General features: G+C 52.4%; 49 protein-coding genes, 1 tRNA gene and 2 rRNA genes (2 of these 52 running past the window's edge). 45 read left to right on the top strand and 7 right to left on the bottom strand.

The genetic code is table 11. The annotated features are described in order from the left end of the window. The 26 genes from B5D39_RS13045 to B5D39_RS13170 form a co-directional block, all read left to right on the top strand. Positions 1–2574 (top strand): 23S ribosomal RNA (locus B5D39_RS13045) (it extends 383 nt beyond the left edge of the window). Positions 2575–2713: 139 nt separating this feature from the next. Further along, positions 2714–2830: ribosomal RNA gene (gene rrf, locus B5D39_RS13050) — 5S ribosomal RNA — on the top strand. A 143-nt stretch (positions 2831–2973) separates the two neighbouring features. Next, a complete protein-coding gene (locus B5D39_RS13055) occupies positions 2974–5184 on the top strand; it encodes an Rne/Rng family ribonuclease (RefSeq protein ID WP_078790902.1) in 2211 nt (736 codons plus the stop codon). Between the two features lie 80 nt (positions 5185–5264). Beyond that, on the top strand, positions 5265–6743 hold the full coding sequence (gene lysS, locus B5D39_RS13060; RefSeq protein ID WP_078790903.1) for a lysine--tRNA ligase: 1479 nt from the start codon (positions 5265–5267) through the stop codon (positions 6741–6743). Between the two features lie 9 nt (positions 6744–6752). Beyond that, positions 6753–8009 (top strand): lipoprotein-releasing ABC transporter permease subunit, encoded by a 1257-nt coding sequence (locus B5D39_RS13065; protein ID WP_078790953.1) that lies wholly within the window; start codon positions 6753–6755, stop codon positions 8007–8009. Then, a complete protein-coding gene (locus B5D39_RS13070) occupies positions 8002–8694 on the top strand; it encodes an ABC transporter ATP-binding protein (RefSeq protein ID WP_078790904.1) in 693 nt (230 codons plus the stop codon). Before B5D39_RS13065 ends, B5D39_RS13070 begins: the two co-directional genes overlap by 8 nt. Beyond that, a complete protein-coding gene (gene bamA / locus B5D39_RS13075) occupies positions 8691–10949 on the top strand; it encodes an outer membrane protein assembly factor BamA (RefSeq protein WP_078790905.1) in 2259 nt (752 codons plus the stop codon). Before B5D39_RS13070 ends, bamA begins: the two co-directional genes overlap by 4 nt. A gap of 27 nt (positions 10950–10976) precedes the next feature. Then, positions 10977–11495: an OmpH/Skp family outer membrane protein gene (locus B5D39_RS13080; RefSeq protein WP_078790906.1), complete on the top strand. Its 519-nt coding sequence runs from the start codon at positions 10977–10979 to the stop codon at positions 11493–11495. A gap of 14 nt (positions 11496–11509) precedes the next feature. Then, positions 11510–12547, top strand: coding sequence for a UDP-3-O-(3-hydroxymyristoyl)glucosamine N-acyltransferase (gene lpxD / locus B5D39_RS13085; RefSeq protein ID WP_078790907.1), 1038 nt, complete (start codon positions 11510–11512; stop codon positions 12545–12547). Positions 12548–12550: 3 nt separating this feature from the next. Beyond that, positions 12551–13003, top strand: coding sequence for a 3-hydroxyacyl-ACP dehydratase FabZ (fabZ, locus tag B5D39_RS13090; protein WP_078790908.1), 453 nt, complete (start codon positions 12551–12553; stop codon positions 13001–13003). Positions 13004–13015: 12 nt separating this feature from the next. Then, entirely contained in the window at positions 13016–13798 is a 783-nt protein-coding gene (gene lpxA, locus B5D39_RS13095; protein ID WP_078790909.1) for an acyl-ACP--UDP-N-acetylglucosamine O-acyltransferase, read from the top strand. After that, positions 13795–14739 (top strand): Gfo/Idh/MocA family protein, encoded by a 945-nt coding sequence (locus B5D39_RS13100; protein ID WP_078790910.1) that lies wholly within the window; start codon positions 13795–13797, stop codon positions 14737–14739. The genes lpxA and B5D39_RS13100 overlap by 4 nt, the downstream gene beginning before the upstream one ends. Further along, complete coding sequence (locus B5D39_RS13105; RefSeq protein ID WP_078790911.1) at positions 14736–15830, top strand: DegT/DnrJ/EryC1/StrS family aminotransferase; 1095 nt, start codon at positions 14736–14738, stop codon at positions 15828–15830. The genes B5D39_RS13100 and B5D39_RS13105 overlap by 4 nt, the downstream gene beginning before the upstream one ends. Continuing rightward, entirely contained in the window at positions 15830–16981 is a 1152-nt protein-coding gene (lpxB, locus tag B5D39_RS13110) for a lipid-A-disaccharide synthase (RefSeq protein ID WP_078790912.1), read from the top strand. The genes B5D39_RS13105 and lpxB overlap by 1 nt, the downstream gene beginning before the upstream one ends. Continuing rightward, positions 16978–17889 carry a lysophospholipid acyltransferase family protein gene (locus B5D39_RS13115; RefSeq protein WP_078790913.1) on the top strand — a complete coding sequence of 304 codons (912 nt, stop codon included), beginning with the start codon at positions 16978–16980 and terminating at the stop codon, positions 17887–17889. The genes lpxB and B5D39_RS13115 overlap by 4 nt, the downstream gene beginning before the upstream one ends. 94 nt (positions 17890–17983) lie before the next feature. Next, positions 17984–19279 carry a 3-deoxy-D-manno-octulosonic acid transferase gene (locus B5D39_RS13120; RefSeq protein WP_078790914.1) on the top strand — a complete coding sequence of 432 codons (1296 nt, stop codon included), beginning with the start codon at positions 17984–17986 and terminating at the stop codon, positions 19277–19279. Beyond that, a complete protein-coding gene (gene lpxK / locus B5D39_RS13125) occupies positions 19276–20358 on the top strand; it encodes a tetraacyldisaccharide 4'-kinase (RefSeq protein ID WP_078790915.1) in 1083 nt (360 codons plus the stop codon). Before B5D39_RS13120 ends, lpxK begins: the two co-directional genes overlap by 4 nt. A gap of 39 nt (positions 20359–20397) precedes the next feature. Further along, positions 20398–21447 carry a lipopolysaccharide heptosyltransferase II gene (gene waaF, locus B5D39_RS13130; RefSeq protein WP_078790916.1) on the top strand — a complete coding sequence of 350 codons (1050 nt, stop codon included), beginning with the start codon at positions 20398–20400 and terminating at the stop codon, positions 21445–21447. Then, a complete protein-coding gene (locus B5D39_RS13135; RefSeq protein ID WP_078790917.1) occupies positions 21444–23183 on the top strand; it encodes an ABC transporter ATP-binding protein in 1740 nt (579 codons plus the stop codon). The genes waaF and B5D39_RS13135 overlap by 4 nt, the downstream gene beginning before the upstream one ends. 100 nt (positions 23184–23283) lie before the next feature. Beyond that, positions 23284–24255, top strand: coding sequence for a glycosyltransferase family 2 protein (locus B5D39_RS13140; RefSeq protein WP_078790918.1), 972 nt, complete (start codon positions 23284–23286; stop codon positions 24253–24255). Further along, positions 24252–25019, top strand: a complete 768-nt coding sequence (locus B5D39_RS13145; protein ID WP_078790919.1) for a glycosyltransferase family 2 protein — start codon at positions 24252–24254, stop codon at positions 25017–25019. The genes B5D39_RS13140 and B5D39_RS13145 overlap by 4 nt, the downstream gene beginning before the upstream one ends. Further along, positions 25016–26146 carry a putative lipopolysaccharide heptosyltransferase III gene (gene rfaQ / locus B5D39_RS13150; protein ID WP_078790920.1) on the top strand — a complete coding sequence of 377 codons (1131 nt, stop codon included), beginning with the start codon at positions 25016–25018 and terminating at the stop codon, positions 26144–26146. Before B5D39_RS13145 ends, rfaQ begins: the two co-directional genes overlap by 4 nt. Beyond that, the gene (locus B5D39_RS13155) at positions 26136–27023 is read left to right on the top strand and encodes a glycosyltransferase family 2 protein (protein ID WP_078790921.1); all 888 of its coding nucleotides are present in this window, start codon (positions 26136–26138) and stop codon (positions 27021–27023) included. The genes rfaQ and B5D39_RS13155 overlap by 11 nt, the downstream gene beginning before the upstream one ends. 16 nt (positions 27024–27039) lie before the next feature. Beyond that, entirely contained in the window at positions 27040–28098 is a 1059-nt protein-coding gene (gene waaC / locus B5D39_RS13160) for a lipopolysaccharide heptosyltransferase I (protein WP_078790922.1), read from the top strand. Further along, a complete protein-coding gene (locus tag B5D39_RS13165; RefSeq protein ID WP_078790923.1) occupies positions 28095–29171 on the top strand; it encodes a glycosyltransferase in 1077 nt (358 codons plus the stop codon). The genes waaC and B5D39_RS13165 overlap by 4 nt, the downstream gene beginning before the upstream one ends. After that, positions 29168–29878, top strand: coding sequence for a tRNA threonylcarbamoyladenosine dehydratase (locus tag B5D39_RS13170; RefSeq protein ID WP_078790924.1), 711 nt, complete (start codon positions 29168–29170; stop codon positions 29876–29878). The genes B5D39_RS13165 and B5D39_RS13170 overlap by 4 nt, the downstream gene beginning before the upstream one ends. Here the strand turns inward: B5D39_RS13170 and B5D39_RS13175 are convergent. Next, positions 29859–30899 carry a GGDEF domain-containing protein gene (locus B5D39_RS13175; protein WP_078790925.1) on the bottom strand — a complete coding sequence of 347 codons (1041 nt, stop codon included), beginning with the start codon at positions 30897–30899 and terminating at the stop codon, positions 29859–29861. The genes B5D39_RS13170 and B5D39_RS13175 overlap by 20 nt on opposite strands. Positions 30900–30922: 23 nt before the next feature. Then, entirely contained in the window at positions 30923–31996 is a 1074-nt protein-coding gene (locus B5D39_RS13180; RefSeq protein WP_078790926.1) for a hypothetical protein, read from the bottom strand. A gap of 173 nt (positions 31997–32169) precedes the next feature. Here B5D39_RS13180 and B5D39_RS13185 point away from each other — a divergent pair, with 173 nt between their 5' ends. The 3 genes from B5D39_RS13185 to glmS are packed head-to-tail and all read left to right on the top strand — an operon-like array spanning position 32170 to position 37074. Further along, complete coding sequence (locus B5D39_RS13185) at positions 32170–34758, top strand: sensor histidine kinase (RefSeq protein ID WP_161947505.1); 2589 nt, start codon at positions 32170–32172, stop codon at positions 34756–34758. 4 nt (positions 34759–34762) lie between these two features. Next, positions 34763–35239, top strand: a complete 477-nt coding sequence (locus B5D39_RS13190) for a response regulator (protein ID WP_078790928.1) — start codon at positions 34763–34765, stop codon at positions 35237–35239. 5 nt (positions 35240–35244) lie between these two features. Next, positions 35245–37074 (top strand): glutamine--fructose-6-phosphate transaminase (isomerizing), encoded by a 1830-nt coding sequence (gene glmS / locus B5D39_RS13195; protein ID WP_078790929.1) that lies wholly within the window; start codon positions 35245–35247, stop codon positions 37072–37074. A 95-nt stretch (positions 37075–37169) separates the two neighbouring features. Here the strand turns inward: glmS and B5D39_RS13200 are convergent, their stop codons facing one another. Further along, positions 37170–39095, bottom strand: coding sequence for an ATP-binding protein (locus B5D39_RS13200; protein WP_139366769.1), 1926 nt, complete (start codon positions 39093–39095; stop codon positions 37170–37172). A gap of 14 nt (positions 39096–39109) precedes the next feature. Further along, positions 39110–39928, bottom strand: coding sequence for a TIGR02285 family protein (locus tag B5D39_RS13205; protein WP_161947506.1), 819 nt, complete (start codon positions 39926–39928; stop codon positions 39110–39112). A gap of 492 nt (positions 39929–40420) precedes the next feature. On the opposite strand from B5D39_RS13205, the gene B5D39_RS13210 reads away from it, so the two are divergent. From B5D39_RS13210 to hisB, 9 genes are all read left to right on the top strand, one after another. Then, positions 40421–41269 (top strand): L,D-transpeptidase, encoded by an 849-nt coding sequence (locus B5D39_RS13210; RefSeq protein WP_244161415.1) that lies wholly within the window; start codon positions 40421–40423, stop codon positions 41267–41269. Positions 41270–41351: 82 nt separating this feature from the next. Then, the gene (gene murA, locus B5D39_RS13215; RefSeq protein WP_078790933.1) at positions 41352–42608 is read left to right on the top strand and encodes a UDP-N-acetylglucosamine 1-carboxyvinyltransferase; all 1257 of its coding nucleotides are present in this window, start codon (positions 41352–41354) and stop codon (positions 42606–42608) included. Continuing rightward, a complete protein-coding gene (gene hisG, locus B5D39_RS13220) occupies positions 42608–43249 on the top strand; it encodes an ATP phosphoribosyltransferase (protein ID WP_078790934.1) in 642 nt (213 codons plus the stop codon). Before murA ends, hisG begins: the two co-directional genes overlap by 1 nt. A gap of 20 nt (positions 43250–43269) precedes the next feature. Then, complete coding sequence (locus B5D39_RS17135; protein WP_167370394.1) at positions 43270–43443, top strand: hypothetical protein; 174 nt, start codon at positions 43270–43272, stop codon at positions 43441–43443. Further along, a complete protein-coding gene (locus B5D39_RS13225) occupies positions 43424–43930 on the top strand; it encodes a nucleotidyl transferase AbiEii/AbiGii toxin family protein (protein ID WP_078790935.1) in 507 nt (168 codons plus the stop codon). Before B5D39_RS17135 ends, B5D39_RS13225 begins: the two co-directional genes overlap by 20 nt. Before the next feature lie 18 nt (positions 43931–43948). Further along, entirely contained in the window at positions 43949–45247 is a 1299-nt protein-coding gene (hisD, locus tag B5D39_RS13230) for a histidinol dehydrogenase (RefSeq protein ID WP_078790936.1), read from the top strand. Next, positions 45244–46296, top strand: coding sequence for a histidinol-phosphate transaminase (gene hisC / locus B5D39_RS13235; RefSeq protein ID WP_078790937.1), 1053 nt, complete (start codon positions 45244–45246; stop codon positions 46294–46296). The genes hisD and hisC overlap by 4 nt, the downstream gene beginning before the upstream one ends. A 14-nt stretch (positions 46297–46310) precedes the next feature. Continuing rightward, the gene (locus B5D39_RS13240; protein ID WP_078790938.1) at positions 46311–46724 is read left to right on the top strand and encodes a hypothetical protein; all 414 of its coding nucleotides are present in this window, start codon (positions 46311–46313) and stop codon (positions 46722–46724) included. A gap of 8 nt (positions 46725–46732) precedes the next feature. Then, positions 46733–47320: an imidazoleglycerol-phosphate dehydratase HisB gene (gene hisB, locus B5D39_RS13245; protein ID WP_078790939.1), complete on the top strand. Its 588-nt coding sequence runs from the start codon at positions 46733–46735 to the stop codon at positions 47318–47320. 83 nt (positions 47321–47403) lie between these two features. Here hisB and ybgF read toward each other — a convergent pair whose 3' ends face one another. Continuing rightward, a complete protein-coding gene (gene ybgF / locus B5D39_RS13250; RefSeq protein ID WP_078790940.1) occupies positions 47404–48219 on the bottom strand; it encodes a tol-pal system protein YbgF in 816 nt (271 codons plus the stop codon). Positions 48220–48425: 206 nt separating this feature from the next. On the opposite strand from ybgF, the gene B5D39_RS13255 reads away from it, so the two are divergent. Beyond that, positions 48426–50495 (top strand): sodium-translocating pyrophosphatase, encoded by a 2070-nt coding sequence (locus tag B5D39_RS13255; RefSeq protein WP_078790941.1) that lies wholly within the window; start codon positions 48426–48428, stop codon positions 50493–50495. Between the two features lie 82 nt (positions 50496–50577). Here the strand turns inward: B5D39_RS13255 and B5D39_RS13260 are convergent, their stop codons facing one another. Together B5D39_RS13260 and B5D39_RS13265 are read right to left on the bottom strand one after the other, a co-directional pair. Continuing rightward, positions 50578–51075 (bottom strand): ferritin-like domain-containing protein, encoded by a 498-nt coding sequence (locus B5D39_RS13260; RefSeq protein WP_078790942.1) that lies wholly within the window; start codon positions 51073–51075, stop codon positions 50578–50580. A 155-nt stretch (positions 51076–51230) separates the two neighbouring features. Continuing rightward, positions 51231–51306, bottom strand: a tRNA-Asn gene (locus tag B5D39_RS13265). A gap of 270 nt (positions 51307–51576) precedes the next feature. On the opposite strand from B5D39_RS13265, the gene B5D39_RS13270 reads away from it, so the two are divergent. The 6 genes from B5D39_RS13270 to tnpA all read left to right on the top strand — a co-directional run. Beyond that, entirely contained in the window at positions 51577–52965 is a 1389-nt protein-coding gene (locus B5D39_RS13270) for a tetrathionate reductase family octaheme c-type cytochrome (RefSeq protein ID WP_078790943.1), read from the top strand. A gap of 228 nt (positions 52966–53193) precedes the next feature. Next, positions 53194–53778, top strand: coding sequence for a 4Fe-4S dicluster domain-containing protein (locus B5D39_RS13275; RefSeq protein WP_078790944.1), 585 nt, complete (start codon positions 53194–53196; stop codon positions 53776–53778). Then, complete coding sequence (locus B5D39_RS13280) at positions 53775–54653, top strand: CoB--CoM heterodisulfide reductase iron-sulfur subunit B family protein (RefSeq protein WP_078790945.1); 879 nt, start codon at positions 53775–53777, stop codon at positions 54651–54653. Before B5D39_RS13275 ends, B5D39_RS13280 begins: the two co-directional genes overlap by 4 nt. Positions 54654–54662: 9 nt before the next feature. Further along, positions 54663–55076: a response regulator gene (locus B5D39_RS13285; RefSeq protein WP_078790946.1), complete on the top strand. Its 414-nt coding sequence runs from the start codon at positions 54663–54665 to the stop codon at positions 55074–55076. Next, complete coding sequence (locus B5D39_RS13290) at positions 55077–57074, top strand: CoB--CoM heterodisulfide reductase iron-sulfur subunit A family protein (protein WP_078790947.1); 1998 nt, start codon at positions 55077–55079, stop codon at positions 57072–57074. 196 nt (positions 57075–57270) lie between these two features. Beyond that, positions 57271–57671, top strand: partial view of an IS200/IS605 family transposase gene (gene tnpA / locus B5D39_RS13295; protein WP_078790948.1) — the 5' portion only. It continues 34 nt past the right edge of the window; the window shows 401 of its 435 coding nt (coding positions 1–401); it begins with the start codon at positions 57271–57273; its stop codon lies beyond the right edge, outside the window.

Genomic DNA, 57671 nt, shown 5'->3' on the forward strand with positions numbered 1-57671 from the left:
GAAACCAAGATTCACCCTAGAGGAACCCCGAGTACCGCGGGACACGAGAAATCCCGTGGGAAGCTGGGAGGACCATCTCCCAAGGCTAAATACTAACCTCTGACCGATAGTGCACTAGTACCGTGAGGGAAAGGTGAAAAGTACTCCGATGAGGAGGGTGAAATAGAACCTGAAACCGTATGCCTACAAGCAGTCGGAGCACCATGTATATCAGGTGTGACGGCGTGCCTTTTGCATAATGAGTCAGCGAGTTACTCTTACTAGCGAGGTTAAGTTCATAGAACGGAGCCGAAGCGAAAGCGAGTCTTAACTGGGCGTTTAGTTAGTAGGAGTAGACCCGAAACCGGGTGATCTATCCATGTCCAGGGTGAAGCGAAGGTAACACTTCGTGGAGGCCCGAACCCACTGGCGTTGAAAAGCCAGGGGATGAGGTGTGGATAGGAGTGAAAGGCTAATCAAACTCGGAGATAGCTGGTTCTCCCCGAAATATATTTAGGTATAGCCTCGGGGGTTCCGTGATGGGGGTAGAGCACTGAATGGGCTAGGGGCCTCACCAGGTTACCAAACCCAACCAAACTCCGAATACCATCAACGTATACCCCGGGAGTCAGACTGCGGGTGATAAGATCCGTAGTCGAAAGGGAAACAGCCCAGACCGTCGGCTAAGGTCCCCAATTGTATGCTCAGTGGAAAACGATGTGGAAATGCCCAGACAACCAGGAGGTTGGCTTAGAAGCAGCCACCCTTTAAAGAAAGCGTAATAGCTCACTGGTCGAGTGGATCTGCGCGGAAAATGTAACGGGGCTCAAGCATACAACCGAAGCCACGGACTTATATTTCAAAATATGAGTGGTAGGGGAGCATTGTGTAAGCCTGCGAAGGTCAACCGTGAGGATGGCTGGAGGTATCACAAGAGATTATGCTGACATGAGTAGCGAAAATGCGGGCGAGAAACCCGCACACCGAAAACCCAAGGTTTCCTACGTAAAGGTAATCTGCGTGGGGTTAGTCGGTCCCTAAGGCGAGGCCGAAAGGCGTAGTTGATGGGAAACAGGTTAATATTCCTGTACCTCTTTTTACTGCGATGGGGGGACGGAGAAGGGTAGGCAATCCAGGCGCTGGTTGTCCTGGTTCAAGCGTGTAGGGGGGGAGAGCAGGTAAATCCACTTTCCCGTCAACTCTGAGACGTGATGACGAGAGCGTATGCTCATAAAGTTGTTGATCCCATGCTTCCAAGAAAAGCCTCTAAGCTTCAGGTAATTTGAGACCGTACCGTAAACCGACTCAGGTGGGTGAGGAGAAAATCCTAAGGTGATTGAGATAACACTGGTTAAGGAACTCGGCAAAATGACACCGTAACTTCGGGAGAAGGTGTGCCTCCACTAGGTGTAGCGATTTGCACGCGAAGCCGAAGGAGGTCGCAGAGAAATGGCGGTAGCGACTGTTTACTAAAAACACAGGACTCTGCTAAGTCGTAAGACGATGTATAGGGTCTGACGCCTGCCCGGTGCCGGAAGGTTAAGGGGATTTGTTAGCCGCAAGGCGAAGCTTTGAACCGAAGCCCCGGTAAACGGCGGCCGTAACTATAACGGTCCTAAGGTAGCGAAATTCCTTGTCGGGTAAGTTCCGACCTGCACGAATGGCGTAACGATTTCCGCGCTGTCTCAACCAGTGACTCAGCGAAATTGAATTGGCGGTGAAGATGCCGTCTACCCGCGGTAAGACGGAAAGACCCCGTGAACCTTTACTACAGCTTGACAGTGACATTCGGAATAGCTTGTGTAGGATAGGTGGGAGACTTTGAAGCTGGCACGCCAGTGTCGGTGGAGTCGTCCTTGAAATACCACCCTGGTTGTTTTGGATGTCTAACCTAGGCCCGTCATCCGGGTCGGGGACACTGTCTGGTGGGTAGTTTGACTGGGGCGGTCGCCTCCCAAAGAGTAACGGAGGCGCGCGAAGGTTCCCTCAGGCTGATTGGAAACCAGCCGTAGAGTGCAATGGCATAAGGGAGCTTGACTGCGAGACCAACAAGTCGAGCAGGTACGAAAGTAGGTCATAGTGATCCGGCGGTTCTGTATGGAAGGGCCGTCGCTCAACGGATAAAAGGTACTCCGGGGATAACAGGCTGATCTCCCCCAAGAGTTCACATCGACGGGGAGGTTTGGCACCTCGATGTCGGCTCATCGCATCCTGGGGCTGAAGTAGGTCCCAAGGGTTTGGCTGTTCGCCAATTAAAGCGGTACGCGAGCTGGGTTTAAAACGTCGTGAGACAGTTTGGTCCCTATCTACCGTGGGCGCAGGATACTTGAGAAGAGCTGTCCTTAGTACGAGAGGACCGGGATGGACGTACCGCTGGTGTTCCAGTTGTTCCGCCAGGAGCAGTCGCTGGGTAGCTAAGTACGGAAAGGATAACCGCTGAAAGCATCTAAGCGGGAAGCCTCCTTCAAGATTAGGTATCCCTGGGTGTAACAACCCCTGAAGGCCCGTTGTAGACCACAACGTTGATAGGCTAGGTGTGTAATCACAGTAATGTGTTGAGCTTACTAGTACTAATCGGCCGTGAGGCTTGACCATAAAAAAATAAATGGAAGGGGGGTGCTAACCCACCCCCCAACCTATAAAACAGTCAACTCCAAAACTAAACTAACTACAATCCCTCAATTGCAATTGGAAATCAATTAGCAAACAGCTTACAAGCTGGATGCAACCGATTTCTGGTGGCTATGCCGAGGGGGCCACACCCGTTCCCATCCCGAACACGGAAGTTAAGCCCCTCAGGGCCGATGATACTGCACGGGTAGCTGTGTGGGAAAGTAGGTCGCCGCCAGAATTAATAAAACAAACGCCCCGCCAGGTATACCTGAGCGGGGCGTTTGCGTATCTACATACATGATTCGGCTTGGATAAATTAAAGAAAACGAGTATAGTCACACGAATTTATCCGTTTATATGTTTGAAAGGATCATCGCCTGTATGAGTAGAAAAATGTTAATAAATGTACTCCATCCTGAGGAGGCCCGCGTAGCGATTGTGCAGGACGGGCGCTTGATGGAGCTGAATATCGAAATAAGTGGTAAAGAACAGACCAAAGGTAATATCTACAAAGGGGTCGTCGTGCGGGTTGAACCAGGCCTGCAGGCGGCCTTTGTTGATATTGGCCATAAAAAGCCCGGCTTTATTCAGATGGGAGATCTCCACCCTGCCAGTTGGCAATGGCGGGATGATCTTCCTGAGGGGGATCGTAAACGGCGTCCCCGAATACAGGATGTTTTGCGTCGTGGGCAGGAGCTGATAGTTCAGGTGGAGAAGGACGCTCGCGACATGAAGGGGGCTGCCCTGACCAGCTACCTCTCATTGCCTGGTCGGTACATGGTCCTGATGCCAGGTGATGATGCCGCCGGTATTTCCCGTAAGATTGAAGATAATGCCACCCGTAAAGAGTTGAAGGCGCTTGTTGCAGAACTGCAGGTGCCGGCAGGCTATGGTTATATTGTACGTACTGAGGCGGTTGGTAGGTCAGGTGAGGAGTTGAAAAAGGATCTTGACTACCTGATAGGTGTGCATGAACGGATTCTGCAACAGGCTGCCACGATTAAAGGTGCTGGTGAGATTTACCAGGATGCAGGCGTGATCATCCGCACCATCCGCGATTACTTTTCTGATGATATTGACGAAGTCTTGGTTGATGACAAGGCAGCGTGTCAGCAAGCAATTGATTTCTTTAAAGAGATCATGCCCGGTTGTGAGCGATTGGTTAAGCTGCACAAGGAAAAACGGCCGATCTTTTCAAAGTATCAGCTGGAAGAGCAGATTGATCAGCTCTATGAAAAACGTGTACCTTTGCCTTCTGGCGGCTCACTGATTATCGAGCCGACCGAGGCTCTGGTCTCTATTGATGTCAACTCCGGTAAATCCAGTGGTGAAAAAGGAGTTGAGGATACAGCTTTTAAGACTAATCTTGAAGCTGCGGCTGAGGTGGCGCGCCACCTCCGACTTCGTGACCTTGGTGGTTTGGTGGTGATTGACTTTATTGATATGCGTGACAACAAGCATAATAAGGAAGTCGAGCGGGCACTGAAAGATGCCTTGAAGATGGATAAGGCCAGAGTAAATCTGGGGCGGATATCCCAGTTTGGCATGATGGAGATGTCTCGTCAGAGGATTGCAAAAAATATTAATGACGCCATTCATCTTGAGTGCCCGCACTGTGAAGGACGTGGTCGTGTTAAATCGGTAGAGGCGATGGCAGTATCATTCTTGCGTAAGGTACATGCAGCTGCAGCCAAAGGCCAGATTGCTGAGGTCCGTGGGGGATTGCCGCTTGAAGTCGCTTATTTTTTGCTGAATCGCAAGAAGCGTGAATTAGCACAGATTGAGAATGACTATGAAATTGTTGTTACCATTAAGGGAAAGCCATCGTTCCTGCTTAATCAGCTGGAACTTGAAACAGTTCGTAAGGAAAAACAGCGGGATGAAATGCCGGAACTTGAGCTGCCACAGCAGTCTGCACCTGTTGACGTTGTTGACTCTTCTGTAACAACAACGGAAGTGCCGGAGGGTGAGGCTGTAACTGAGGCAGCGGCAAAAAAACGCCGTAAGCGTAAGCGTAAGAAAAAAAATACTGATCGGCCTGCTGACGCTGCTACTGAGCAAGCAGATGATGTCTTGAATACCTCAGTACCTGATGAGCCTGTGGCACCAAACGGTGAGGATGTCATTGCTGAGCAATCTGCTGAGCCCCTGGAGCCGGCAGCAAAAAAACGTCGTCGCTCCCGCTCCAGAAGGAAGCCGGCTGTGGTTAAAGAGAGTGAAGCAGAGTTTGGTAATCAGGCTGATGCAGATGCCGGTAGTCCGCAGGTTCCAGCGCCTGTCGACGTCTCTGATGGCGACGCGCCAGAGCTTCCAGTAAAGGCTACACGCCCCAAGCGACCTGCTAAAAAAGAGGCGACAGCTGTTGCTGAAACAATTATTGGGGAAGACCAGCATGTTCCGCCTGCTGATCCTGTTGTGGTCAAACCGGCTAGCAGAGCACGCAAGTCGTCTGCCCGGAAGAAAACAGCACAGGAACCGTCTGAAAATGTTGGTGAGCCAGTAGAGCCGGTAGTCGCACCTAAAGCCCGCAAGCGTCCAGCTTCTCGTTCAAAAAAGAGTGCCTCAGTTGCCGTTGATGAGGGTAAAGAATAGCTTGACGCTGATAGTACTCTGAGCTACTTTCTTCCGTTACACCGGTAGTACGGAATGAGTCTGAAAGGTGAGTTTAGGCAATGGAAGAATTAAGTGAATTACTGTTGCAACGTCGCAGAAAAGTAAATGATCTTTGGGCTGCCGGTATTAACCCGTATCCCAATGATTTTAAACCACAGCATACGTCTGCCGATGTTGTTGCTGTCTATGGTTCAGTTGAGCTGATTGATGCGCCTGATGCAGAGTTTGTGCTGGCAGGTCGTATTATTGCCCGCCGTTCCTTTGGTAAGGCTGCCTTTATTCAGCTTCAGGATCGTAAAGGGCGGATTCAGGTCTATGTCCGTAAGGATGATCTAGGTGAAGAGGTCTTTGCCCAGTTTGAGTCCTTTGATATTGGTGACATTATCGGCGTTACCGGGTTTCCGTTCCGTACCAAGACCGGTGAACTTTCCGTGCATGCCCGTGCTATCCGTCTGCTGGTTAAATCTCTCCTTCCATTGCCAGAGAAGTTTCACGGTTTGACTGATGTGGAGACACGGTATCGTCAGCGTTACGTTGATCTGATCGTCAATCCTGAGGTGAGAGAATTATTTATTAAACGCTCCAGGATTGTGAACCTGATCCGTAGCTTTATGACCTCCCGTGATTTTCTGGAAGTGGAAACTCCGATGATGCACCAGATTCCCGGTGGTGCCACGGCCCGTCCCTTTGTCACCCATCATAATGCACTTGATATGGAGCTATACCTCCGTATTGCACCAGAGTTATATCTGAAGCGTCTGGTAGTCGGTGGTTTTGAACGTGTTTTTGAGATCAATCGCAACTTCAGAAATGAAGGGATCTCGGTCCGTCACAATCCTGAGTTCACCATGATGGAGTTCTACCAGGCCTATGCTACCTTTGAAGACCTTATGGATTTCACTGAAGAGCTGTTCTGTCATGTGGCAGAGCAGGTGTTGGGCACCCTGGATTTTGCCTGTCAAGGACACGATATCAGCTTCCAGCGTCCTTGGCGTCGTCTGACCGTGAAAGAGGCTATCCTTGAATATGGCGATATTGATGCAAAAAAACTTGAAGACCGCGATCTGGCACTGGCCTATGCCCGTAGTATCGGGCTTGGTCTGACTGATGATATTAGTTATGGCAAGCTGATCATGGAGATATTCGAGGAGGTGGCTGAACATAAACTGATCCAGCCAACCTTTGTAACCGCCTATCCCACCGAGGTGTCACCTCTGTCCCGTAAAAATGACCAAGATCCCTATATTGTTGATCGCTTTGAGTTGATGATCGGTGGTCGGGAAATAGCCAACGCCTTCTCCGAGCTGAACGACCCGGTTGATCAGAAGGAACGTTTTCTTGCTCAGGTGGCTGAAAAGGATAAGGGGGATGAAGAGGCACACTACATGGATGAAGACTATGTGCGTGCCTTGGAATACGGCCTGCCACCGACAGCAGGCGAGGGGATCGGTATTGACCGTCTGGTGATGCTGCTTACTGATGCCGCCTCGATTCGGGATGTCATCCTGTTCCCGCAACTTCGTAAAGAGGCAAAATAACCGTTGGCACTGCCATTTGAACTTACCATAGGATTGCGCTATCTGAAGGCCAAGCGTAAATCCACGTTTATATCCATCATCACCTTCATCTCCACTGCCGGTGTGACCTTGGGTGTTATGGCGCTGATTATTGTGCTGGCGGTTATGACCGGTTTTGAACGGGATCTGAAGGAAAAGATACTGGGAACCAATGCCCATCTGGTGGTGATCCGCAGTGGTGCTCCGATGGAAAACTACCGGTCAACCATGGAGCAGCTGACCCGGCTACCAGGCGTGCAGGCAGCGACCCCGTTTATTTATAATCAGGTTATGCTATCAACCGGACGGAACGTTTCTGGAGTTGTGCTGCGTGGTATTGATCCCGCCTCTGACAAAAAAGTAACGCGCCTCTCACGCGCTCTTGTGCAAGGTAGCATGGATACGCTTGAGACGATTGAAAACGGCCTGCCGGAGCCGGGCCTGCTGATCGGTGGTGAGCTGGCAAAACATCTGAACCTAACCGTAGGTGACCGGGTAAATGTTGTCTCTCCCACTGGCACTATTACCCCGTTAGGGATGATGCCAAAGCTGAAGCCGTTTCGGGTTACCGGCATTTTTAACACCGGTATGTTTGAATATGACTCAACCCTGGCCTATGTAAGTATCAGCCAGGCCCAGAAATTTTTTGACCTTGGGGATACCGTAACTGGCATTCAGCTTAAGGTTGCAGATGTCTATGCCACCACAGAATTAGCGAAAAAGATTAATCATGAGTTTGGTCCGGAGCTGTATGCCCGGGACTGGATGCAGATGAACAGGAACATCCTTTTTGCGCTTAAGACTGAAAAGGTGGTCATGTTTATCATCTTGACCCTGATTGTTCTGGTGGCAGCCTTTGGGATCGCCTCTACTCTGTTTATGGTGGTGATGGAGAAAACCCGTGATATTGCAATATTAAAGACCATGGGCGCCCGTTCCAGCAGTATTATGAAGATATTTGTGCTTGAGGGGCTGATTATCGGGGTGATTGGAACCGTGCTGGGAGTATTGTCAGGCCTGCTGATCTCTTTCAATCTGGAGCCGATCATAAATGTTGTGCAAAAGGTAACTGGCAAGAACTTCTTTAGTAAGGAAATTTATTATCTGGATCACTTTCCTTCCCATGTGGTGATGTCGGACGTCCTGATTATTTCAGTAACCGCAATCCTGATCTCCTTTTTAGCCACGCTCTATCCCGCCTGGCAGGCATCCCGGATGCTGCCGGCAGAGGCACTGCGGTATGAGTAGTCTGCTGGAAGTGACCGGACTCTGCAAGGATTACCGGATGGGGGCTGAAACGGTGCAGGTGCTGAAGGGGATTGATCTTGCAATCTCTTCTGGAACCACAACTGCCCTGGTGGGTGCTTCTGGTGCCGGCAAGAGCACATTACTGCATATTCTGGGAGCGCTGGATCGACCCAGCAGTGGCAGGGTGACCTATAAAGGCCAGGATCTCTTTGCTCGATCTGACCGTGAACTGGCGGATTTCAGAAGCAGTACCATCGGTTTTGTGTTCCAGTTTCATCATCTGCTGCCGGAATTTACTGCGCTGGAAAACGTGATGATGCCAGCCTTGATTGCCCGTAAAGAACGGCGTCAGGCAGAACAACAGGCGCGGGCTATTTTGGGAGATGTCGGGTTGGAGCACCGCCTGTTACACCGGCCTGGAGAGTTGTCCGGCGGTGAGCAGCAGCGGGTTGCCATTGCCCGGGCGTTAATACTGGAGCCAGAATTACTGTTGGCTGATGAACCGACCGGCAACCTGGATGCGAAAACAAGTGAAGCAATTTACGAGCTGCTGGTGAAAATCCAGAAGCAAACCGGGATAAGTATGGTGATTGTTACCCATAACGAGCGAATTGCTGCAAGGATGGAACGAGTGGTTCGGCTTCTGGACGGACTTATTTTGCCTTGTACTACGGAGGAAGTGTGAATTATAACCCCAGCCTTACAACCGCACTGCTAATTGCTTTAGTGCTTGCCGATCAACCAGCCTATGCTGATGGTGAAAAAATAACCGAGGTGGTTGTGCGTGGCAACCGGCGGGTAGAGGCGTCAGCCATTTTGGGTGCTACCGCTATCAAGCCGGGTGATACGCTCGATGGTGACCGTACTGATGCTGATATTCGGTCCATTTTCAAGCTGGGACAGTTTCAGGAAGTTCAGGTTTCCAGTGAACCGGGTAAAGACGGCGTAATACTGGTCTACTCGGTGATTGAAAAGCCGATTGTCAGGGATATCCGGTTTGAAGGAAATAAAGAACTCAAGCAGGAAAAATTGCTGGAAGGGTTGCCGGTTCGTCGTAATGCCATCTTCTCGCAAAAAGATCTTGATAAGGCCGTTGCTAAACTGAAGAAGCAGTATCAGGATGAAGGGTTTTATCTGGTTACGGTAGAACCACAGATTGAGCAGCGTTCTCCTACTGAATATCAGGTGGTATTCAAGGTGGTTGAGGGCAATAAAATCAGAATCAGCAGCATCACTTTTGAAGGCAACACCGCCTTTAGTCCGCGCAAATTACGAGGAGTGATGGAAACCAAGGAAGAGTGGTTCATGTCTTGGTTAACCGGCGCCGGTACCTACAAGGAAGAGGTGCTCAGGAATGATGCCCTGCTGATCGCTGACCACTATATGAATAACGGGTATATCAACGTTAAAGTTGGTGAGCCGACGATGAAACTTGCAGAGGATCAGGAATCCCTGCTGGTGGATATCAGCATTACCGAAGGGGAGCAGTTCCGGATAGGTGAAATTACTTTTAAGGGAGATATTCTCTACCCGGAAAAAGAGATTCGTGAAAAGTTTAAAACTGAGCCTGGTGAGGTGTTCAGTCGGGCAAATCTGAGGGCTGATATCGGTACCTTAACTGATATGACCGCTGACAAGGGCTATGCCTTCAATAACGTTAACCCGCAAAGTAAGCCGGATCCCGAAAAAAAGCTTGTTGATCTGTCGTTTGAGGTGGAGAAGGGTGAGTTGGTTAGAATCGAACGGATCTCCATTGTTGGTAACTCCAAGACCCGTGACAAGGTTGCCCGCCGTGAACTGCGTCTGATGGAAGGTGAACTGTACAGCGCCACCGGTTTTAAACGCAGCAAGCAGAACCTGATGAACACCGGTTACTTTGAAGAGGCCAATGTGGCCACAGCCAAAGGCAGTGCGAGCGACAAGCTCAATGTCAATGTTGATCTGAAGGAAAAGGCCACCGGTGCCTTTACCATTGGTGGTGGTTACAGCTCCCTTGACGGCCTGATTTTTCAGGGCTCGGTTTCCCAGTCAAACTTCCTGGGGCTGGGACTTAAGGCCAATGCTTCGGCAGCCATCGGCGGCAAGTCAAATACCTATTCAGTCGGTCTGACAGACCCCTACTTCCTTGACTCCAAGTGGACCCTGGGGATGGATATCTACCGTTCAGAACGGGATTACACCGACTACAGCCGCCGTTTGACCGGTGGTGATATCAAGGCTGGCTATCCGATTACCGATTTTATCGGCACTTTCTGGATGTATAAGTATGAGATCAAGGATATTTATAACCCGGATACCTATTATGTGGCCGCAAATCTTCAGTATCCTGACAGCTACCCGCTGGGCAAGACAACCACCAGTTCCATCTATGCCAGTATTACCAACAATACTACAGATTTCCGTTTTGACCCCTCCAGCGGCATGGTCAATACCCTGTCAGTGGAATATGCTGGTTTAGGTGGTAACAACAAATACCTGCGGGAGATAGCAGATAATACCTTCTACTATCCGCTCTGGTGGAAGTTTGTCATTTCAACCAAGGTTGTGGTTGGTGCAGTGCAAAAGGTTGGCGCACCGATCCCGATTGATGAGAAGTTTTATCTGGGCGGGATCGGCACGTTGCGTGGTTATTCTGCTCGAACTGTCAGTCCTAAAAATAATGATGTCTATGTGGGCGGTGAAAAAGAACTGTTTGGCAACGTAGAAGTGAAGTTTCCACTGCTGCCTGAGTTTGGGATTAAAGGGGTTGGCTTCTTTGATTATGGTAATGCCTGGAGCGGCGGTTTTAAGCCCCCTGCTATGTATATGAGCTACGGTGGCGGTATCCGTTGGGCATCCCCTATGGGGCCTTTGAGGCTTGAGTATGGTATTCCGATCAACCCCCGTCCTGAAGACAGCAAGTCTGGCCGTTTTGAATTTGCAATCGGCAGTTTGTTTTAACCTTTATACAACGTAAGGAGAGACTCAATGAAGCGTTTGGTACTGATGGCACTGATGCTGGCTGTAATGACAGGTTCTGCCTGGGCCGCTGATATAAAGCTCGGCTATCTCGATATGCAGCGGACCTTGAACACCTCTGAAGCAGGTAAGGCTGCCAAGGCGCAACTGCAGGAGAAGCTGAAGAAATATCAGGAGCAGGTTAACGTCAAGCAGGAAGAGCTACAAAAGCTGAAAACCGACCTTGAGAAGCAAGGAATGGCCCTGACTGAGGCATCCCGTGCTGCCAAGGAAAAGGACTATCAGCAGAAGCTGAAGGACTTCCAGCGCTTTACCAAAGATGCTGAAGAAGACCTGCAGGCTCGTGATGGTGAGTTTACCAAAAAAATCCTTGAGACCCTTGAAAAGATTGTTCAGGAATATGGCAAAAAACATGGCTATTCCATGATCTTTGATGCCCGTAGCGCTGGTATGCTCTATGCCGATCCCGGTGTGGATCTGACTGAAGAGATACTGAAGGCCCTTAACGCAGCGCAAAGCAAGAAATAGACAGGGTGGCAACCATGCTGACCAAGACACTGCAGGAGTTGGCAGATCACCTGGGCGGTACGGTCCGTGGTGATGGTACGGTCAAGATCAACGGGCTTGCTCCCCTTGAGGGGGCTGCTCCTGATAAGGTTACCTTTCTGGCTAATCCCAAATATGCTGCCAAAGTAGCAGATACCAAGGCCGGCGGCGTGTTAATGGCGCCCGGCGGTGAGTCCTATGGGCGCAATGTTATTGAGCTGGCTAACCCGTATTTGGGCTTTGCCAAGCTCTTGACCCTGTTTTATACCCAACCCCACCCTGCTCTTGGCGTAATGCCTGAAGCGGTGGTCGGCACCAATGTTGTGCTTGGTGAAGATATCAGTGTCTATCCCGGTGCTGTGGTTGGAAACAACGTCGTTATCGGAGATCGGGTGGTGATTCATCCCGGTGCAGTGATCTATGACGGCGTCGTTATTGGTGACGACTGTGTGATCCACGCCAATGCGGTGATTAGAGAACACTGCCGACTGGGCAAACGTTGCAAACTGCAGCCTGGTGCCGTGGTCGGCAGTGATGGATTCGGCTATGCACCGGATGGTTCCTCCTATTATCCGATCCCCCAGATCGGGATTGTGGTACTGGAAGATGATGTTGAGATTGGTGCTAATGCAACCGTTGACCGGGCTGCCCTTGAGGTAACCCTGATCAGGCGTGGTACCAAATTGGATAATCTGGTGCAGGTGGCTCACAACTGCCAGATCGGCGAAGACTGCATGATCGTATCGCAGGTTGGGATTGCCGGTAGCAGCAAGATCGGCAACCATGTCACTCTGGCTGGTCAGGTGGGGGTGGTGGGACATGTCACCATCGGTGATAACGTGATCGTCGGTGCCCAGGCCGGTGTGCCCGGCTCGCTGGAGGGCAATGCCTATTACAGTGGTTCTCCTGCCATGCCGCACAAGGAATGGCTGAAGACCATGGGGGCCCTGCCCAAGCTGCCTGAGATGAGAAAGAAGATGAATGAGTATGAAAAACGCTTGGCCGCCCTTGAGGCCCGGCTGGCAAAGGAGTAAGCAATGGAACCAACTATGCCGATGGATATAAATGCCATCATGAAGATTTTGCCCCACCGTTTTCCGTTCCTGCTGGTGGATAGAATTGTTGAACTAGAGCACGGCAAGCGTTGTGTTGGTATTAAAAACGTCAGCATCAATGAGCCGTTCTTTCCCGGCCACTTTCCCGGTCATCCGGTTATGCCCGGTGTGCTGATTATCGAGGCTATGGCTCAAGTTGCCGGTATTATGGCCTATCTTGCGTCCGATGATGAGACCAAGAAGAAGGTCAGCTATTTCATGGCCATTGACAGTGCTAAATTCCGCAAGCCGGTGGTGCCCGGTGATCAACTCCGGATCGAGATCACCACAACTATGAACCGCCGCGGCATCTGGGGGGTTGATGGCAAGGCATTTGTTGACGGCAAGCTGGTGACCGAGGCCTCGCTGAAGGCCACCTTTGCTCCGGCAGAATAACAGGGAGAGACCATGAGCATCCATGCAAGCGCAATAGTCCACCCCTCTGCACAGCTGGCTGAAGGGGTCGAGATCGGTCCCTATGCCATTATTGAAGAGCATGCCATTATCGGCAAAGGCACCAGCATCGGTGCCCATGCCGTTATCGGCAAGTGGACCGAGCTGGGGGAGAATAATCAGATCTATCACCTGGCTTCGGTCGGTGCTGCCCCGCAAGACCTGAAGTACAAGGGTGAAGAGTGCTGGACCCGGCTGGGCAACAATAACGTGATCCGCGAGTTTGCCACCATTCATCGCGGTACCGTAACCGGCCATGCCGAGACCGTGATGGGTAACAACAACCTGATGATGGCCTACTCCCATGTGGCCCATGATTGTGTGGTTGGTAATGGTAACGTCTTTGCCAACTCAGCTACGCTGGCTGGCCACGTAACGGTTCAGGATAACGTGATTCTGGGTGGACTGGTGGCGATCCATCAGTTTACTACCATTGGCTCCTACTCCATGCTGGGTGGTGGCACACTGGTGGGGCTGGATATTCCTCCCTATATGATTGCTACTTCCGGTAAACGGGACGCGACACTGCGGGGGCTGAACCTGATCGGTCTGAAGCGTCGTGGCTTTAGCGATGAGTCAATCAGTAACCTGAAGAAGGCCTACAAGACCCTGTTTATGGCCGGCCTTAAACAGCCTGAAGCCATCGCAAAGATCAGAGCTGAGATCGTCGGTTGTGCCGAGGTAGATACCCTGCTGGCCTTTATTGAAGCCTCGCAGCGCGGGATCTGTCGCGGATGAGCAGGCTTCGCGCTGCAGTCATCGGGGTCGGCTACCTTGGTACCTTCCATGCACAGAAGTACGCTGCCCTGGAAGGGGTTGAGCTGATCGGGGTGGTGGATGCCGATGCTGGCCGGGCAGCTGAGGTGGCTGCTGCCTGCGGATGTCAGGCCTTTACTGACTATCGTGAACTGATTGGCCGCGTTGATGCGGTTAGCGTGGTGGTGCCGACCCAGTACCACCATCAGGTGGCAAAAGAGTTTCTGGCTGCTGGCGTACATGTGCTGATTGAAAAGCCGATTACCGTTACCATTGAACAGGCCGATGAACTGATCAGTCTTGCTGATACCGGTAAGCTGGTCTTCCAGGTGGGGCATCTGGAGCGTTTTAATCCGGTGCTGATGGCCGTGGAAGAGGTGCTGATCGAACCGCTGTTCGTCGAATCTGTGCGGATTGCCCCCTTCAAACCCCGCGGTACCGATGTCAATGTTGTGCTGGATCTGATGATCCACGATATTGAGATCATCCAGCATCTGGTTAAATCTCCGGTGGCAAAAATTGATGCCATTGGCGCGCCGGTCTTTACCGGTGAAGAAGATATCGCTAACGCACGGATTGCCTTTGAAAACGGCTGTGTTGCCAATGTTACGGCAAGCCGGATTAGTCTCAAAAGCGAGCGTAAGATGCGGATCTTCCAGCGTGATGCCTACCTTACCCTGGACTTCCAGAACAAGAAGGTGCTGGTTGCTAAAAAAGGGGAAGGTGAGCTGTTGCCCGGCATCCCCAATGTGCAGGTCAAGGAACAGGAGCTGGGACAGTCAGATCCGTTACTGTCTGAGATCAGCTCGTTTGTAGAGGCGATAACCGAAGGTAAACAGCCCCAGGTAAGTGGCCGGGATGGCAGGATGGCGCTGGAAACAGCGTTAAAAATCAATGAAGCTCTGAACAGGATACGCCCATGATACCAATGGTAGACCTGAAGACCCAGTACCACCAGTTGAAGAGTGAGATTGATACAGCAGTTCTTGATGCATTGGAAAGTACCCAGTTTATTCTGGGACCCAATGTCACCAATCTTGAAAAGGAAACGGTCAACTATCTGGGCAGCCCCCATGCCGTTGGCTGTGCCTCAGGTACTGATGCCCTGCATCTGGCTGTCCTGGCTGCCGGAATCAAGCCGGGTGATGAGGTGATCACCACGCCGTTCACCTTCATTGCCACGGCTGAGGCGATCTGCTATGCCGGTGCAGTACCGGTCTTTGTTGATGTGGACCCGCAAACCTTTAACATCGTGCCGGAACTGATTGAAAAGGCCATTACCCCTCGAACCAAGGCGGTGATCCCGGTACATCTCTTTGGCCAGCCTGCTGATATGGCTGCCATCAGTGCAATTTGTGAACGTCATAACCTGGTGCTGATTGAGGATTGCGCCCAGTCTTTCGGAGCTGCCTTTGCTGGCCGTATGACCGGTTCCATTGGAGCCTTCGGCTGCTTCAGCTTCTTCCCCAGCAAAAACCTGGGGGGGTACGGTGATGGCGGTCTGGTAACTGCTGCCACAGCAGAAGGGGCTGAAACCCTCAAGATGCTGCGTAATCATGGCAGTAAGGTGCGCTACCACCATGATGTGATCGGTTTTAACAGTCGCCTTGATGATCTGCAGGCCGCTATTCTGCGGGTTAAGCTGCGTCATATTGATCGCTTTAATCAGGAACGCCGTCGGGTAGCCCATCGTTACTCAGAAGGGCTGAAGGATGTTGTTACGGTGCCGTTTGAGGATGGCAAAGGTATCCATGTCTACCACCAATATACGGTATTAACAGACAAGCGTGATCTGATTATGGCAGCCTTGAGTGAGCAGCAGATTGCCAGCGCAGTCTATTACCCGATCCCGCTGCATCGTCAGAACGTCTTTGCTGAACAGTGCCGTACCCTTTCGCTGCCTGTCGCAGAGTCTATTGCAGACCGCTGTATGTCGTTGCCGGTCTATCCTGAAATGACCAATCAGCAGGTGGATCAGGTAATCGCAGCAGTACGCGGGGCATTGGCTGGATAATGGGAGCAGGACGGCCCAAACGGGTCATGATAGTTGCAGGCGAAGCGTCTGGTGATATCTACGGGGCAGGATTAGTGCGCGCAGTACAGGCAACTGATCCTGCCTTTTCCTTCTTTGGCATCGGCGGTCCCCGCATGCGCGAGGCTGGCTGTGAGACCTTGGTTGACTCTGCAGATATGGCGGTGGTTGGGTTGGTGGAGGTGCTGAAACATTTTGATGTTATTGCCGCCGCCTTTCTCAAGCTGAAAAAGATCCTGCTGGAAAATCCTCCTGATCTGCTGATCCTGATCGACTACCCCGGATTTAACCTGCGTCTGGCCAAGGTGGCAAAACGGGTCGGTGTCAAGGTGCTCTACTACATCTCGCCCCAGATCTGGGCCTGGCGGCAGGGACGGGTAAAAAAGATCAAGCGTCTGGTTGATCATATGGCAGTGATCCTGCCTTTTGAGGCTCAGTTCTATGAAAAGGCCGGAGTACCGGTCTCCTTTGTGGGGCATCCCATGGCTGATCTGGTTACGGTGACCTTAACACGTGAACAGGCTGCAACCTCCTTTGGTCTTGATCCTTCACGACAGGTTGTGGGGTTGTTTCCTGGCAGCCGCAGGAGCGAAGTCACCCGTCTGTTGCCTACTATCATTGATGCAGCCCGCTTGCTACAACAACGCTTTCCCGAGCTTCAGTTTGTCCTGCCTTTGGCTTCAACCCTCACCGATAATGATCTCGCTCCCTGGCTTAAGGACTGTGATCTGCCGATAACGATTACCCGTGAACGGATTCATGACCTGATGCGGGCCTGTGACGCCGTGATATCAGTCTCAGGTACCGTGACCCTGGAGGTTGCCCTGGTGGGGACCCCGCTGGTTATTATTTACAAGCTGTCTCCGATTACCTTCCAGCTGGCCAAGCGGCTGGTCAAGGTGGAGCATATCGGTCTCTGTAATATTGTGGCTGGTGAGACGGTGGCCAAAGAACTGATTCAGGATGATGCCTCACCAGAGCAGATTGCGGCAGAGATTGGACGTCTGTTGGGTGATGAGCCTTATAACAGAGAGATCAAAAAACAACTTTCACACGTGCGCGAGCGGCTTGGCGGTGGCGGTGCTGACCAGCGCATGGCCGATCTGGTCGTCAGTATGGCGGGGCAGCCATGAAGAAGATAGTCTGGATGCTGCAGGTAGCGGTACTCTACTGTTTTACCTGGATGGTGGCTCTGGTGCCGGAAGGTCTGTCCCAACGTTTTGGAGTGGGTGTCGGCCTGCTGATGCGCCGGGTCTTGGCCAGCCGCCGTCGTATTGCAGAGGAGAATATCAGCCGTGTGCTTGAGCATATGCGTGTTCAGCCAGAATGGACCTGCACTATTCCAACCGCTGAGGGGATTGCACGGGAGGTATTTTGCAATCTTGGGCGTTCACTGGTGGAGACCTGCCGTTTATACCACGGTAAAGGTGATGGCCTGATTGACCGGATTGAGGTGCGGGGAATGGAGCATTATAATGCAGCCCGTGCTCTGGGAAAGGGTATTATCTTCCTGACTGGTCATTGTGGTAACTGGGAACTGATGGCACTGGCCTATGCCCGTCTGTTCAAGGCGCCGCTTTCGGTGGTGGCGCGGCGGCAAAACAACCCCTATCTGAACACCATGGTGGAGCGGATGCGGATGCATTATGACAACACGGTCATCTATAAGGACAATGCACTCAGGAACATGATCGCTGTTATCCGTAAGAATGGAACCATCGGACTCCTCGTTGATCAGACCGTTTTCCCTGAAGAGGGCTACCTGATTGATTTCCTGGGCAGGCCTGCCTGGGCCTCCAAGGCCCCGGTGTTGCTTGCCCGTAAAACCGGTGTGCCAATTGTTCCGGCTTTTATTCATCGTGAGCAGGGACGGCATGTGATTGATATTTATCCCCTGCTTCAGTTTGAAGGCGCTGCCGATGAGCGAGGCTGGCAGGATGACGTCAAGACCTATTCCCGCATGATTGAGAAGTTTATTGTGGCCCATCCAACGCAGTGGTACTGGGTACATCGCCGCTGGAAGAGAACTGAAGGGCTATGAGCAGCGGCCGCTTCTGGGCAGAGCTCTGGATGGTACTGGCGGTACTGGCTGCCGTGCTGTTGCCGGAACAGGAAAACGGCGAAGAGGCCGTGAAATGAACTGGTCGATCCTGTACCGCATTTTAACCCTGGTTGCTCTGCCGTTTGCCCTGTTATACCACTGGTACCGCTCCATCAGCAGGGGCAGAAAGAGTGCCTTTGGTGAACGATTCGGGTTTCTGCCTTTTGCTGCACGACAACGGTTGGCAGGACAGCCGGTTATCTGGCTGCATGCCGTTTCTGTGGGGGAAGTGATTGCCAGCCGTCCACTGCTTAAAGGATTACAGCGGCGGTATCCTGAGCATCGGCTGCTGCTTTCGGTTACCACAGAAACCGGTCGAGGTGTGGCTGAACAGGATTGTCTTGCTGATGTCATTACCTACTTCCCGTTTGATACCCATTTTGCTGTCTGTCGCCTGCTTGATGCCGTAAATCCGCAGGCGATTGTGATTATGGAGACTGAAATCTGGCCGGTCTTTACCCTTGAGGCGCAACGCCGGGATATACCGCTGCTGCTGGCCAATGGTCGGATATCAGCCCGTTCTTTTCCTCGTTATCAGCGTTTTAGCTGGTTCTTCAGGCCGGTGCTGCAACGCTTTAGTGGCCTGGGGATGCAGAGTAAGGCTGATCTTGAGCGGATACTGGCCATTGGCGCACCTGAGCAGCGCAGCAAGGTACTGGGCAACCTTAAATATGACATACCGTTTAGCCCGGTTGCTGATGATGAGCGGCACACGTTGCGTCAAGGGTATCGGATACCGGCAGACCTGGCTGTTTTCTGCATTGGTAGTACCCATCCTGGCGAAGAGGAGCAGCTCCTGGCAGTCTACCAGGAACTGCTCAAGCAGTTTGATCATCTGTTGCTGGTACTGGTGCCTCGGCACCCGGAGCGGACTGCAGAGGTGGAAACAGTGATCAGCGACCTTGGTCTGCCGGTTCTGCGCAGATCAGCACTGGAGCAGCTTTCTTCGGGTTGCCATGCTGGTATGGTCCTGCTGGTTGATACGGTGGGAGAGCTGATGAAGTTGTACGCCCTGTCTGATCTGGCCTATGTGGGGGGAAGCCTGGTCCCCACCGGTGGCCATAATCTGTTGGAGCCTGCCTCACGGGGGATTCCGATCATCTTTGGTCCCCATATGGATAATTTTCAGGAAATTACCGCTCTTACCCTTGAGTATGGCGCCGGGGTACAGGTGGCGGATCAGCAGGAACTGCTGGATGCAGCAGCAGACTTTCTGGCAACGCCTGAACTGCGGCATGTTGTGGGCAGCAACGGCCTTAAGCTGTTGCGTGACAGTGGTGGTGCAGTGGAACGGCATCTCGCCATGCTGGAAGAGGCGATGCCCCAATGAGTCGAGCAGTCTGGTGGCGGGGAGTCGCTGAAGGAAGTAACAACGGAATGGCCAGCCTGGCTATGAAGCTGCTACTGGCCCCATTTGCAGTACTGTATGGTATGGCGCTGAGGGTCAGGGCTCTGCTCTACCAAGGCGGTATCCTGTCCATCCACAAACTGCCCTGCCCGGTTATTTCCATCGGTAATATTACCGTGGGTGGAACCGGTAAAACCCCTGCAACGATGCTGGTTGCAAAGGAACTGCAAAAACGGGGATATCGGGTAGCTGTTCTGTCCCGTGGCTATGGTGGCTCCCTTGAAGGGCAAGTTGCTGTGGTGAGTGATGGAGAATCAGTGCTGCTGGGGCCTGAACAGGCCGGTGATGAACCCTGTCTGCTGGCTCAAACGGTGCCGGGGCTGATGGTGGTGATCGGATCGGACCGGTATCAGGCAGGCTTGGTGGCGTTGGAACGGCTGAAACCGGATGTCCTGCTGCTGGATGACGGTTTTCAACATATCCGCCTGCACCGTGATCTGAACATCCTTCTGCTGGACGCAACCCGTCCCTTTGGCAACGGCTGGACACTACCACTGGGGATGCTGCGGGAATCTCGCTCTGCTATGAGACGGGCTGATCTGGCACTATTTACCCGTTGTCGTCTTGGACAGGTTATTTCAGGTCTCGGTTTGCCTTGCTGCTGTTCAGAGCATTGTTTGACCGGCTTTAATCTGTTGGAAACCGGTAATGAACTGCCGCTTGAAAGGCTACAGCAGGGGCGGGTGGCAGCCTTTGCCGGTATTGCAGATCCTTCAGCATTTTTTGATGGATTGCAGGCACTCGGGATTCAGCTGGTGGCAACCCTTGCCCTGCCGGACCATGCATCCTATGCTGATGACAGCTTGATGCTCATTGAGCGGCTTGCTGCAGACGCTGCAGCAGACTGGCTGGTAACCACCGCTAAGGATGGAGTCAAGCTGGCAGGCTGTAATCAGACATGGAGTAACAAGCTGGTTACAGCACGATTGGAACTGCTGCTTGATGATCCTGATCGGCTGTTACAGAGCGCCTTAGATAAACTACTTTCAAGCTTGCGCTGATTCCGGCATACTGTTTCAGTTTGTTACAGGTTAGGCATAATGCAACAGAAATACCACAACATACTGGTGCGGTCGGTTAACTGGATTGGTGATGCGGTCATGGCAACGCCTGCCCTGATGGCAGTGCGGGAGACCTATCCCAAGGCCAGGATCACCCTGCTTGCCAATCCAATGGTCGGCCAGCTGCTGCAGGGGCATCCTGCTATTGATCGGGTGCTGGTCTTTGATCGTAAAGACGAACACAACGGCCTTGCCGGCCGTCTGCGTCTGGCACGCCAACTGAAGCATGAACAGTTTGATCTGGCGCTTATTCTGCCCAATTCATTTGATTCCGCTCTGATCCCCTGGCTGGCAAGGATTCCGCAACGGTGGGGTAAGGCGTCGGATGGACGTAGTCTATTTTTAACCAAACGCTTTTACGAGCAGAACCCACCGCAGGATCGACATGAGGTGCAGTACTACTGCGATCTGCTGCGGTCATTTGGCATCTCTTCGCCTCAATCTGGGCCGTTGCTTGCTACGACACTGCAAGAAGATGATCAGGCTGCAGCACTGCTTGCACTACATGGTATACCTGCTGAAGCGATGTTGCTTGGCATTAATGCCGGTGCCAGTTTTGGATCAGCCAAACGTTGGTATCCAGAGCGGTTTGGTGAGGTTGCCAGACGTCTGGCAGATGAATGGAATGCCCGGATTATCCTGTTTGGTGGGCCGGACGAAGTGGGGATTGTCAATGAGATTGAACAGGCATTGCGGGGCAACTGCCTGAATCTGGCAGGCAAAACCACGGTGCGTCAACTGATGGCATTGATCAAACGCTGCAACTTTTTTGTGACCAATGATTCCGGTCCGATGCATATTGCAGCTGCCTTTGGAGTCCCCTTGGTGGCTATTTTCGGGCCTACGGACCATGTTGGTACAGCCCCCTGTTCTGACAAGGCGATTATTGTGCGTCAAACTGTTGATTGCGCCCCCTGCAAGCTGCGGGTTTGCCCAACTGACCATCGTTGTATGACAGCTGTTTCAATCGACGATGTGGTACAGGCAGCACAGTTGCTTTTTAAAGCAAACATTACTGGAGAACCATGAATCCTGTCCTGATACGCACCCTAGCCTACCTCAAGCCCTACTGGGGGCTGTTGGTGATCTCTGCCCTCTGCTCAATGGTGGTGGGAGCCATGGATGGCGCCTTTGCCTATCTGGTGGAACCGGTACTGAAAAAGATCTTTGCCGGCAAAGATACCGGCATCTTTTTGCTGGTGCCGGTCGGCATCATAGCGCTCTTTGTCCTGCGGGGGATCTGTCGTTTTACCTACGATACCACCATTAAGCTGGCCGGACAGAAGGCGATCCAGGATATCCGCAACGACCTGTACAGCAATACTATCCGCAAGGACATGGCCTTTTACAACAAGCAGGCCACAGGCGAACTGATGTCAAGAATGACCAACGACATCGGTATGATGCAGGATGGTATGGCCAATGTGGTCTGTGGTCTGTTCCGGGATATGATTTCTTTCATTTCCCTGCTGAGCGTGATCTTTTATCGTAACTGGCAGCTGGCTATCCTCTGTTTTGTGGTGCTGCCAATAACCATCTATCCTGCCCAGTTGATCGGTAAAAAAATCAAAAACTCTGCCCGGCGCAGCCTTGATGTGATGGGGGGGATCGGCACTATCCTGCAGGAAACCTTTTCCGGTATCAAGGTGATCAAGGCTTTTGGTCTGGAGGGGACGGTCATTGATCGTTTCCGATCTGAGAACCTCGCCTTTCTTGGGCAGTACAAGAAGTTCATCAAGTATGAATCGCTGGCCATGCCGGTATCTGAGATGATTATCTCGCTGGGGATTGCAGCGGTGGTCTGGCTGGGTGGCAGTCAGGTCATGTCCGGCAGGATGACCGCCTCTGAGCTATTTTCATTTATCGCGGCCATGATCATGCTGTTTAACCCGGTCAAGAAACTGCAGGGTTCCTACAATACCATTCAACGTTCTGCCGGTGCGGCAGAACGGGTCTTTCAGCAGATGGATGCCCAGCGCACGGTTACAGAGCAGCCAGATGCCTTGGAGATAGGTCGTGTTACCGGCAGGGTTGAGATGCGTGCTATTAGCTTTGGCTATGGGGATGAGACCATTATTGACCAGATCTCTCTGAAGGCTGAGCCGGGACAGATGGTCGCTCTGGTGGGACCTTCAGGTGGGGGGAAGTCTACCCTGGCTGCACTGCTGATGCGTCTGTACGACGTCAATCAGGGCAGTATTCTACTGGATGGCCATGACCTTCGTCACCTGCGGATGGATGCGTTAAATCGGCAGTTTGCGTTGGTTGATCAGGAGACCACTCTGTTTAATGATACCATTGCCAATAACATTCGTTACGGCAAGCCAGACGCTGATGATGCTGAGGTGGAAGCAGCTGCACAGGCGGCCTTTGCCCATGACTTTATTCTGGAGCTGCCGGAAGGATATGCCACCAATATTGGTGACCGTGGGATACGTCTCTCCGGAGGTCAGCGTCAGCGGATCTGTATCGCCCGTGCCCTGCTTAAAAATGCTCCGATTTTGATCCTGGATGAGGCCACCAGCGCCCTGGATACAGAAAGTGAAAAAATGGTGCAGCAGGCGCTTGATAACCTGATGCTGAATCGTACTACCTTTGTGATTGCTCACCGGCTGTCTACGGTGATGCACGCGGATACCATTGTGGTGCTTGAAAAAGGGCGGATTGTGGAAGCTGGCTCCCATGCGGACTTGATTGATGGGAGTGGTTTGTACAGCAGGCTGCATGGTCTGCAGTTCAGTGACCAGGAGCCAGGTGCGGTATGACCTGCTGTCTACGGGTAATTTATATGCAATGGATTGAGAAAGTGTGGCGGGCCATTATGGAGTGGATTATGTCGGGGACTTCTAATGAGGTCGTAGAAACGTGACATCCATCTCTTCGGCATATGACGTAACAATTGTTATTGTTAATTATAATACCCGTGAACTACTCGCCGCTTGCCTTGAATCGCTTTTTACTGTTATTTCCGGCATCAGTTTTGAGGTGTGGGTAGTTGACAATGCCAGTAGTGACGGTAGCCTCGATATGGTTGGAAGCCGTTTTCCTCAAGTAAGGTGCATCAGTAACAGGACTAACCTGGGGTTTGCCCGTGCCAATAATCAGGCAATCAGCCAAGCATCCGGACGGTATGTTGTGTTGTTAAATTCAGATACCCTCATGATGCCCATGTCTCTGGAGACTATTGTTACATTTATGGATAAGCATCAGGATATTGGCGTCTGCGGAGGTCAATTGCTGAACCACGATGGTACGTTGCAAAATTCCATTGCAAATACTCCGACCTTAGCAACCGAATTATTGAACAAATCGGTGCTTAGGCGTCTGTTTCCGAAGAGCTATCCCGGCAAGGAACGTCAGATTGAAGTGCCGATTGAGGTTGAATCTGTTATCGGCGCCTGTATGGTGGTGTCGAGAAAAGCCATAAAGGAAGTTGGGGCGCTTGATGAAAGATATTTCTTCTTTTTTGAGGAGACGGATTGGTGTCTTTCCATGAAAAAGGCTGGATGGCAAGTCTGGTTTCATCCCCAGGCACGCATAGTGCATCTGCAGGGGGCTTCCGCTAATAGGATTCATATTCCGGCAAGGATAGAATACTGGAAATCTCGTTATCTGTTTTTTAGAAAGCATAGCTCTTTGGCGGCTTTCAGGTTGTTGCAGGGCGGGCTGTTGGTTCGTCTGCTACTATCTTTGGTTGCACAGGCTGTGGTTGTTCTGTTCAGCGCTGATGCACGCAGCCGTTTCGTATTAAATGTAACCCTTTTTCGTTGGCACTTGTATGGGTGCCCTCCCTCTTGGGGAATATGTGGGACTGATATCGGTGGGGAAAGCAGATGAGACGCTCGGTTTCTGCTGTGCTAATTGCTTATAACGAGGAACGTCGGTTGGCAAACTGTCTGGAACGGTTGCAGTGGGCTGATGAAATTATTGTGGTTGATTCTGGTAGCACAGATACCACCAGGGAGATAGCACTCAGGTATACGAAGCGGGTTGTAGAAATTCCCTGGCGGGGGTTTGGCCCACAGAAGCAGGCTGCTGTTGAACTTGCCTCCCATGATTGGGTGTTTGTGGTTGACTGTGATGAGCTGGTAACACCTCAGCTTGCTGACGAGATTATCGCATTGCTTGGACAGCCTGAAGTTAACGCAGGTTATGATGTGCCGCGCCGCACCTTTATTGGGGCTAAGGAGATTAAGTATTGCGGCTGGTATCCAGATCGCACCGTGAGGCTTTTTGACCGGAATAAAGCCGCATTTTCAGATAGCCTTGTGCATGAAAGTGTTGTTGTGCGGGGAGCAAAAGGGAGTTTGCAAAACGACTTATTGCACTACTCCTATGCAAATATTGGAGATATGTTGCCTAAGATCGGTCAGTACAGTGATCTTTGGGCGCAGCAGATGCATGCTGCAGGCAAAAACAATAGGTTTGGAGCCCTGTTGATTAAGCCGGTAGCAGCTTTTCTTAAAAGTTACCTGTTGAAGCGCGGTATTCTTGATGGTTTTGAAGGGCTGGTAGTAGCGGCTAGCACAGCTTTTTTGACTTTTCTAAAATACGCAAAGCTGCGGGAGCTTTCCCGTAAAACATTTGTGCCAACAATATGATATGCCTTCCTGCGTCTATTTTGATCGTCAATATCCGACTTATCGGTGATGTTATACTGACAACTCCTCTGATCAGCTTGTTACATTCCATCTATCCGAGCGCTTCTATAGATCTGTTGGTAAACCGCGGTACAGGTGAATTTCTGGAAAAAGACCCGCGAGTCCGAAAAGTTATTTATTCTGAAAAATGGAAAAGTTCTTCTGCAGGCCCGGCTAGTAGCTACCTGGCTCATATTTTTAGAAAGTACGATTTAGCACTGTCAATGAATACTGGGGACAGAGGGGCTGTTGCCATCCTAGCGGCCAGCAGGCACTATCGGGTTGGTTATTATGATGCAACGAAGGCAGTATCAAGTGCTGTTCGCAGGTTGTTGTTCAGTCATCCAATCCCTTTTGATGAAGACCTGCATGTGGTGTTGCGATGTGGTCAAACCGCGAAAGCATTAGGGCTTCAGTATGAACGTCTTGACGTTAAACTGTTCTGGGATGAGTCTGATCAGGCTAAAGTAATGTCAAAGCTGGCTGATGGAAACCTGTCCGGTTCCTATCTGGTAATTCATCCCTTTGCCCGTTGGCGCTACAAGTATTGGGAAATCAGTCGTTTTTGTGAGGTGAGTGATCGTTTGGCCCGCGTTCACGGCCTGCAACCGGTCTGGACATCATCACCGGACCCAGAGGAGATTGCACTTTTGCAGACAGCGGCAACGGGGTGCAGCATCAAACCGTTACTGATACCCGGCACGCTTTCCCTTAACCAGATGGCCTGTCTGCTGAAGGGGGCTGCCCTGTATATCGGCCTGGATACAGCTATCACCCATATTGCGGCCTCTACCGGTGTCCCGATGGTGGCGCTGTATGGTCCTACTGAACTTTGGCGCTGGCATCCCTGGGATAATGAACACTCCCAGCATGAACCGGTTGCGTTTGGCTATAGGGGCGCGATTCGCAGTGGTTGGATGGTTACTCTCCAGGCAGGCTGTGAGCACTATCCCTGTATCAGGCCCCACTGCTATGGTGAAACGGAAAATCCCTGTATGATGGAATTGACAGCCGATGCTGTTTGTCGAGAGGCAGCGCAGGTACTGGCTCTAAAGGCTGATTGCAAGGATACCGGCTATGCAGGTTGATGTTGCCTTCATAACCGTTAACTATAACACCTGCGCCCTGGTTGAGGAGCTGATCAGGTTTTTTAAAGCAGTAGAACTGCCATTTTCTTATGGTTTGGTGGTGGTTGATAATAATTCTACTGATGGTTCCCAGGCGATGTTGGCGCAGGAGCGGTGGGATGGACTGCTCTACATCCAAACCAACGAAAACCTGGGTTATGGTCGTGGTATGAATCGCGGCTTGCAGGCTGTAGCCAGTCGTTACGCCTGCATCATGAATACTGACCTGGTTTTGAATCAGGAAGCGCTGTTTGCACTGTGGTCGTTCTTTGAAGCCAGGCCTGAGGCAGGGGTGGCATCTCCGGTGATTATGGGGAGTGACCATCGGGTGCAGGGTTTTTTGTTCCTGCCAAGTATTTTGGCGCTGTATTCTCAGACCATCAGCAAGATCAGAAGCAAAAGCTGGAAATTGCGCCTGGAGAAAGCTACAGCACCGCTTGCGGTCCCTGGAGTGCTGGGGGCGTTTTTCATGATTCGTCGGGATCTGTTTGCGGACAGCCTGTTTGATGAGGATTTCTTCTTTTATTACGAGGATAGTGAACTGGCCCACCGTTACTGGCAACGGGGGATCCCCTGCTTTGTCCTGCCTCAGGTGTCTATTATACATCTCGGGGGACAATCCACCTCTGCCGAAGGTGGCAGGCTGTTTCAGGAAAGTCGCCGGATCTACCTTGAGAAGTGCTATGGCGCACCTCATACGGTTCTGCTGGCATTGCTTGACCGGTTTCGTTTGCGGTTTAAGTACTACAAATACCTGGTGCTGAACAGTGTCGTGAAAAGCGGTAAAATTCAGAGTAAGTATGATTTTTATGCCCGTCTGATACAGTTGACCAAGTGACCTTCTAGCGAGTCTTATGCGAATCCTGATCATTAAAACGTCATCCCTGGGGGATGTCATCCATGCCCTGCCGGTGCTGGAGTATCTTCGGCAGGCGGCACCCGGAGCTGTCATTGACTGGGCCGTAGATGAGGCATTTAGCGATCTGGTCTCCGGCAATCCACTGGTTGAACGTCTACTGCCGGTTGCTTTTAGACGCTGGAAAAAGGCTCCCCTTTCCGCTCAAACCAGGCAGGAGGTACTGGCCTTTATTCGAGAGCTGCGGCAACAACGGTATGATCTGGTCTTTGATCTGCAGGGTAACAGTAAGAGCGGGATGGTCTGCTGGCTGACCCGCTCCCGACGCAAGATCGGTTTTGATCGTGAACATCTGCAGGAAAAACTGAACACCCTGTTTACCACAGAGCAGGTTTCGTTTTTGCCCACTGACCGCAATGCCGTGCAGCGCTATCTACGGGTTGTCAGTGCGCCGTTCTCGCTTCTGCCCGACGGACTGGTGACTCACAGTGATATTGCAACCTCTGCAGCCGATGACGGGTTTGTGGAAAGAGTGCTGTCAACAGCCGGTAGCCCGTTGATTCTATTGCACACCGGAACAACCTGGCAGACCAAGCTCTGGTTTGAGGATGGGTGGCTGGAGCTGGGCCAGCAGTTACTCCAGAAGTATCCGTCTGCAACACTGCTGTTTTCCTGGGGCAATGATGAGGAAAAGGAACGGGCTGAACAGCTAGCCGTTGGGGTCGGTGGTCGTGCCTGTCTGCTGCCACAGCTGTCCCTGAAACAGTTTGCTGCTGTCTTAAAACGCTGTGATCTGGTGATTGGCGGTGATACCGGGCCGGTTCATCTGGCCGCTGCCGTAGGAACCTCTACAGTTTCCTTTTACCGCTGCACAGATGGTCTGCGTAACGGTCCCTATGGCACCCAGCATGCCATCATACAGTCCCCACTTCCCTGTACAATCTGTATGCGAAAGCAGTGTGATCAGGACGAAGACTGCCGTAGAAGCATTACACCAACTGCCTTATTTGAAGCTGCAGAGCGTCTGCTTGCGCAGGGGAGGAAGGGTACACCATGAAGCCGCTCTCCATCCTGCAGGTCATTACCCAACGCCGCTTTTCCGGTGCTGAGCGGGTTTGTCTTTCGCTTTGTGCTGATCTGCAGCAGCGGGGCCATCGTGTGCTATTACTCTGCAAGCCGGACGGTGGTCTGCCGGATGAGGCTCGCAAGCTGGGGCTTGCAGTGCAGACGCCGAATATATCCGGCAAGTTGAATCTGGTTGCGCCGTTCAATCTCGCCCGGATTGCCCGTCAGTTTGGTGCTGATGTTATCCATACCCATCTTTCTTCTGCAAGCCTGTGGGGCGGTCTGGCCGGGCGTCTGTCTGGTATTCCGACCTTAGGCCATGTCCATGCCTTGAATACCTGGTTTTACTATCGATTCAGTACGCTGGCCGCCACCTGCTCAGGCGGAGTGAAACAGTATGTGGTGGCGCAGGGGGCTGATCCCTTAAAAGTCAGGGTGGTCTACAACGGCATTCCGGCTAACCGGCTGGATGGCGTACCGTCTTCTGCTGAAGCTCGCCAGATGCTCGGTGTTGCACCGGACCAGCCGGTGGTGGCCTGTGTGGCCCATCTTTCACCCAAAAAAGGACAGACCTTTCTGTTGCAGGCCGTGGCTTTGCTGCGGGACCGTTTTCCTGATTTGGTCTGTTTGTTGGCTGGTGAAGGTGAGATGGCGGAGCAGTTACAGCAGCAGGCGGTTGAGCTGGGTATTGCGGATCATGTGCGCCTGCTGGGGTTCAGGCGGGATGTGATGTCTGTTATGCAGGCTGCGGATATTGTTGTGCTGCCCTCCATAGCTAAAGAAGGGCTGGGTCTGGTGTTGGTGGAGGCGGCGTTGCTGGAAAAACCGACCATCGGTAGCAATGCGCCTGGGATTGATGAGGCGGTGAAGGACGGTGTTACCGGTCTGTTAGTAGCGCCTGGAGATGCGACAGCTCTGGCTGAGAGTCTTGCGCTGTTGCTGGCTGACGCTGTACTGCGCAGCCAAATGGGACAGTCTGGACGTCAACGTGCCCTGCAGATGTTTACGCAGGAAGCAATGGTGGATCAGTTTGAGGCGATCTACCGGGAACTGGTCGCACAATGAACGGGAGCTTTTCCCGCACCGCCCTGCTACTTGGTGATGACGGGCTGGCTCGACTTGCTGCCAGCCGGGTGCTGGTGGCCGGTATCGGTGGGGTAGGGAGTTACGCGGTGGAGGCGTTGACACGGGCCGGGGTGGGCCGTTTGACGCTGGTTGATAGTGATACCATTCACCCCAGCAATATCAATCGGCAGCTACATGCCCTGACAACCACGGTTGGACAGCCCAAGGTGAAGGTGATGGCAGAGCGGCTGCTGCAGATCAACCCTAGTCTGCAGGTAATCCCGCTACAGGAGCTGATTACCCCTGACAATGTTCCGGTTCTGCTGGCGTCTGGCTATGATCTGGTGCTGGATGCGATTGATACCTTTGGCGCCAAGCTGGCATTGCTGCAGAACTGTGTTGAACGCCAAATTCCGGTGATCTCCAGCATGGGGGCGGCTGGCAAGCTTGATCCAAGCCGGATCAAGATTAGTGATATTGCCGACAGCCAGGGTTGTCGGCTGGCCCGCAAGCTGCGCAAAGAACTGCGTCGTGGTGGTGTCTCCAACGGTGTGACCGTGATCTATTCCGATGAACCGTGCAGTCTTGAACGGTTGGGGGAGCCGGAAACAGAAGGAGACCGTCGCCCATTGGGTACGATCTCCTATCTGCCCGCTACGTTTGGGCTGTTTATGGCCAGTGCGGCAATCAAGCGTCTGCTTGGCTGAGTGTCTCTTTTATTTCTTCGTACTCCTTTGCTTCCACGCCATCACGTCCCCGTTCTTTTACCAGATAAAGCGCCTCATCAGCACGTTTGAGCAGGGTTTCTGGTGTGTCATCGGCATGTACTTCAGCGACACCGATTGAAAGGGTTACCTTAAATTCGTTTCCATCAAGGATAAAGCGGCTTTCGCGGATGTTGGTGCAGATCTTTTCAGCAAGTTTGGTTGCTGGCTGCAAGCTGGCCTTGATCAGTACCAGGGCAAACTCGTCGCCGCCGAAGCGGGCCAGGAAGTCACTCTCCCGCAGGGTTGCCTTGATCTTGAAAGAGACCCCTTTCAGGATCCGGTCACCAGCCTGATGGCCATGGCTGTCGTTGATGGTCTTAAAGTAATCAACGTCAATCATCATCAGTGTAAACGGTTCTTTGTAGCGCTGATGCAGGGCGATCATCTCCAGCAGTTTCTCATCAAAATAGGCCCGGTTGGCCAGTTGGGTCAGGCCATCAATCCGCACAGCAGTCTTTAATGCCTCAATCTGTTCCCGTTGGGTTGCCAGAATAGCCTGGGAGCTTGCCAGCTCGCCTTTCAGTTCGCTGTTGCTGGCAATAACCCGGTCAATCTCAGCAATCAGCAGGGCATGGGCTGCGGCCAGCTCATCCGGCAGGTCGGCCTGTTCAATCCCGGCACGGACTTCGCGCAGGGCATGGGAGGAATCGCTGGCAGCGCGGTCCGTACGATGGATTGCGGTTGCCAATGAAAGCAGGATACTGCGGATGGTTTGGGCCGAGTCGCTGATCTGCTGTTCACGGGGGTCAACCTTGCCACTGTCGGGCAGTTCTACCCCGTGCCGGGCCTTGCTGAGATCTGACCTTTTCTGGAAATAGTCAACAAGGGCACTGAACGGGGCAGTCACAATCTGCCCGATCAGATCAAGCACGTAGTTGATGCCATCAGACTTCAGCATCCGCGCAAAGGGGTGCAGCATCAGTCCGACAAGCAGTCCGCCACTAAAAATAAACCAGCTCATAGCATGTTCTCCCGATCAAACAATCAGTTCGTTCCTGTTGCCTCAGCGCCGATGGCGCGAATCGCCTCGTAGATGACATGGTCGTATTTGTCCTGGCTGATGGCCAGCGCCACGGTCGGAATCCTGAGCAGCGATTTAACAAAGCCGAAGCGCAGGTCCCGCGGCAGCAGGTCAATGTAGGCCACCAGATTGGTCTCCTGCTCAGGCTCAAGTTGCGGTGCCAGTTGGAGCGTGGTAAGCAGATCATTGATGGTGGCGGCCTGCAGGTCATCACGTTGATCGGCAGCCTTGGTTGAGACTGTTTCATTCCAGCCATTCAGGATTTCAGCAGCGGTCAGAGGGCGTCCTTCACGATTGGTCAGCCAGCGCATGAAGGTGATGGCGGCCTCTTTGCCGATGATGCCGGCATAGACCTCCATGGCCAGGTCGCCGGGGAAATGGCAGTGCTGACGCAGGGTACTGACCATCTCCCAGCCCCGCTCCGTCGGCTCCACCTGCATATCCATTGGCGCGCCCTGTTTGGCCAGCAGGCTGCTGTTGCCGGACAGGAAGCCGCGTACCTCACTGTTCAGCTCTCGTGATGCTGCATAGCGGGCCCAGCATTGGTAGTCGCTTTCCACATACAGCATCACCATCCGGTCGATCAGGGCCCGGTCAAGGGTGGCAACCTGATAGGTGCCATCCGGCGGGTTGATGGTGACCACTACCTTGTGGCGGGGGGAAAGGCTGTGGGTGTGCAGGGCACGTTGTAACCCCTCGGCTGGCGGTTCTACAAACTGGAAAATCGCCTGCAGGGTATCCTCCTGCTGTGCCCGGTTCAGTTCATCACAGTGGACTAGCGTTGGCGGGGCGTCATCTTCCGGCCACCAGGAAGGGCGTGACCAGTGCATGACGTTGCCTTCACGAAACGGGATACCAACCAGATCACCCACTTCCATCTGTCCCAGACGCAGTGGTGCATAACGCCAACCGATTTCACGGCAAACCTGTATAATGCCGGCTGTCTTGCCCACGCCACGATGCCCCACCACGCAGGGGGTCAGGTCGGTTTTGGTGAGCAGTTCCTTCAGGACAACCTTCACCTGTTCAATGTTCATCTGCTGCATCCTCCTTGAATAACAGTGGAATCATAGATGAAAGAGTGGTGCGCTTCAAGCGTTAATGGACTAATTCACTCTTTTTGTATTGCTTTGTTGAGGTTATCCTTTTTTGTGGTACATAGATTTACATGAACTAGTACCCTCACCGAATGACGCTAAGGATAGCTGATATGACTGATTTTGCGGGCAATAAGTGGGGCCCTCGGCAGCTGCTGGCCCTGCTGCTGCTAATGGGGGCTGCACTGCTGGGCACTATTCTGGCGCCGCAGCTCTTTACCGGGTTTAACTATCTGTTGGGCAGTATCGCTGTGATGCTGATTTTAAGGCTTTTCGGGCCTGTCTGGGCGGGCGTTGCCGCGGTGATCGCCGCCCTCTGGTGCAAGCAGCTGTTTGGCCACTTCTATCCGGTTGTCTGGCTGGGGCTGGAACCGCTTTTTGTTGCGTACTGGCAGAAACGTCGTCCCAAAGATACACTGATCCTGGCAGACACGGTGTACTGGTTGATTGTTGGGATGCCGGTGATTTTCATACTCTTTCAGATGGTCATGAAGGTGCCGCTGCTGGGGACAACAACAGCAGCGCTGATGTATATGGTTATAGGGGTTACCAATGCCCTGATTGCTACGTTGCTGATTAATCAGTTCTCTCTGGAGCGTCTGGTCTGGCCAGGGAGACAGCAGGGGGCGGTGACCATTGTCCAGTTTTTGTTTCAGGTGCTGATGCTGACCATTGTCCTGCCTGCTCTGCTGGTGCTGGTGCTAACTGGAAGGGAGCGGGAGGCGACCGTTAAGCAGAAGCTGCTGGATACTTTGGAGATCAAGTCGCGGCAGGTCGGCTACGAGATCAGGCAGAAGATCTTTGATGGCACTTATCCGGAGAAATTCGACGGGCTGGACCGTCAAAAGCTTGATTTAGGGGCGGTCACGAAGGTTTTACAGGGGATCCAGGCCAACCAGCAAATCCAGTTACATCTGATGGCCAATAAGGGAGAGGTACTGGCCTCAACAAATCCTGAAGTGGGCAGGCTGTCAAACTATGATCCGCTAAGTCTGGGTAAGGCCAGTCAGACGGCACAGGAGCATGTCTTTTACCGTATACCCCCCAATAATCCGCCGGTGCCACTTTGGCAGCGAGCTGGCAAGAGTACCTATATCAGGGTCTACCCAATCCCCAAGACGCCGGTATACGCCATTGCAGAGATGCCGTTTGCTCCCTATCAGGCTAAAATTCTGCGGGGACATCGGAATGCCCTGGTTGCCATGTTGATGTATCTGGCCGTCGGCACCGTGCTGGCTACGCTGGTGGCACGCAGGATTGCTGCCCCGCTGGAACAGCTGTCAAAGACGACCACTGATCTGCCGGGCAAGCTGGTGTCTGAAGATCTTGTCTGGCCCTCCAGTGCCATCAGCGAGATTGCAACGCTGGTGGAAAATGCCCGCCAGATGGGCCATACGCTGAGTGGCCAGTTTCGGGAGATCGCCCAGATCAATACGGAGCTTGAGGGGCGTGTAGAGGAGCGAACCCTTGAGTTGAGCGCAACCAATCAATCTTTGCGTCAAGAGATTGATGATCGGATCGCTGCAGAACGCCAGCGCGATCACCTGATGGATGAACTGACGATTCAGCTCCGTTTCCTGCAGACCCTGATGGATGCCATTCCCAATCCGATCTATTTCAAGGATACCCAGGGGCGTTATCAGGGGTTTAACCAGGCCTTTGGCCAGGCCTTGGGAGTCAGCCGTGAGCAGGTGATCGGTAAGAGCGCTGATGCACTCTATCAGCCCAAGGTTGCGGCATTTCATCGGGAAAAAGATGATCAGCTCTTTGCTGCAGGCGGGATACAACAGTATGAAGCAGATATCCTGTATGCCGACAGAAACACCCATACTGTTATTGTCAATAAAGCAACCTACCATACGTTGTCAGGTGAACTGTCCGGCCTGATTGGTGCTTTCATTGATATTACCGAACGCAAGCAGGCCGAGCTTGAACGTGACCGGCTGATGCAGGAGCTGGAGGCCAAGAACAAGGAGCTGGAGAGTATCATCTATGTCTCATCCCATGACCTTCGTTCGCCACTGGTGAATATCCAGGGCTTCAGCCGTAAACTGGCTAAAAGCTGCGCTGCCCTGAACAAGACGCTTGCAGAGATTGAGTTGCCGCAGGAAAGCCGCGATGAACTGCTGAAGCTGTTGACCGAGAGTATGCCCCGCTCGATCGAGTTTATTACCGGCAGCGTTGAGAAGATGGATAGCCTGTTGTCAGGCCTCTTACGGCTCTCCCGGCTGGGGCGGGCAGCCATAACCATAGAAAACCTTGACATGAATCTGTTAATAAGCAAAATAATCAATTCCCTCGCCTACCAGGTTGAATCAAGCGGTGCCCGGATAACCGTCGGGCAGCTGTTACCATGCCGGGGAGATGCGGTTCAGATCAGTCAGGTCTTTACCAATCTGCTGGACAATGCGATCAAGTACCGTTCGACGGATCGTCTGCTTGAGGTGCGTGTCTCAAGTGTTATGTGCGATGATGCAGTTCAGTACTGTGTTGAGGACAATGGTATCGGTATTCATCCTGATTACCAGAACCAGGTCTGGGAAATCTTCCATCGGATCAATCCTCGGGATATTCCTGGTGAAGGGTTGGGGTTGACTGTTTCACGCAGAATTCTGGATCGCTTGAATGGAACCATCTGGCTTGAATCTGAGGAAGGGGCAGGAAGCCGTTTCTTTGTGACACTTCCTGCACAAAGGAGCTGAAAGGATGTTGCAGACGCTCATGGAAAAACTTGCTAAAAATGAGGTCACTGTCCTGATCGCCGAGGATGATGACGGCCATGCTGAACTGATCATTGATAACCTGCGAGAAGCAGGGCTTACCAATCAGATCATCCGTTTTCGGGATGGCCAGGAGGCGCTTGACTTCCTGGCCGGGACGCCAGACACACCGGAAACCCGTCAGAGCGGCGCCGCCTATCTGCTGCTACTGGATATCAGGATGCCCAGGGTGGATGGGGTGGAGGTGCTGCGTCGGATTAAGCTCACGCCGGAACTGCACAAGATGCCGGTGATCATGCTGACCACCACCGATGATCCCCGTGAAGTGCAGAACTGCTATGAACTGGGTTGCAGCTGCTATATTACCAAGCCGGTGGATTATGATCGCTTTTCAGAGATGCTGCATCGACTGGGACTGTTCCTGATGGTGGTGCAGGTGCCGGATATTAACGGAAAGGCATAAAACTTATGTGCGGTATTGTTGGCTATATTGGAGAACAGGAAGCAACCCCGATCATCTTTGAAGGGCTGCGTAAGCTGGAATATCGTGGTTATGATTCTGCCGGTATTGCCACGCTGCAGCCGGATGGTATTGCGATCCGCCGCAGTGAAGGTAAATTGCTTAACCTGGAAAAGCTGTTACGGGAGCAGCCGCTGAAGGGGACAATAGGCATTGGCCACACCCGCTGGGCCACCCATGGTCGTCCTTCTGAAATCAATGCCCACCCCCATACGTCCGGTCCGGTTGTCGTCGTACATAACGGCATTATTGAAAATTACCTGAGCCTGAAGGAACAGTTGAAGGCCGCCGGCCATGAGTTCTCCAGTCAGACTGATACTGAAGTGATTGCCCATCTGGTTGATGAACGGTTGAAGACTGCCGGGTCCTTTGAGGCAGCAGTCCGTACCGCCCTGCAGGAGCTGCAGGGGGCCTTTGCAGTCTGCATCCTCTGCAAGGATCAGCCTGACACCCTGATTGCTGCCAAGGTCGGCTCACCGATGGTGGTTGGTCTGGGGCAGGGCGAGTTCTTTGTGGCCTCAGACATACCGGCTATCCTGGCCCATACCCGTGAGATGGTCTTTATGGAGGATGGTGAGATGGCGGTCTTTAGCAACCAGACAGCCCGCTTCTCCACCATTGCCGGAGCCACGCTTGAGAAGAAGGCCCGCCATATTGACTGGTCTCCTCTGATGGCAGAAAAAGGTGGTTACAAGCATTTCATGCTGAAGGAGATCCACGAACAGCCCCGGGCGGTGCGGGATACCATTGCCGGACGGTTGCAGGAACAACTGGGGGATGTCTACCTTGAAGACCTGGGCTATGATGATGCCACCCTGCAGACCGTACAGCGGATGGTGATTGTGGCCTGCGGTACCTCCTGGCATGCTGCCCTGACCGGTAAATTTCTGATCGAAGGGCACTGCCGTATTCCGGTTGAGATTGATATCGCCTCTGAATTCCGCTATCGCAGCCCGGTGATTGATGACAAGACGCTGGTGATGGTCATCTCCCAGTCAGGTGAAACCGCCGATACCCTGGCCGCACTGCGCGAAGCCAAGAAGCTGGGGGCTATGAACCTGGCCATCTGCAATGTGCTGGATTCCTCCATTGCCCGTGACGCTGCCGGAGTGATCTACACCCATGCTGGACCAGAGATCGGGGTGGCCTCCACCAAGGCCTTTGTGACCCAGCTGACGGCGCTGTACCTGTTCACTATCCGTCTTGGCCGGGCCATTGGCCGTTTGAATGTGGCACAGGGCCAGCAGATGATTGCTGATCTGAAGAAGGTACCGGAACTGCTGGAACAGGCCCTGAAGCTGAATGAGCAGACTGAGAAGATTGCCCGTCAGTATATGAATGCCCGCGATTTCCTCTATCTGGGCAGGGGCAGAAACTTCCCGATTGCTCTGGAGGGGGCGCTGAAGCTGAAGGAGATCTCCTATATCCATGCAGAAGGCTATCCCGCTGGTGAGATGAAGCATGGACCGATCGCCCTGATTGATGAGCATGTGCCGGTGGTGGTGCTGGTGCCAAAGAACAGCACCTATGAAAAGACGGTCTCTAACATGGAAGAGGTCATTGCCCGTAGCGGTCGCGTGATCGCCCTCTGCAGTGCAGGCGATCATGAGGTACAGGACAAGGCTGAGGCAACACTGGAACTGCCTGAACTCAGTGATGACCTTGATCCGATTCTGCTGTCAGTGCCGCTGCAGTTGCTGGCCTACCATATTGCCGTGTTGAAGGGGACTGATGTTGATCAGCCAAGGAACCTGGCCAAGAGCGTTACAGTGGAGTAACGAGGCTCTTGTGATTGTCACTGGCCGCTGCAATGATTGCATGCAAGAGAACATGATCACAGGCATAGGATAGCGCATAGAAAACGCAGGCCATTTTATACGTTAGGTGGATCGCTTAAAGCGGAGGTCACTCTTTGAATCTCTGCTACAAGTGCGCGGGCCAGGAATGGTTTGCTCAAATAGCCGTCAAAGCCTTCTGCGATCAGTCGTTCTTCGGTCCCTTTCACCGCATCGGCGGTAAGCGCGATCACCGGTGTGTGTCCGCCAGTTTCAGCCTCTTGTGCGCGGATCGCCTGCAGTGCCTCAATGCCGTTCATCTCCGGCATCTGAATATCCATCAGAATCAGATCAATGCCCCCCTGCTGCCAGATGGCGACTGCCGTTTTGCCATTGTCGGCACACAGCGAATAACAGCCTAACTTTTGCAGCAACAATTCAGCGGTGCGCTGATTAAGTGGATTGTCCTCAGCAAGCAGGATAGTAAGTGGTGCGGTTGGCAGTTCAAGAGCCGATGCGAGCTGCCGGGAGGAGAATGCCTCAGCGTGTTCCGATACCATAAGAGGTAGTTCCAGGTGGAATTGGCTGCCTCTTCCCTCTTCACTTTCAGCCCAGACGTATCCTCTCATCAACGCCGCCAGCTGGCAGCAGATGGTAAGACCGAGGCCGGTGCCGCCAAATCTACGGGTGGTGCTGGCATCAGCCTGGGTAAATGGATCAAATACTTTGGCCAACGCCTCTTGTGACATGCCGATACCGGTGTCGGATACCGTTATGCATACAAGCGCCTGATTGTCTTGATAATGCATCAATTCAGCCTTAATGGTGATCATTCCGCGCTCGGTAAATTTTATGGCATTGGAAAGCAGATTGAGCAGGATCTGTTTTATCCGTAACTGATCTCCTGTGAAAAGACCACCAAGCTCCGGCGCCACCTGGCAATTGTAACTCAATCCCTTGTTGGATATCTTGGAAGTTTGCATTGCAAGCACCTCTTTTAAACAGCGCTGCAATGAAAAATCGGCATATTCCAGTTCTACCTTCCCTGCTTCAATCTTGGACAGGTCAAGGATGTCGTTGATGATGCTGAGCAGGTTTTCAGAAGACAGTGCGATGGCATCCAGATATTCCTGCTGTTCCGGTGTCAACTCACTAAAACGCAACAGCTCCACCATCCCCATCACACCATTCATAGGCGTACGGATTTCATGGCTCATGTTGGCCAAAAAGCTGCTTTTTGCCTGGTTGGCAGCCTCTGCCTGAGCCGTGGCTGCTTTCAGGTCAGCGGTACGGTCAGCAATTTTCTGTTCAAGCTCTGAATGGGATGCAGCGAGCCTGCTGCGCATCTCGTTCAGAGCACTGACCAACTGCCCGATCTCGTCGTTGTAGGGATATTCAAGCCGTTGCGGCTTGTTTTCATGCTCTTTCAGATCCAGTTGTGACACGGTTGCAGCAAGTGCTGTCAGCGGCCGAGACAGGCGTCTGGTGATCACCCAGTAAAAGATCAGCCATAGGCCTGCGGTTTTAATAAGCGAGTTGATCAGGATAACCAGAAAACTGTACTTGACCCGTTCAACGGCTACGTCACGGTTTGAGTAGAGTACCAACCTGCCCAGTGCGTGGGGGGCGTGCCCTTCGACAACACATTTTGACCATAATGGCAGTTCATGTTTTTGATAGGGCGCTAACCATCTCTTGCCCTGTAGGGCGGAATCCGGGGGGACCTCTCCATCTGAGGCGATGACCTCGCCGGCGTGGTTTTCAATCTTGACACCGGTAATGATTGCTGTCTGGCGGATACCTTTGGCCAGGGAGTCCAGCAGTGTACGGTCGTAGGTCCAGATCGCATCAGAGACAGCAGGAGCAAATGAACGGCCCAACGCAACCAGGTCAGAGGAGATGGTTGTCTGAATCGTGGCATATTCCAGTGCCAGTTGGCTGCACGTTACCGCGATTGCCAGTACCAGGTACCAGCCGAATACCAGCTTAAATAATCGTCCTGCAAGGTTTGTAAGCCGCTGCATCAGTCTCTGGCCTTTCACTCTTTGAGCATGTGCGGATAATAACGACGTACCTTTTTACGGTCTTCCTGCGGGTACCAGCGTTCTGAAAACTGTTGGTAGGACTTTTTGGCCCGCTCTCGATCCAGAACCGTATTAACCTTTTTGATGACAGACCGCCCCCAGTCATTTCCCGTACATGCGACATAGGTGTAAAGATACGGCGGCGTTCCGGCAATCGAACGGTTCAGCGGCATGTCGTTCAGCCCCATACGGATGTTCTGAAATGCAGCCTCGTGAGAAAACATGATCAGGTAGTCCAGGTCGCCATTCTGCATCATCTGAAACAGCTGATCTCCTGTTAAGGTCCTAATAACCAGATTGGGGCTATCCTTGTAGCGCTGGATGACTGGATCAATATTGGGTGCATAGGAGCGTCCGGCCATAATCCCTCCAACCAGATCCTTACGCTTAAACAGTGCTTCCAGCACAATCGGGTTTTCCCTGCCAAACAGAGCAGCCTTGTTTTTCAGAAAGATGATCCGGTTGTCCAGGTGTGTCAGCGCCGGTTTTGATATCGCCAAATTCAATTCTTTGGCCGGCGCTAAAAAAATTCCAGGCGTACAGATATTAGTTCCCCTGAGAAACTCCTGTTTCCGCCTGGCAAAACTCATGCGTGTAATTTTGTGGTCAAAGTCCGGCATGTTGTCGATAAGCGTCTGCAGTTCCCCGTCAAAGCTGCCACTGGCTGCGTATGTCCCGTCAAGAATCTGGAACGGCGGGAAATCGATCACGCTCCAGACCAGGGTTTCTTTGGCCTGAACAGGGCGCACAGCTGTCGAAACCAGCAGAAACATGATGAACAAAAAGAGAAAACAAGAGCTTGGTGTTGACCAGGTGTGTCGCATCACGTTGCGCATCGTCTCCCCTTGCCTTGGTAGCTGCGACTGTCACAACCAGCAGAAATGAGCTGCCGTATAAGTGTACCACAAAATTTAAAAACTGCTCGAACCGGTGGGCAGGGCAGTTTTTGCGGGTTTTGATAGACGCCCCTACACAATTCAAAGCGGTTTATGAAGCCGGACATAATTCATACAAGCGGGCTACACGTAGAAAGCAGGAAAGCAGCAGTTGAAAACTGGAAACAACGTCTATATACTGCCACGAGATGTTTGAAATTTTAGAGTGGCTGGTCCCTGATTCAACTTCCAACTCCCACTTGATTGTTGATCGAAAACTTACCAGTTGTTTCCCGTTTCTGACTTGAGTGTTTTGATAAAACCTGATGAACCAGAAAAGTGCAGATAGTTATGGAGTCAGTCGTTTCTAATTTTAATAAAAGGTCGCAAATGCGTTTGAGCCATCGGCTGGTGCTGGTGGCTTTTTTTACTGCGCTGATAACCGGCGGCTGGCTGATCTGGGAGATAGACGCGGTTGATCCCCCTGCCGCCTCCCCAACGGACAAGGCGCAGGAAGATCTGTCCCGGATTGAGTATCCTAGCCAGAAAGGGATGCGTTGGCATCCTCGCTTTATTCGTCCCCATGAGACCCTTGAATCGCTTTACGGCAAGGACTGGATCTGGGTGGCCCGTTTCAACCGGGTTGATCGGCGGCATGTCTATCCCGGCATGACCATCAAGGAACCGGAGCGGATGGAGGATATTCGTGGTTATACGCCGTTGCCAAAGGAACTTCCTGAGGCAAAGGCCCATCGTAAGTATATTCTGCTGGATCTGACTGAACAGTGGATCGGCGCCTATGAACGGGGTGTGCTGAAGTTTTCCATGCCTGCAGCCACCGGTAAGGCTGGCACAGAAACCCCGGTTGGCACCTTCAGGATTGATGCTCGCCATCAGACCCATACCTCTTCGCTCTATAAGATCAACGGTGAAGAGGGGGATCAGTATCCGATGGACTATGCCCTGCGTTTTCATATTGATGAAAAAAATATCGGCTACTATATCCATGCCCGTGATCTGCCAGGGCGACCGGCTTCCCACGGTTGCGTCGGCCTGTATGATGAAGAGATGCAGGAACGTACCTTTGGTATGCCGGAAGAGCCGGTTCTGGTGGACTCTCGCAAGATGTATGAGTGGGCGGTCCCTGACAGTGAATACGGCGATGATTATGGCGATTTTGAAGAGATTGATAATGGCCCGGTGCTTGAGGTGCGAGGCACCCTGCCGGTGTACCGCTAAGTTGTTGGTGTTTTTTCTTTTCCTGGCGCTTGTACTAGGCTAGTATGACACGTTATTTTATTTCAATTCGAGGCACCTATCTGTGGATAAACTGATTATTAACGGCGGCAGGAAGCTGAAGGGCGAAGTAACGGTCAGCGGCTCAAAGAACGCCTCCCTGCCGATCTGTATCGCTGCTGCCCTGGCTCCCGGCGCCAGCACCATCACCAATGTTCCCCGTCTGCGTGACATCACCACCACGGCAAAACTGCTGGAATCTTTGGGCGCAACCATTGAACGTCACGAGAATACCATGCGGATTGATGCCGGTACCATTAACACCGTTGAGGCAACCTATGATCTGGTCAAGACCATGCGGGCCTCGGTGCTGGTGCTGGGACCGCTGTTGGCCCGTTTTGGCCGCTCACGGGTCTCTCTGCCCGGTGGTTGTGCCATCGGTGCCCGCCCGATTGATCAACACCTGAAAGGCCTCAAGGCATTGGGCGCCGAGATCACGCTTGAGCATGGCTATGTTGAGGCGATTGCCAAGAAAGGGCTGAAGGGCGCCCGGATTAACTTTGATGTCTCCACCGTGGGTGGCACTGAACATCTGATGATGGCAGCTGCCATTGCCAAAGGTGAAAGTATTCTGGAAAACGCTGCCCGTGAGCCTGAGATCGCTGACCTGGCTGATTACCTGAACCGGATGGGGGCCAAGATTGAAGGGGCTGGTACTGACACGATCCGTATTCAGGGGGTATCCGAATTGACCCCGGCTGCCTATGAGGTGATGCCGGACCGGATTGAGGCTGGCACCTTTATGTGCGCAGCAGCGATCACCGGCGGTGATGTGAAGATTAAGGGGATGAAGCTGGAGCATCTGGATGCCCTGACCTTCAAGCTGATGGATGCCGGGGTGGAGATCACCAACCGCAACGACGTTGTGCGAGTGAAAGGCCCACGCAGACCACAGGCGGTTAATATCAAGACTCGCCCCTATCCCGGATTTGCAACTGACATGCAGGCTCAGTTTATGGCCTTGATGTGTGTGGCAGAGGGTGCCAGTGTGATCTCGGAGAACATCTTTGAAAATCGTTTCATGCACGTTTCCGAGCTGCAGCGCTTTGGTGCTGATATTACGGTAGAAGGTAACTCAGCCACGGTCAAAGGGGTCAAGAAACTGTCCGGTGCGCCGGTCATGGCAACCGACCTGCGGGCCTCGGCCTGTCTGGTGCTTGCCGGTCTGGCAGCGGAAGGAACCACCGAGATCCAGCGCATCTACCACCTGGATCGCGGCTATGAACAGATCGAAACCAAGCTTGCCGGTCTGGGAGCAGATATCAAGCGGGTGCCTGAATAATGAATAATCAACTGACGATTGCTATTCCCAAGGGGCGTATCCTGACCGAGTCGATTGAGCTGTTTGCAAAGATCGGCATCCATCTGGAAACCATGCTGGAGGATTCCCGCAAGCTGATTTTTGAATACCCTGAACAGAACCTACGGGCCTTGATTGTACGGGCCACCGATGTCCCCACCTACGTGGAATACGGCTGTGCCGACCTGGGGATTGTGGGTAAGGATACCCTGCTGGAGCAGGACAAGGATCTTTACGAGCCGTTGGACCTCAAGTTCGGTTACTGCCGGATGATGGTGGCAGAGCCGGTTAATCTGGCCAAAAGTGATGATCCTGGCCGCTGGTCCCATATCCGGGTGGCCACCAAATATCCCCATGTGGCAGAGAAGTACTTTGCCTCCAAAGGGGTGCAGGCCGAGATCATCAAGCTGTACGGTTCCATCGAACTGGGGCCGTTAGTGGGGCTTTCGGAGCGGATTGTGGATCTGGTCTCCACCGGTGAAACACTGCGTCAGAACGGTCTGGTGGAAGTAGAGACCATTGCTGAGATTACCACCCGCCTGGTGGTGAACCGGGCCTCGCTCAAGACCAAGCACCAGCGGATTCGCGGGATTATCGACGGGCTGGAAAGGGTTATCAGCTAACTGGGGTGAATGGAGTTTTTATGGCGACCTCTATCTTGATAGAGCAAAACCGGAATGAGCAGCGTAAGGAAATGTCCGGAAAAACTCCGGCTGAACGCCTGCTGATCGCTCTCGAGCTGTCTGATATCTGTCTGTTGCTGAGTAATGCTGCACGACTGGCTTTGGAGAAAGAACGTGCTGCTGCAAAAGCTTGATACCGTTATTGAGCTGTTGTCTGGTCTGCGCGACACTGGTTGTATCAGCGGCTTTACGTTGATTGGGGGACTGGCTGTTTCTGCCTGGAGTACGCCGCGCGCAACGAGAGATATTGATCTGCTGATACTTGTGGATACCGACAAACTTCAGCAAATAGTAACGGCTTTCTGTGATGCCGGTTTGCATGCCGAGCTGCGACGTGGAGATTATGACGATCCGGTTCCCTATCTTATCCGCGCCGATGCTGTTGATCTACTGATCGCCACCAAGGCATATGAAGCAGAGGCAATACGGCAGAGTATCGCAATAGATATTGCAGGGAAAACGGTGCCTGTAGTTTCGCCAGAATTTCTGATTATTCTCAAACTTAAGGCCGGAGGCCCCCAAGACCTGCTTGATGTAGAGGAACTGCTTGCCTCTGGGCTGGTAAACCGCGCGCTATTAGGAGAGCTGGCAGCTCGTTATAAAGTTGCACTGACACAATAAGATTACAGGAGTTTCATCGTGCTGTTTCTTGATATCAATGACACTGATTTTGATACCCGCTTTGCTGCCATCCTGACCCGTGGCGAGGAGACCTCGCTGCAGGTGACTGAGGTGGTGCAAGGGATTATCAAGGATATCCGCAGCAGTGGTGATGATGCCCTGCTGGAGTACACCAACCGTTTTGATCGTCTGGGGCTGGCCGATGCCGCTGGGCTTGAGATCAGTTCAGCCGAGATCGAGGCAGCCATGGCCGCCGTACCTGCCGATGATCTGGCTGCCCTGCAACTGGCGGTTGAGCGGGTGGCCCGCTTCCATGAAAAACAGAAGCAGCAGACCTGGCTCTCAACCGAAGAAAGCGATATCCTGCTGGGCCAGAAGGTAACCCCATTGAATCGGGTTGGCATCTATGTGCCGGGTGGCAAGGCCAGCTACCCCAGCAGCGTGATCATGAACGCCGTGCCGGCCAAGGTGGCCGGGGTCAAAGAGATCATCATGGTCTGCCCCACACCGGGTAATGAGATCAATCCGGCTGTGCTGGCTGCAGCAAAACTTGCTGGCGTGGATCGGATCTTCCGGGTTGGCGGTGCCCAGGCCGTGGCTGCCCTGGCCTATGGCACTGCCAGTATTCCCAAGGTGGATAAGATCACCGGGCCGGGTAATATCTATGTGGCCACTGCCAAACAGCTGGTCTTTGGTCAGGTGGGGATTGACATGATCGCTGGTCCCAGTGAGATCCTGGTGATCAATGATGGCTCCGGCAATCCAGCCCACATTGCAGCTGATCTGCTGTCACAGGCCGAGCACGATGAACTGGCTTCCTCGATCCTGATCACTACGGACCGTGGTTTTGGTGAAAAGGTCGTCGCCGAGGTAGAGCGCCAGCTGGCACTGCTCTCCCGCGAGTCCATTGCACGGGCTTCATGGGATAAGTTTGGTGCTGTGATCGTGGCAGGCTCGATTGAAGAGGCTGCAGCATTTTCTAACCGAATCGCACCTGAACACCTTGAACTGGCTGTGGCCGACCCATTCGGCCTGCTGCCGTTGATCGACAATGCCGGCGCCATCTTCATGGGCCACTGGACCCCGGAGGCAGCCGGAGATTATCTGGCCGGTCCCAACCATACCCTGCCCACTGGCGGTACTGCCCGCTTCTTCTCACCGCTCTCTGTGGATGACTTTGTCAAGAAATCCTCCATTATCAGCTTCTCTGAGCAGGGGCTGAAACGGCTGGGTAGTCGGATCGTACAGATTGCCGGGCTGGAAGGGCTGGAGGCCCATGCGAGGTCGGTCAGTCTGCGGTTGGAGGATGGTAAATGAGTCCACTACGCCCCCCCATCGCATCCATGGCAGGCTACGTGCCTGGCTTTCAGCCACCTGACATCGCCTCCTGGATCAAGCTGAACACCAATGAGAACCCCTATCCGCCATCGCCAAAGGTAAAAGAGGCGATTCTGGCTGAGCTGGGTGATGATGCTGCACTGCTGCGGACCTACCCCAGCGCCTCCAGTGAAAAGCTACGTCAGGCTGCGGCAGAACTGTACGGTTTTGATCCTTCCTGGATCATCATGGCCAATGGCTCTGATGAGGTGTTGAATAACCTGATTCGTGCCTGTGCCGGAGAAGGGGAGGAGATCGCGTATGTGCATCCTTCCTACTCCTACTACGCCACCCTGGCCGAGATTCAGGGCGCTAAAGTCCGCACCTTTGGTCTGACTGAGGACTTCAGGATTGCTGATTTTCCAGAGCGCTACAGCGGCAAGCTGTTCTTTCTGACCACCCCCAACTCACCGCTGGGCTTTGCTTTTCCGCTTGCCTATGTGGAGGAGTTGGCCACCCGCTGCGATGGTCTGCTGGTAGTGGATGAAGCCTATGCCGATTTCAACGACTGCAATGCCCTTGATCTGGTCAGACGGTACCCCAATGTAGTGGTTACCCGTACCTTGTCCAAGAGCTATGCCCTGGCTGGCATGCGGCTTGGTCTGGCAATTGCCCGGCCTGAAATCATCGCTGCTTTGGATAAAATTCGTGATCACTACAACCTGGATCGTCTGGCCCAGGCCGCTTGTGTTGCTGCGCTGCAGGATCAGGACTATTTCAAAAAGCGGTGTGAGCAGGTGGTGGCTACCCGGCAGTTTTTTGTAACAGAGTTGCAATCTTTGGGATATGCGGTATTAGAATCAGCTGGGAACTTTGTTTTTGCATCGCCACCGGACCGGAATGGGCGGCGGGTCTATGATGGCCTGTATGCGCGTAAAATTTTGGTGCGTCATTTCAGTGATCCATTGCTTAGTCATGGTCTGCGGATTTCAATCGGCACCCGTGAAGAGATAGAGCAGACCCTGAGTGCGCTCAGGGATATCGGTTAACAAGGAGGAGTAGCATGCAGCTTTCTGAGATGCACACCCGTTGTGGCCAATGTCATTTTAACTATTCACGGATTGATACCGAGGCCTGGGGGCGCTTTAGTTCCCGCCGGATTATGTGTCCGATCTGTGGCTGGACCGTGTATGAAGAACATCGCTGGGAGGAAAACGGCGAATCCGTACTGATGAAACGGAATGAGGCCCAGGGGTTTGGGGCTTACCGCCTGATCCCGCCGGGAGGCTACACCGGCTACAACGCCTTTCATTCAGAGCCGCCCCCGGAAGTGCTTAATAACATCAAGGAGCTGCTGACTGAAAAAGGCTGGAAGGGGTACCTTTCCATCTGGGACAGTAAGGAAAAGAAGGCGATGTTGGTGACCGGGCATCCGCTGAACAAGTTTGATCTGGTAGGAGCAAATGGTAGCAAGTGAGGAGTGTTATGAAGCGAACAGCAGAGATTGATCGCAGTACTTCGGAAACAAGGATTCACCTTAAACTGACCATTGACGGCACCGGCCTGTCGGCTATCCGTACTACGGTTCCGTTTCTTGATCATATGCTGCACCTGTTTGCCCGCCATGGCCTGTTTGATCTGACCGTAGAGGCCCAGGGGGATATTGATATCGACTTCCACCACACGGTTGAGGATATCGGTATTGTGCTGGGTGAGGCGTTTCGTCAGGCTCTGGGGGATAAAAAGGGGATTGTCCGTTACGGTACCGCTCGGATTCCAATGGATGAGACCTTGGCGGATGTGACCGTTGATCTCTCAGGACGTCCCTATCTGGTCTATAATGTAGATCTGCCCAAGGTGAAAGTTGGTGAGTTTGATGCAGAACTGGCCCGCGAGTTTTTTCAGGCCTTTGCCAATAACTGCGGCTGTAACCTGCACCTGAACCTGCTCTATGGAGAGAATGTCCACCATATTATTGAGGCCTGTTTTAAAGGGTTTGGCAGGTCTCTGGATAGCGCTACCCGCCAGGATTCCCGCCTGCATGGGGTTATGTCCACCAAAGGTGTCCTGTAGCTTTTAAAGCCGGATTGATCTGAAAAAAAGAGGGGCAGCCTGTTCAGGCCTGCCCCTCTTTTTTGTAGCAATAGTTTTAAGGCCTACTTTACTTCTTTCAATAATACCTTGGCCTTTTTTGCCTCATCACTCTTGGGGTAATCAGCTATCAGGCGTTTTAACAGGTACTGGGTGCTCTTCAGGTCCTTTAGCGCCTTGAAGGAAAGTGCCTGCTTCAACATTGCAGCCGGTGCCTTTTCCTTTTTGGGATACTGCTTAACCACTTCCTGAAATTCAAGGATAGCCTGCTCATAGTTCTTCTCACCGTAATAGGTTTCCCCTATCCAGTAACGGGCATTGGGTACCAGATCATGGCCGGCATTTTTTTCAATGAAGCCTGCCAACTGGGTGCGGGCGCTGGGCATGTCGCCAGCCTTGAATGCCTCAAGGCCTTTCAGGTACAGGGCGTCAGCTCCGGCCTCCTTACCTGTGGAACCAGCCCCTTGAGCGACCTCTTTCATCCGCTTGTTCAGTTCATCCAGTGCTACCTGCAGTTTAACGATCCGGTCTTCAAGCGCCACAATGCGGCGGTCAGAGTCTTCGCGGTAACGAGCCAGATCTTCAGTAGGTTTCTTGGTAGCAAGACCTTGATCATCCAGTTTACCAGCCATGACCTGCAGATCTGACTTGAGGCTGTCAATGTTGGCCTGAAGGTCAGCATCGCCCTTGCGTAGTGCGGCAAAATCAGCCTTAAAGGTTTTTTCGCCTTCCCGCGCTGTGCCCAGGTCTTTTTCGATGGTGTAAATACGATTTTTGGTTTCGTCAATATCACGGCGAACCGCCTCAACAGATCCTGTTGAAGCGCAGCCGGCTGTTAATGCGGCCATCAAACAGCCAGATAGAATCCAGACTACTTTCATAGGTGCCCCCTGCGGATGAACGTACGTTACATGAAGAGACTTTATACCATGTCCGATCTTGTGTTGACAAGCGTGCCGTTGGGGTGGCAATAGACGGATTTTGTACTTTTCAATTGACAAACAAGGTGGATTCTTTTAACAATTTTCCGTTTGGGTTTTGGCTGATTAACGTCGTTGGTGCGTTTATTACATTCGGGAGGTTTGGTATGGAACAGTATGCAATTTATTTCGCCTTGGCCTGTGCTGTGGCAGCCGTTGTCTACGGTTTGATCTCGGCGCAATGGATTCTGGGGTTGCCCCAGGGCAATGAGCGGATGAAGCAGATCGCAGCAGCGATCCAGGAGGGTGCAGGTGCCTATATGAAGCGCCAGTACACCATTATTGCTGTGGTTGGCGTGGTTATGTTCATTGCGCTGTTTGCGTCTTTGGGTTGGAAGACAGCCATTGGTTTTGCAATCGGGGCTGTTTTTTCCGGTCTGACCGGTTTTATCGGTATGTTTGTATCAGTGCGGGCCAACGTGCGTACCACTGAAGCTGCCAAGTCCGGTATTGTCAAGGCGCTTGACGTTGCTTTCAAAGGCGGTGCCATCACCGGTATGCTGGTGGTCGGTCTGGGTCTTTTAGGGGTTGCTGGATACTACTTTATTCTGCTTAAGCTGATGCCTGGTGCGCCTGTTAAAGAGGTGGTCAGCCAACTGGTGGGTCTGGGCTTTGGTGGTTCACTGATCTCCATCTTTGCCCGTCTGGGCGGTGGTATCTTCACTAAAGGCGCTGATGTCGGCGCTGACCTGGTTGGTAAGGTTGAGGCTGGTATTCCTGAGGATGATCCACGTAACCCGGCGGTTATTGCTGATAACGTTGGTGATAACGTCGGTGACTGTGCCGGTATGGCTGCTGACCTGTTTGAAACCTACGCCGTAACTCTGATTGCTGCCATGCTGCTTGGCGCTATCGCCTTTACCAATAACGGCGCAGCCGTCAGCTATCCATTGATTCTGGGTGGAATTTCTATCATTACCTCAATCATTGGTACCTTTTTCGTTAAATTGGGGGGGAGCCAGAAGATCATGCCCGCCCTCTACAAGGGATTGATCGCTTCCGGTGTACTGGCTGCTATCGCCTTCTATTTTGTTACTACTCAAATGTTCCCTGCTGGCCTTACCAATGCCGCCGGTGTGAGTTTCAGCGCGGCAAACCTGTTTGTCACATCACTGGTGGGTCTGGCTGTAACCGGTGCCATTTTCTGGATCACCGAGTATTACACCTCCACTGAATACGCTCCGGTTAAGCATATTGCGGAGGCTTCCACCACCGGTCATGGTACTAACGTCATCGCTGGCCTTGGTATTTCCATGAAATCTACCGCTGCGCCGGTTATCGTCATTGCAGCTGGAATTATTGTGGCCTACAAATGTGCCGGCGTGTATGGCATCGCCATCGCTGCTGTTTCCATGCTGTCTTTGACCGGCATTGTTGTTGCCATGGATGCTTACGGTCCTATTACTGATAACGCCGGTGGTATCGCCGAGATGGCTGAGCTGGACGATTCAGTTCGTGCCGTTACCGATCCACTTGACGCTGTCGGTAATACCACCAAGGCGGTTACTAAGGGTTATGCCATCGGTTCAGCCGGTCTGGCTGCGGTGATCCTGTTTACTTCTTATGTTGACGAGTTGAATCAGGCGTTGACGTTGGCCAGCAAGCCAATCATTTCATTTGACCTTTCTGATCCTTACATCATTGTCGGCCTCTTTATCGGTGGCATGCTGCCTTATTACTTTGCTGCCCAGTGTATGGAAGCGGTTGGCAAGGCTGGTGGTGCGGTCGTCGTTGAAGTCCGTCGTCAGTTCCGCGAAATCAAAGGCATTATGGAAGGCACCGGCAAGCCTGATTACGCTGCCTGTGTTGATATCGTCACCAAAACTGCTCTGAAAGAGATGATCATCCCCGGTATCATTCCGATTGCCGCACCTATTATTGTCGGCTTTACCCTGGGGCCCAAGGCCCTGGGCGGTGTGATCGTTGGTACTATCGTTACCGGTATCTTTGTGGCAATCTCTATGACCACCGGTGGTGGCGCCTGGGATAACGCCAAGAAGTATATTGAGGATGGCTACTTTGGCGGTAAAGGTGGCGAAGCCCACAAGGCTGCTGTTACCGGTGATACCGTTGGTGACCCGTACAAGGACACTGCCGGCCCGGCGGTTAACCCGATGATCAAGATCATCAACATTGTGTCCTTGATGATTGTTCCGTTGCTTGCAAAATTGATGTAACGGTTACAGGCTTTCAAAGACACAAAAAGCGGCATGGGAATCTTCCCATGCCGCTTTTTAATTGTAGCGTAGCGGTTTAAGGCTATTCTCTTACAAAAGTATCCATGTCGCTGTCATTCACCATCCCCATGATATGTGCATATTCCGCCTCAATCAAGGCGTAGTGTCCTTCGGTCTCCTTTACTACCCGCTCAAAAATTGCCTTAACCATCGGGTCAACCACACCGGCTGCAAGCTGGGTGTACTGTCCGATACAGTCCTTTTCCTCAACTAGGGCAAGCTCCAGAGCCTTCTGCTCTCCCATCTCTTCGCTGATCGCCTTTTCAAGCTTCATGTAGGTGGGGTTCTTGGTGTCAACCGGGGTGGCCATAAAGCTCTGCAGGTCGCCAAACTCGGTTCCTTTGTAATGATCAAAGAAATGTTTTACATGGGTTGCCTCTTCTGCTGCCAACATTTCCAATACCTTCTTTGCCCGCTCGTTCTTTGCCACCGATGCTGCTCGGGCATAAAAATCCATGCTGTCTTTTTCTGCCTTAATGGCGAGTTTTAGGGCCTCTTGAACTGAATATTCTTTTCCCATGATCTGTTCCCTCCCTGTTAGTAGTCTGATGAGAAGGCTTATACCTGCTAATTGGAAATCTTCAAGCTCGATGTGTGATTTTTTGTGTGGGGTGCGGGTGCATTGAGGGAAATAAAAAAGGAGCAGCCTTGTAAGGCTGCTCCTTTGACATGATATGGCTCCCCAGCGCGGACTCGAACCACGGACATGGTGATTAACAGTCACCCGCTCTACCGACTGAGCTACTGGGGAACAAATGAGACCGTTCTTCTATCATAGGCGTGCGAGTAGAGTCAAGCGAAAAGTGTTTCTGTCGTTTTTGATTGATACAGAGCATTGGTCGATGGTGAGGTGGTCGGCATTTTTGGCTGACGGTGCACGATTTGCAGCCTTTTTCTTGACTTGTTTTCAAAAGACAGTATAAGGGGGCTGTAATTAAAAAATAATAATATTATTAAATATTTATATAGATATTCATATATTTAAACCTCGTTCTGAGGTATTCCCAAAAGGAGGATGCGTATGAAACTGCAGAAACTGATGGCGCGGGCTGCGTTGCTGCTGGGGCTTTCCCTGGCAACTACCGCTATAGCTGGTAACCATGCCGATTATGTCGGTGCTGGTCCATTCAAGACAGGTCCTGAAGTGACCAAAAAGTGTATGGAATGTCATGAGGCCGAGACCAAAGCTTTTATGAAATCGGTACACTGGACCTGGTCTAAAAAGCAGAAGCTAAACGGAAAAGATATTGAGCTGGGCAAGAAGAACGCACTCAACAACTTCTGTGTTGCCATTGATTCCAACTGGCCTCGCTGTACCAGTTGTCACACCGGTTATGGTTGGAAAGATAAGAGCTTTGATTTTAGCAAGGCAGAAAACGTTGACTGTCTGGTTTGCCATGAGACAACCGGTACCTACAAAAAGACACCTGCGGGCGCTGGTAATCCAGATCCAAAGGTCGATCTGGTGAAGGTGGCCCAATCTGTTGGTAAGCCAAGCCGCAAGGCCTGTGGTTCCTGTCACTTCTATGGTGGTGGTGGCGACCGGGTCAAGCACGGTGACCTGGATTCTACCTTGACGAATCCGTCTCCTGAAATTGACGTCCATATGGGCGGCAATAAAAAGATGACCTGCCAAGACTGCCACCAGGGCGGTAAAGATCATGCCATCAAGGGTGAGGCAGCTTCCGTTTCAATTGGATCTACTAAGAAAATCTTTGGCTGTACGGATTGCCACAAAGAGAACGTGCATAAAAATGCATTCTTGAACAAGCATGCCAAAAAGATTGCCTGCCAGACCTGCCATATCCCAACCTTTGCCAAGGCTCTGCCAACCAAAACCTGGTGGGACTGGTCAACAGCCGGTAAAGATGACAAAAATGCACCAAAAGATAAGTACGGCGAGAAGACCTACGCCAAGATGAAAGGTGACTTCAAGTGGGAGAAGGATGTTGTCCCCACCTACCTTTGGTATAACGGAACCGTTGACCGCGTACTGATGGGCGACAAGATTGATCCTTCCAAAGTTGTCAAACTGTCTGACGCCAAGGGTGATCGTAAAGACCCCAACGCGAAGATCTTCCCCTTCAAGGTTATGAAAGGTAAGCAACCGTATGACTCCGGTAACAATACCGTTGCCGTAGTTAATACCTTTGGTCCACCTACCAGCGAAACTGCCTACTGGGTAAAATATGACTGGGCTAAGGCAATTGAAGCCGGCATGAAGGCTGCTGGTCAGCCCTACAGTGGCAAGTTTGGCTGGATTGAGACCTCCATGGTTTGGCCGGTTAATCATATGGTAACTCCCAAGGACAAGGCCCTCAAGTGCAATGACTGTCACGGCGATAAAGGCCGTCTGGACTGGAAGGCACTTGGTTACAAGGGTGATCCCAAGAATCCAGCTAACCGCTAATTTGACCGATTGATGTCGAAGTATGCTAACGGCCCGCAGATGTTTTCTGCGGGCCGTTAGTTGTCGTAAGGACATTCAAAAGCTTGCATATAAAACTTGATTTTATCAGTAGAGAAGAGTAATTGGTTTTAGTATGAATGAAGTTGTGGCAGTAAAGACAGCGTTATTATGATCGAACAAAATCTGAATGGTTGCGCTAATTTTTAGTGTGACTAAAACGGTGGTTTTGTGAAAAAGAAAAAAATGCTTCTCTCGCAGAAAACCATGGATCTGGACATGGTACGTAAGGTAGAGCAGCTCTCCGGGACTTCGGTCAGGCGCTGTTTCCAGTGCGGAAAATGTTCTGCTGGCTGTCCCATGGCAACTTTTATGGATCATCCCCCAAACCGGATTGTCCGGCTGCTGCAGTTAGGGCAGTGGCAACGAATTCTGGCAGGGCGTTCAATCTGGTACTGTGTTTCTTGCGAGACCTGCTCCACCCGTTGCCCCAATCAGGTGCATCTTGCCTCAATTATGGATGCCCTGCGTAAACTGTCCTGGGATCAGGATGGCCCTTCAAAAGAAAGCTATGTCCAGCTTGCCAATCGTCTCTTTCTGGAAAACATCCGCACTTACGGCCGCCAGTACGAGATGCGGCTGGCGGCAGTATTCAATGTGAAATCTGGTCAGTTTCTGAAAGATATGCTGTTGGGACCCAAGCTGCTTTCCAAGGGCAAGCTGAAGGTCTTCCATCAGAAGAACAAGAATATGGCTGAGGTGGAGAAAATATTCAGTCGTATTGAAGAAATGCGACGTAAAGGAGAGGCCTTGTGACAGCCTTGAGCTATTCTTACTACCCTGGTTGTTCACTCCATGCCTCAGCCTCTGAATATGACCTGTCCACCAGGGAGGTCTTTGCAAGCCTGGGGATCGGTCTTGAAGAGATACCGGACTGGATCTGCTGTGGCGCCACCCCGGCCCATAATGTTGATGAACTGCTTTCGCTGTCATTGTCAGCGAAAAACCTTGAACTTGCCGAGCAGGTTCCGGGTGATATGGCGGTGGCCTGTGCCTCCTGTTTTTCCCGCCTGAAGTTTGCCCAGCATATTCTGTCAGAGAACGAGACCAAGCGTAAGCTGGTTGAAAAGGCAATTGATGCACCGGTGCATCTGGAACGACGGGTAAAACATCTGCTGGAGATTCTGGTGCGGGATTATGGCCTGGAGCAGTTGGCAACAGCGGTTAAAAAGCCGCTGTCCGACCTGAAGATTGCCTGTTACTACGGTTGCCTGCTGACCCGCCCCACCGATGTGCCGAATCTGGACTGTACCGAGGCACCCACCATTATGGAACAGGTGATGGAAGCAGTCGGAGCCCAGACCGTTGCCTGGACCCACCGGCTTGAATGTTGCGGCGCAAACTTCACCCTGTCCCGTCCTCCTGTGGTGCAGCAGCTTTCAAACGCAGTGCTTGAATCGGCGAAAATTGCCGGTGCTGACTGTATTGTTGTGGCATGTCCACTCTGTCACGGCAATCTTGATATCCGTCAGAAAGAGATTGAGGGCGTCTATGAAACCAGCTATGGGCTGCCGATTTTTTACCTGACCCAACTGGTGGGGCTGGCCCTGGGGGTGCCGCAGGAACGTCTGGGATTGGATGCCCTGATTGTCAGCCCGCAAAAACTGCTCAGAGATAAAAAAATTAACTAAGGCGGGATTATGCTGCGTTGCCTGATTGTAGAGGATGATGAACTAAGCCGTGAGATGCTGGCCCTGCAGATGGAGCCCTATGCCCAATGCGATCAGGCTGAAAATGGTCTTGTAGGGGTGGAGCGATTTACTGCTGCGCTGAAGGCGGGTGAACCGTATCACCTGATCCTTTTGGATATTGTTATGCCTGAAATGGATGGACTGGAGGCTGCTAAGGCCATCCGCAGCCATGAAGAGCAGCAGGGCATAAAAATTGATAAAGGGGTCCATATTGTAGTGCTCTCATCGCTTAGTACCCCTCAGGATGTGATTCAGGCCTATGTGGCAGCCCAGTCATCTGCCCACCTGGTTAAGCCGGTGCAACCGGAAAAACTGGTCAAGACCCTGCGCAAGCTGGACTTGATTCCTGCGGAGAATGCCTAGATGTCGCGAATCGGTGTCTTTATCTGTCACTGCGGCGAGAACATCTCCCGCACGGTTGATGTGGAGCAGGTAGCAGCCCAGGCAGCCCTGATGCCGGGTGTGGCTTTTGCCACCGACTACAAATACATGTGCTCCGACCCTGGCCAGAACCTGGTCAAGAATGCAATCGCTGAACACCGCTTGACCCATGTTGTGGTTGCAGCCTGCTCACCCCGTATGCATGAGCGCACCTTCCGCAAGGCGGTTGAACAGGCCGGCCTCAATCCCTTTCTGTGCGAGATGGCCAACATCCGTGAGCACTGCTCCTGGGTGCATGAAGATCGGGCAGAGGCCACAGGCAAGGCGATCGAAATCGTCGGTATGCTGGTGGAACGGGTCAAGAAGAACCGGGTACTGCCCACCATCACCGTGCCGGTCACCAAACGTGCCCTGGTCATCGGCGGCGGCATCGCCGGCATCCAGGCGGCCCTTGATATTGCCGATTGTGGACATCAGGTCGTACTGGTGGAGCGGGAACCCTCCATTGGCGGCCATATGGCCCAGCTCTCCGAAACCTTTCCCACTCTGGACTGCTCCCAGTGCATCATGACCCCCAAGATGGTGGATGTTGCCAACCATCCCAACATAACCCTGCATACCTACAGCGAAATTGAACAGGTAGACGGCTACATAGGCAACTTTCAGATCACGGTTCGTAAAAAGGCCCGCTCGGTTAATGAACACAAATGCACCGGCTGCGGCGTCTGCATGACCAAATGCCCCCAGAAAAAGATCCCCAACAGCTTTGATTGCGACAGGGGGATGCGGACCGCCATCTACGTACCGTTTCCCCAGGCGGTTCCCAACGTACCGGTGATTGACCGTGAAAACTGCACCATGTTCAAAAGTGGTAAATGCGGTGTCTGCCAGAAGGTCTGCGGACCAGGCGCGGTTGACTTTGAACAGGAAGATCAATTGATTGTTGAGCCGGTTGGCGCCATCGTTGTCGCCACCGGATTTGAGCTGTACCGCATCACTGAAAAACCAAAGGGCTCACCCATTAAAGGCTATGGTGAATTCGGCCACGGCAAGATCCCGGATGTGATTGACGGCATGACTTTTGAGCGGCTGGCCTCAGCTTCCGGCCCCACCGGTGGCAAAATTCTGCGTCCCTCAGATGGTAAAGAACCGAAGCAGGTGGTCTTTATCCAGTGTGTCGGCTCCCGTTCACGGGAAAAAGGGATCTCCTACTGCTCCAAGGTCTGCTGCATGTACACCGCCAAGCACACCATGCTCTACCACCATAAAGTGCATGATGGCCAAGCCTATGTCTTCTTCATGGATGCCCGAGTTCCGGGCAAAAGCTACGATGAATTCTGGCGCCGTGCCATTGAAGATGAAGAAGCGGTCTACATCCGTGGCATGGTCTCCCGCCTGTATCAGAAGGGGGACAAGATCGTGGTCATGGGTAGCGATATCTCCGTTGGTGTCCAGGTAGAGATCGAGGCTGATCTGGTGGTGCTGGCCACCGCAGTACAACCCCAGCAAGGGGCTGATCTCCTGGCCCAGAAACTGGGGATCTCTTACGATAAGTACAACTTCTATTCTGAGGCCCATGCCAAGCTGAGGCCGGTTGAATGCGCCACCGCCGGGATCTATCTGGCCGGTGCCTGCCAGGGGCCCAAGGATATCCCTGACACCGTCTCCCAGGCATCAGCTGCGGCAGCCAAGGTCATGACCCTGTTTGCCAAAGACAAGCTGGAGCGGGAACCGATTGTGGCGCGGGTCAAGGAAAATGGCTGCGTGGGTTGCTTTGCCTGCAAGAAGGTCTGCGCCTATGGTGCGGTGGAGGAGAAAGAGATCCGTGACCGTCAGGGCAACCTGATCAAAGTAGTTGCTTACGTTAACCCCGGTGTCTGCGCCGGATGCGGTACCTGCCAGGCAACCTGCCCGTCAAAATCGGTTGAGCTGGATGGTTATACCGATGAGCAGATTGTGGCCATGATTGAGGCGTTATAAGGCAAAAGGCATTTTTAACGCAGAGGTTCAGAGTCAAGACACAGAGTCGCAGAGAGAACCAAACTGAATTTAGTTTTTAATTGAAGGTTTTCAGTAAACCACCGGCTCTGCCGGTGAGACTTGAAAAGGCTCTGCCGTTCCAGCGATAGTTCCTCCTGAGGAAAGCCCCTAAAGGCAATCAACAGGAGGAACTGCCATGCGAGAGTGGCAAAGTTTAGCCCATGTAAAATGGGAGTGCAAATATCATGTTGTGATCGTGCCGAAATACCGTAAGAAGGTTCTTTACGGCAGGCTTCGAGGAGAAGTTGGCAAAATCATCCGTCAGTTATGTCGGCAGAAGGAAGTTGAACTTATCGAGGGTCATGCCATGCCTGACCACATCCATCTGGTGTTGAGTATTCCACCGAAGTACAGTGTTTCGATGGTGATAGGGTATTTGAAAGGCAAGTCGGCAATTCATATTCACCGTAAGGCCGAAGGGGTCAAGAAAGGTTTTATCGGTCGGCACTTTTGGTCACGTGGTTACTGTGCCAGCACTATCGGCCTGGATGAAGAAATGATCCGGGCGTATGTAAGAGATCAAGAACATCTGGACAA

It is taken from the genome of Trichlorobacter thiogenes (genome assembly GCF_900167465.1).
Taxonomy (GTDB): domain Bacteria; phylum Desulfobacterota; class Desulfuromonadia; order Geobacterales; family Pseudopelobacteraceae; genus Trichlorobacter; species Trichlorobacter thiogenes.

Excerpts from the sequence above, each read along its gene's own strand:
- B5D39_RS13175 (WP_078790925.1), bottom strand. The coding sequence starts at position 30,899 with ATGAGCTGGTTTATTTTTAGTGGCGGACTGCTTGTCGGACTGATGCTG.
- B5D39_RS13205 (WP_161947506.1), bottom strand. The coding sequence starts at position 39,928 with ATGTTTCTGCTGGTTTCGACAGCTGTGCGCCCTGTTCAGGCCAAAGAA.
- B5D39_RS13255 (WP_078790941.1), top strand. The coding sequence starts at position 48,426 with ATGGAACAGTATGCAATTTATTTCGCCTTGGCCTGTGCTGTGGCAGCC.
- B5D39_RS13185 (WP_161947505.1), top strand. The coding sequence starts at position 32,170 with ATGACTGATTTTGCGGGCAATAAGTGGGGCCCTCGGCAGCTGCTGGCC.
- B5D39_RS13165 (WP_078790923.1), top strand. The coding sequence starts at position 28,095 with ATGAAGCCGCTCTCCATCCTGCAGGTCATTACCCAACGCCGCTTTTCC.
- B5D39_RS13135 (WP_078790917.1), top strand. The coding sequence starts at position 21,444 with ATGAATCCTGTCCTGATACGCACCCTAGCCTACCTCAAGCCCTACTGG.
- B5D39_RS13170 (WP_078790924.1), top strand. The coding sequence starts at position 29,168 with ATGAACGGGAGCTTTTCCCGCACCGCCCTGCTACTTGGTGATGACGGG.
- B5D39_RS13155 (WP_078790921.1), top strand. The coding sequence starts at position 26,136 with ATGCAGGTTGATGTTGCCTTCATAACCGTTAACTATAACACCTGCGCC.
- lpxB (WP_078790912.1), top strand. The coding sequence starts at position 15,830 with ATGGGAGCAGGACGGCCCAAACGGGTCATGATAGTTGCAGGCGAAGCG.
- B5D39_RS13200 (WP_139366769.1), bottom strand. The coding sequence starts at position 39,095 with ATGCAGCGGCTTACAAACCTTGCAGGACGATTATTTAAGCTGGTATTC.
- B5D39_RS13105 (WP_078790911.1), top strand. The coding sequence starts at position 14,736 with ATGATACCAATGGTAGACCTGAAGACCCAGTACCACCAGTTGAAGAGT.
- hisG (WP_078790934.1), top strand. The coding sequence starts at position 42,608 with ATGAATAATCAACTGACGATTGCTATTCCCAAGGGGCGTATCCTGACC.
- lysS (WP_078790903.1), top strand. The coding sequence starts at position 5,265 with ATGGAAGAATTAAGTGAATTACTGTTGCAACGTCGCAGAAAAGTAAAT.
- B5D39_RS13240 (WP_078790938.1), top strand. The coding sequence starts at position 46,311 with ATGCAGCTTTCTGAGATGCACACCCGTTGTGGCCAATGTCATTTTAAC.
- fabZ (WP_078790908.1), top strand. The coding sequence starts at position 12,551 with ATGGAACCAACTATGCCGATGGATATAAATGCCATCATGAAGATTTTG.
- hisB (WP_078790939.1), top strand. The coding sequence starts at position 46,733 with ATGAAGCGAACAGCAGAGATTGATCGCAGTACTTCGGAAACAAGGATT.
- waaC (WP_078790922.1), top strand. The coding sequence starts at position 27,040 with ATGCGAATCCTGATCATTAAAACGTCATCCCTGGGGGATGTCATCCAT.
- B5D39_RS13145 (WP_078790919.1), top strand. The coding sequence starts at position 24,252 with ATGAGACGCTCGGTTTCTGCTGTGCTAATTGCTTATAACGAGGAACGT.
- B5D39_RS17135 (WP_167370394.1), top strand. The coding sequence starts at position 43,270 with ATGGCGACCTCTATCTTGATAGAGCAAAACCGGAATGAGCAGCGTAAG.
- rfaQ (WP_078790920.1), top strand. The coding sequence starts at position 25,016 with ATGATATGCCTTCCTGCGTCTATTTTGATCGTCAATATCCGACTTATC.
- B5D39_RS13190 (WP_078790928.1), top strand. The coding sequence starts at position 34,763 with ATGTTGCAGACGCTCATGGAAAAACTTGCTAAAAATGAGGTCACTGTC.
- B5D39_RS13260 (WP_078790942.1), bottom strand. The coding sequence starts at position 51,075 with ATGGGAAAAGAATATTCAGTTCAAGAGGCCCTAAAACTCGCCATTAAG.
- glmS (WP_078790929.1), top strand. The coding sequence starts at position 35,245 with ATGTGCGGTATTGTTGGCTATATTGGAGAACAGGAAGCAACCCCGATC.
- B5D39_RS13055 (WP_078790902.1), top strand. The coding sequence starts at position 2,974 with ATGAGTAGAAAAATGTTAATAAATGTACTCCATCCTGAGGAGGCCCGC.
- B5D39_RS13290 (WP_078790947.1), top strand. The coding sequence starts at position 55,077 with ATGTCGCGAATCGGTGTCTTTATCTGTCACTGCGGCGAGAACATCTCC.
- B5D39_RS13180 (WP_078790926.1), bottom strand. The coding sequence starts at position 31,996 with ATGAACATTGAACAGGTGAAGGTTGTCCTGAAGGAACTGCTCACCAAA.
- B5D39_RS13070 (WP_078790904.1), top strand. The coding sequence starts at position 8,002 with ATGAGTAGTCTGCTGGAAGTGACCGGACTCTGCAAGGATTACCGGATG.
- B5D39_RS13120 (WP_078790914.1), top strand. The coding sequence starts at position 17,984 with ATGAACTGGTCGATCCTGTACCGCATTTTAACCCTGGTTGCTCTGCCG.
- B5D39_RS13080 (WP_078790906.1), top strand. The coding sequence starts at position 10,977 with ATGAAGCGTTTGGTACTGATGGCACTGATGCTGGCTGTAATGACAGGT.
- lpxD (WP_078790907.1), top strand. The coding sequence starts at position 11,510 with ATGCTGACCAAGACACTGCAGGAGTTGGCAGATCACCTGGGCGGTACG.
- B5D39_RS13270 (WP_078790943.1), top strand. The coding sequence starts at position 51,577 with ATGAAACTGCAGAAACTGATGGCGCGGGCTGCGTTGCTGCTGGGGCTT.
- waaF (WP_078790916.1), top strand. The coding sequence starts at position 20,398 with ATGCAACAGAAATACCACAACATACTGGTGCGGTCGGTTAACTGGATT.
- B5D39_RS13210 (WP_244161415.1), top strand. The coding sequence starts at position 40,421 with ATGCGTTTGAGCCATCGGCTGGTGCTGGTGGCTTTTTTTACTGCGCTG.
- lpxA (WP_078790909.1), top strand. The coding sequence starts at position 13,016 with ATGAGCATCCATGCAAGCGCAATAGTCCACCCCTCTGCACAGCTGGCT.
- B5D39_RS13100 (WP_078790910.1), top strand. The coding sequence starts at position 13,795 with ATGAGCAGGCTTCGCGCTGCAGTCATCGGGGTCGGCTACCTTGGTACC.
- B5D39_RS13115 (WP_078790913.1), top strand. The coding sequence starts at position 16,978 with ATGAAGAAGATAGTCTGGATGCTGCAGGTAGCGGTACTCTACTGTTTT.
- B5D39_RS13285 (WP_078790946.1), top strand. The coding sequence starts at position 54,663 with ATGCTGCGTTGCCTGATTGTAGAGGATGATGAACTAAGCCGTGAGATG.
- ybgF (WP_078790940.1), bottom strand. The coding sequence starts at position 48,219 with ATGAAAGTAGTCTGGATTCTATCTGGCTGTTTGATGGCCGCATTAACA.
- lpxK (WP_078790915.1), top strand. The coding sequence starts at position 19,276 with ATGAGTCGAGCAGTCTGGTGGCGGGGAGTCGCTGAAGGAAGTAACAAC.
- hisC (WP_078790937.1), top strand. The coding sequence starts at position 45,244 with ATGAGTCCACTACGCCCCCCCATCGCATCCATGGCAGGCTACGTGCCT.